The sequence below is a fragment of the Kitasatospora sp. NPDC056446 genome (genome assembly GCF_042796115.1).
Taxonomy (GTDB): Bacteria; Actinomycetota; Actinomycetes; order Streptomycetales; family Streptomycetaceae; genus Kitasatospora.
This window is the reverse complement of the sequence record NZ_JBHTRF010000023.1, coordinates 1-57,671: the sequence shown is the minus strand read 5'-3', so window position 1 is coordinate 57,671 and position 57,671 is coordinate 1. Positions and strand designations below refer to the sequence as shown.

The following is a 57,671-nucleotide window of genomic DNA, read 5'->3' as shown; positions in this document are numbered from 1 at the left end:
TCGAGGCGCTGCACCCGGTGCTGCGCCGCCGGCCGCTGTACGCGATGCTCAAGGGCCGCTCCAACTACCTGTGCCTGCACCGGGCCAACGAGGGCACCCCGAGCGAGGAGGGCGAAGGCCTCTTCGACCCGGTGGACGCGCTCGGCGGGCCCACCGGCAAGCTCGGGCAGGACGTCCTGCGGCTGCGCGACTGGGCCGAGGAGACCGACACCGGCGACCGCGACGACCTCAGCCCCGGCGTCTCCGACAAGGCCTGGGCGCAGCTGGCGGTCACCTCCAAGGAGTGCCTGGGCGCCACCCGCTGCGCGTACGGCCAGGACTGCTTCGCCGAGAAGGCCCGCGAGCGGGCCAAGCTCGCCGACGTCGTGGTCACCAACCACGCGATGCTGGCGATCGACGCGATCGAGGGCGCGCCGGTGCTGCCCGAACACGGGCTGCTGATCGTCGACGAGGCGCACGAACTGGTCAACCGGGTCACCGGCGCGGCCACCGCCGAGCTGACCGTCGGCGCGGTCAACCGGGCGGTGAAGCGGGCCGCCCGGCTCGCCAACGAGAAGGCCGTGGACGCCCTCCAGGCCGCCGCCGAGAACTACCACGGCCTGATGGAGACCGCCCAGCCCGGCCGGGTCGAGGAACTGCCCGAGTACCTGGCGTACGCGGTCACCGCGATCCGGGACGCCTCCCGCCAGGTGATCTCCTCGCTCGGCGAGACCAGGGACAAGGGCCTCAGCGACGAGGACGCCGTCCGCAAGCAGGCGATGGCCTCCGCCGAGACGCTGCACGAGACCGCCGAGCGGCTGCTGGAGGACTCCGAGTACGACGTGGTCTGGATCGAGCGCAGCGACCGCTACGGGCTGGGCACCGCCTCGCTGCGGGTCGCCCCGCTGAGCGTCTCCGGACTGCTGCGCGAGGGGCTGTACAAGGAGCGCTCGGTCGTCCTCACCTCGGCCACCCTCAAGCTCGGCGGGGACTTCACCGGCGTCGCCGCCTCCGTCGGCCTGCCCTCCGAGGCGCGGCTGCCGGACGTCCGCACCGCCGGGGACAACCCGGAGCCCGGCCCCGGGTTCGGCGAGGACGCCGTCCCGCACTGGCGCGGGATCGACGTCGGCTCGCCGTTCAAGTACCCCAAGCAGGGCATCCTGTACGTCGCCAAGCACCTGGCCGATCCCGGGCGCGACCCGGAACGGCCCGACATGCTGGACGAGTTGGCCGAGCTGATCGGTGCGGCCGGCGGGCGGACCCTGGGCCTGTTCTCCTCGATGCGCGGCGCCCAGACGGCCGCCGAGGCGATGCGGGAGCGGCTGGACCAGCGGATCCTGCTCCAGGGCGAGGACACCCTGGGCGAGCTGATCCGCGAGTTCGCCTCGGACGCGACCACCTGCCTGTTCGGCACGCTCTCGCTCTGGCAGGGCGTGGACGTGCCCGGCTCGGCCTGCCAGCTGGTCGTGATGGACCGGATCCCGTTCCCGCGGCCGGACGACCCGCTGATGAGCGCCCGGCAGAAGGACGTCGAACAGCGCGGCGGCAACGGCTTCATGGCGGTCGCGGCGACGCACGCGGCACTGCTGATGGCGCAGGGCGCGGGCCGGCTGGTGCGCGCCTCGGACGACCGGGGCGTGGTGGCGGTGCTGGACCCGCGGGTGGAGACCAAGCGGTACGGGAGCTTCTTCCGCTCCTCGATGCCCGAGTTCTGGTACACCACGGACCGCAACCAGGTGCGCCGCTCGCTCGCGGCGATCGACGACTCGGCGCCGCCCGTGCGGCCGGTCGTGAAGCGGGGCTGAGGCCCGCTCCCCGGGGCCCGCCCCGGGGGAGAACGACGGAGGGGCTCCCCGCCTACGCGGTGGAGCCCCTCTCCGTTGTGGTGCGGGGGCCGTGCGGTTCCTCGGGCCCCTCTTCGGCCGTCCTGCGGCGGGCCCTTCCGGCCGACCGCTCCTCGGGCCCTTCCGGCCGGTGTCAGAGGCGGCGCAGGACCGCGACAACCTTCCCCAGGATGGTCGCGTTGTCGCCGTTGATCGGCTCGTACGCCGGGTTGTGCGGCATCAGCCAGATCCGGCCGTCCTCGCGCTTGAGGCGCTTCACGGTGGCCTCGCCGTCGATCATCGCGGCCACGATGTCGCCGTTCTCGGCGACCGGCTGGCGGCGCACGGTGACCCAGTCGCCGTCGCAGATGGCCGCCTCGATCATCGAGTCGCCGCGCACGGTGAGCGCGAACAGCTCGCCCTCGCCGACCAGCTGGCGGGGCAGCGGGAAGACGTCCTCGACCGTCTGCTCGGCCAGGATCGGCCCGCCGGCAGCGATCCGGCCCACCAGCGGCACGTAGGAGGTGGACGGCCGGCCGGCCGTCTCGGCGGTGTTGGGGCGGGCCACCTCGACGCCGCGGACCTCGTAGGCGCGCGGGCGGTGCGGGTCCCGGCGGAGGAAGCCCTTGCGCTCCAGGGCCATCAGCTGGTGGGCGACCGAGGAGGTGCTGGACAGGCCGACGGCCTGGCCGATCTCGCGCATGGACGGCGGGTAGCCGCGACGCTGGACGGAATCCCGGATGACCTCGATCACCCGGCGCTGGCGCTCGGTGAGCCCGGCCTCGTCGGTACGGATCCCGGGGGGGCGGCCCGGCATCGCACGGGAGGGCGAGGGGTGGGAGTCATCCAGGGCGGGGGAGTGTTCGATCGGCTGGTCGGGCACCCGGTTCGAGCCGGAAAGGGCCGTGCCGGAGAGACGGTGGTCTTCGCTGCGGTCCATGCTGATGTCCACACCCTGCTGATTGTTGGTGCGCTGCCCCACCTTGAACTGGGAGTGCTCCTGCACCGGGATGGTGTTGCTTTCGATCGTGTTCACGGCGGCCCCTCTCGACGGCTGTCCTCTCCCTTTTCCAGCCCAACGCACCTCCTATCGAAAGGTTGCGCCAAACACACGTTCGAGTGAATTATTCGGGAGTTGGCTGACTCGATCAAGGCTTTGTTGTACATCGAGTAAATGTTCGATCGAAACATGCCTCCGGCAGTCTAATCGGCGCCGACACGCCAGGGGTGGCGCTTCCCCCAGAGACCTAGATGTAGTGGCTACAGTCCTCTCCGTGCCCAGTACTAGTGGTCGCCCGCATGATCAGCTTGCCGAGGGCGGGGGCACATCGCTTAGACTCAACAGGTCCGCACGATCTGCCAGGGAGGGATCCCGAGGTGCACTGCCCCTTCTGCCGGCACTCCGACAGCCGCGTTGTCGACAGCCGGACCACCGAGGACGGCAGCTGCATCCGCCGCCGACGGCAGTGCCCTGACTGCGGCCGCCGCTTCACCACGGTGGAGACGGCCGCGCTGATGGTCATCAAGCGCAGCGGCGTCACCGAGCCGTTCTCCCGGCAGAAGGTCATCACCGGCGTCCGCAAGGCCTGCCAGGGCCGACCGGTCACCGAGGACGCGCTGGCCCAGCTCGGCCAGCGGGTCGAGGAGTGCGTGCGGGCCAACGGCAGCGCCGAGCTGACCACCCACGACGTGGGTCTGGCCATACTCGGCCCGCTCAAGGAACTCGACGTGGTCGCGTACCTGCGCTTCGCCAGCGTGTACCAGGCGTACGACGGACTGGAAGACTTCGAGGCCGCCATCGCGGAACTCCGCGCCGAACGGCCCCACACCCCCGAGACGGACGACGCCCGCGTCTCCGTCTCGGCCGCCGCGCCCTAGGAGGCGTCGGCACCCGGCCCCAGGAGGGCCCAGCCGCACCACAACGGCCCCGCGGGGCCCCCGCGCGCCCGGAAACGGGGCGCAGAACACTACAAACCGTGCGTAAGCAGGCGGCGTCTCCGCCTGCCCGCACACCGGAAGAACGAACCAGTAGTGCCCGGACTTTTCAGGGCACTCCGGGCGTTTGCCCAGGAGGAGGAGCGAGAAGTGACAGACACCACGAGCGGTTCCGCACGCGGGTCGAAGTCCGAGAAGACCGCGGCCAAGGGCGCCAAGGCCCCGAAGGGCGGCCTCCGGATGGAGCGCATCTACACCACTCCTGGCGTGCACCCGTACGACGAGGTCCGCTGGGAGCGGCGCGACGTCGTCATGACCAACTGGCGTGACGGGTCGATCAACTTCGAGCAGCGCGGCGTCGAGTTCCCCGACTCCTGGTCGGTCAACGCCGTCAACATCGTCACGTCCAAGTACTTCCGCGGCGCCGTCGGCACCCCGCAGCGCGAGTGGAGCCTCAAGCAGATCATCGACCGCGTGGTGCTCACCTACCGCGCGGCCGGCGAGAAGCACGGCTACTTCGCCACCAAGGACGACGCCGAGATCTTCGAGCACGAGCTGACGCACGCCCTCCTCCACCAGGTGTTCAGCTTCAACTCGCCGGTCTGGTTCAACGTCGGCACCAAGCAGCCCCAGCAGGTCAGCGCCTGCTTCATCCTGTCCGTCGACGACTCCATGGAGTCGATCCTCGACTGGTACAAGGAAGAGGGCATGATCTTCAAGGGCGGCTCCGGCGCCGGCCTCAACCTCTCCCGGATCCGCTCCTCCAAGGAACTGCTGTCCTCCGGCGGCAACGCCTCCGGCCCGGTCTCCTTCATGCGCGGCGCCGACGCCTCCGCCGGCACCATCAAGTCCGGCGGCGCCACCCGGCGCGCGGCCAAGATGGTCGTGCTCGACGTCGACCACCCCGACGTCGAGGCCTTCATCGAGACCAAGGTGAAGGAGGAGGAGAAGATCCGCGCCCTGCGCGACGCGGGCTTCGACATGGACCTCGGCGGGGACGACATCACCTCCGTCCAGTACCAGAACGCCAACAACTCGGTCCGCGTCTCCGACGAATTCATGACCGCCGTCGAGAACGGCACCGAATTCGGCCTGCGCGCCCGGATGACCGGCGAGGTCATCGAGACCGTCGACGCGAAGAAGCTGTTCCGCAAGATGGCCGAGGCCGCCTGGGCCTGCGCCGACCCCGGAATCCAGTACGACTCCACCATCAACCACTGGCACACCTGCCCGGAGTCCGGCCGCATCAACGCGTCCAACCCCTGCTCCGAGTACATGCACCTGGACAACTCCAGCTGCAACCTCGCCTCGCTCAACCTGATGAAGTTCCTGCGCGACGACGACTCGTTCGACGCGACGACCTTCGCCAAGGTCGTCGAGCTGGTCATCACCGCGATGGACATCTCCATCTGCTTCGCCGACTTCCCGACCGAGAAGATCGGCGAGACCACCCGCGCCTACCGCCAGCTCGGCATCGGCTACGCCAACCTCGGCGCCCTGCTGATGGCCACCGGCCACGCCTACGACAGCGAGGGCGGCCGGGCCCTGGCCGGCGCCATCACCTCGCTGATGACCGGCACCGCCTACCGCCGCGGCGCCGAACTCGCCGGCGTGGTGGGCCCGTACGACGGCTACGCCCGCAACGCGGCCGCGCACCAGCAGGTCATGAAGCAGCACGCGGACGCCTCGCTCGACGCCGTCTCGGCCGACGAGCTGGACGCCCCGGTGTGGCTGGCCGCCAACAAGGCCTGGCAGGACGTCGTGCGCCTCGGCGGGCAGAACGGCTTCCGCAACGCCCAGGCCTCGGTGCTCGCCCCGACCGGCACCATCGGCCTGATGATGGACTGCGACACCACCGGCGTCGAGCCCGACCTGGCCCTGGTCAAGTTCAAGAAGCTCGTCGGCGGCGGCTCGATGCAGATCGTCAACGGCACCGTCCCGCGCGCCCTCAAGCGCCTCGGCTACCAGGACGAGCAGATCGAGGCGGTCGTCGCCCACATCGCCGAGCACGGCAACGTGGTGGACGCGCCCGGCCTCAAGTCGGAGCACTACGAGGTGTTCGACTGCGCGATGGGCGAGCGCTCCATCTCCCCGATGGGCCACGTGCGGATGATGTCGGCGATCCAGCCGTGGATCTCCGGCGCCATCTCCAAGACGGTCAACATGCCGGCCGGCGCGACCGTCGAGGACGTCGAGGAGATCTACTTCGAGGCGTGGAAGATGGGCGTCAAGGCGCTCGCCATCTACCGCGAAAACTCGAAGGTCGGCCAGCCGCTCTCGGCCAAGAAGAAGGACTCCGAGGCCAAGGCCGAGGAGGCGCCGGCAGCGCCCGCCGCCGTCGTCGAGAAGGTCGTCGAGTACCGCCCCGTCCGCAAGCGCCTCCCCAAGGGCCGCCCGGGCATCACCACCTCCTTCACGGTCGGTGGCGCCGAGGGCTACATGACGGCCAACTCCTACCCGGACGACGGCCTCGGCGAGGTCTTCCTGAAGATGTCCAAGCAGGGCTCGACCCTCGCGGGCATGATGGACGCCTTCTCCATCGCCGTCTCCGTCGGCCTGCAGTACGGCGTGCCGCTGGAGACCTACGTCTCGAAGTTCACCAACATGCGCTTCGAGCCGGCCGGTCTGACCGACGACCCGGACGTGCGGATGGCGCAGTCGATCGTCGACTACATCTTCCGCCGCCTGGCCCTGGACTTCCTGCCGTTCGAGACCCGCTCGGCGCTCGGCATCCACTCCGTCGAGGAGCGCACCCGCCACCTGGAGACCGGCTCCTACGAGCCGCTGGAGGGCGAGGAGCTGGACACCGAGTCGCTCGCCCAGTCGGCCCCGGTGGTCGCCGCCAAGCCGGCCCCGGCCGTCGAGGCGCCCAAGGAGGCCCCGAAGCAGGCCCACAACTCCACGGAGCTGATGGAGATCCAGCTCGGCCTCAACGCCGACGCGCCGCTCTGCTTCTCCTGCGGCACCAAGATGCGTCGCGCCGGCAGCTGCTACCTCTGCGAGGGCTGCGGCTCCACCAGCGGCTGCAGCTGACCGATCGCTCGACCGCGGGCCTGACCCCGCAGGGGTGAGCCTCCGCTGAGGCGGGGCGAGGACTTCATGTCCTCGCCCCGCCTTTCGCGTTCTCCCGGGCCGTCGGCGCCACGGCCGTTCGCGTTCTCCCGGGCTTGCCGCGCCATGGCCGGGCGGGGGTTGTCGGCAGCCGGGAGTGTCAACCGGGGTTGACATTCGGGTGGGTGTCAACCAGAGTTGACAGTATGAGCGAGAGCGGAGAACTCGCGGCTGCGGCGAGCAGTCGTGACCCTGCCGTGGGGCTCCGGGCGGTCCGTGCGCTGCGTGATCTGGCGGACCGGCTGGAGGGGCTTCAGGTGGGCAGTGCCCGGTCGCAGGGCTGGTCCTGGCAGGACATCGCGGTCTGCCTCGGGGTGACCAGGCAGGCCGTGCACAAGAAGTACGCGAAGCGCGGTACCCGGGGCGACCAGGACGGAGACTGACCGATGTTCGAGCGTTTCACCGAGGCGGCACGACAGGCGGTGGCCACCTCGCAGCAGGAGGCCCGGGAGCTGGGGCACGACCGGATCGGGACGGAGCACCTGCTGCTGGCGGTCTTGGCCGGTCCGGAGGACCCGGCCGTCGCCGTGCTGACCGGGGCCGGGCTGGACCGGGAGGCGGCGCGGCAGGCGGTGCGGCGGCTGCGGGGCGAGGGCGGCCAGGCGCAGGCACTGGCCTCGATCGGGGTGGATCTGGACGCGGTGCGGGAGGCGGTCGAGTCGGCCTTCGGCAAGGGCGCGCTGGACGCCCCGCCCGAGGAGGAGCCGAGGCGGCGGGGCTGGTTCCGGTCCGGTGGTGCCGTGAGCGGGCACATCCCGTTCACGGCCCCGGCGAAGAAGGCCCTGGAGCTGTCCCTGCGCGAGTCGCTGCGGCTGAAGTCGGGGGAGATCGCGGTGGGCCACCTGCTGCTCGGGGTGCTGCGCGAGGAGGCGGGGCTCGGGGCGCGGGTGGTCGCCGACCACGGCCTCGATCCGGCGGCCGTGCGGCGGGCGGTGGAGGCGGAACTGGCGTGAGCCGCGCCACGGGTGGAACCCCGGTCGGCGCCGGGGCCGGTGTCGGGAGTGGTGTCGTGCGGTGTGTGAGGCGTGAACGAAGGAGACTGCCCGTCAACTGGCCGCTTGAGGCCAATGTCTGAATCGATATGATCGGCCCATAGCGTGAACCGATCAGCCGCCCGGAGACGTTTCGCGACGTCCCCGGGCGGTCTGGTATGCGCCCGACCAGCTGTCGGCGGTCGCGACCGTCGCCGACCCGCCGCCGTGCCGCCGCCCGCCGACGTTGCCGAGGACCGCACCGATGAGAGAAGCCACCAGCCCCGACGGCCGGCCGCGCCGACGGCCCGCGCCGCGCACCGCCGCCCTGACCGCGGCCGCCGTCCTGCTGGCGCTGGTCGCCGCACCGGTCGGCGTCAGCCGGGCGCTGGGAGCGCACCAGCCGCTCACCGCCCTCGCCGTGGGCGCCGTCACCGTCCTCTGGCTGATCGCCGTCGGCCTCGCGGCGACCGGCACCGAGCGCTCGCGCCGGCTCGCCGAGGACCTGGAGGAGCAGCACCAGGAGACGAGGGCGGCGCTGGTCATGGCCGGCACCGCCCGGCAGGCCGAGACGGCGGCCCTGGGCCGCGCCACCGCCGCCGAGGCGGAGCGGGACGCCGCCCGCGCCGGGCAGGCCCGGGCCGAGGCGGACGTCGCGGCCGCGCACGCCGAGCTGGCCCGGGTGCGGGCCGGGTTCGAGGCGGAGCGGGCCGGGTGGGCCGCCGAGCGGGCCGCGACCGAGGCGGAGCGGGCCGCCGAGCGGGCCGAGGCCGAGGCGGGGCGGGCGCGGGCCGAGGCCGAGCGCGGCGAACTGGACCGGATCGCCGAGGGCGTGCTGCCCGAGGTGGTGAAGAAGCTGCGCGGGGGCGCGGCCGTGGACAGCGCGCTGGCCGCCCACCGCAAGCACCCCCAGTACGCGCTGCTGCGTGCCGTCGGTGAGGAGATCGGCCGGGGCGAGCGGCTGCGGGCCGCCGCGCTCGCGGTCTGCGCGACCGCCGCCGGGCGGGTCCAGGCGCTGGCCACGAGCATGCACGCCGAACTGCGCGAGATGCAGCACCGGCACGACGAGGAGGTCCTCGGCGACCTGCTGCGCCTGGACCACTCGACCGCCCAGGCCGGCCGGATGGCCGACAGCATCGCGGTGCTCACCGGCGCCCGTTCGGGCCGCCGGTGGGCCAAGCCGATCCTGGTGGAGTCGGTGCTGCGCGGAGCGCTCGGCCGGATCGGCGCCTACCAGCGGGTGCGGCTGCACAACGCCAGCACGGCCGCGGTCGCCGGGTACGCGGCCGAGGGCGTCATGCACGCGCTGGCCGAACTGCTGGACAACGCCACGAACTTCTCCGCTCCGCCGGCCGAGGTGCACGTCTACGTCGAGGAGGTGCCGGCCGGGCTGGTGGTCACCGTCGAGGACAGCGGGCTCGGGCTGAGCGACAGTTGGCTGCGGCGGGCCGAACGGGCCGTCTCCGCCGAGCCGTTGGACCTCAGCACGCTGTCCGCCGGTACCCGGCTGGGGCTCGCGGTGGTCGGCATGCTGGCGCGCAAGCACGGGCTGCAGGTCTCCTTCCGGCCGTCGGCGCGCGGGGGTACCGGAGTGGTGATGCTGATCCCGCACCAGCTGGTCTCGCACCCGGCTCCGACGGCGGCCCCGGTGGCCCCGGTCGCCGTCCCGGCCGCCACGGCGGTCCCGAGGCAGGCCCAGGCGCCGGTCGCGGAGCACCCGCGCCCCGCGCTCACTCCCGCCCGTCCGGCCCCCGCGCCGCTGCCGCCCGCGCCCGCCGCGCCGACCCCGCTCCCCGCTCCGACGGCACCCGCCGCCACGCCGCTGCCGCCCGCGCCCGCCCGGCTGACCGACAGCGGCCTGCCGCAGCGCCGTCGCGGGCAGACGCTGGCCACCGCCCCGGCGACGGAGCGGGCGGCGAAGCCCGTACGCGCCGACGCGGCGAGCGCGGCCGCCCGGTTCGGCGCGTTCCGCCGGGCCGCCGCCCGACCGGTGGAGGGCGAGCAGCGCTCCACCGGGACGCCGACCACGGATACCGACACCGACACCACGCCCGACGCTTCCCCCGTCACCGAGAAGGACACCTGATGAGCAGCGCCCCCGATCGCGACCTCGACTGGCTGTTGGAAAACCTGCTGGCGGCGACCCCGGGCACCCGGCACGCCCTGGTGCTCTCCGCCGACGGCCTCAAGCTCTGCCACACCGCCGGACTGAGCGCCGACCAGGCCGACCAGCTGTCCGCGATCGCCTCCGGTCTGCAGAGCCTGGCGCACGGCGCCTCGATCGAGTTCGGTGACGGCAGCGGCGGCGTCCGGCAGTCGATGACCGAGTTCCACGGCGGCATCCTGTGCATCGTGGCGGCGGGCGAGGGCGCGCACCTCGCGGTGGTCACGGACGACGACGCGGACGTCGGCGTGGTCGGCCACAACATGCACGGCCTGATCGAGCAGATCGGTGTCCGCCTCAGCGCACCGGCCCGGGGCGCCGAGGACGGGCCGGGGGACGCGGCGGCGGCCGGGCTGTCGGCCGAGCTGTCGGACGAGGCGGCGGTCGAGGCGGCGGTCGAGGCGGCGGTCGAGGCGGCGGTCGAGGCGGCGGTCGAGGCGCCGGGCGGGAGTGCCACGGTCCAGGAGGGCGCGGGGATATGACCGACGGGCGGGCGCTGAAGGGCCGGGACGACGACCCGGACCGCCTCTACACCATCACCAGGGGCCGCAGCCGGGCCCCGGAGAACGCCTTCGACCTGGTCACCCTGATCGTCGCCGAGCGGCAGCCGGCGCCGGGGATGCAGTCGGAGCACGCCCGGATCCTGCGGATGTGCGAGGCCCCGACCGCCGTCGTGGAGGTGGCGGCGGAGCTGGCACTGCCCATCTCGGTGGTGAAGATCCTGCTCGGCGACCTGCTGGAGTCCGGGGCGGTCACCGCCCGGCACCCCCGGTTCGCGCCGAACAAGGCCCGGCTGCCCGACCTCGACACGCTGAAGCAGGTGCTGCATGGCCTCCAACGGCTCTGACGCCCGGCCCGCCGCCCCGCGCACCCCGCTGCGGGCGACCGCCGACAACGCACTGAAGATCGTGGTGGTCGGCGGCTTCGGGGTGGGCAAGACCACCCTGGTCGGCTCGGTCAGCGAGATCCGCCCGCTGAACACCGAGGAGGTGATGACCCGGGCGGGGGAGGGCGTCGACCCGGCCGGTGCCTGGGGCAAGCGCTCCACCACGGTCGCCTTCGACTTCGGCCGGATCACCCTCTCCGAGCGCCAGGTGCTGTACCTGTTCGGCGCGCCCGGGCAGGAGCGCTTCTGGTTCCTCTGGGACCGGCTGTTCAGCGGCGCCCTGGGCGCGGTCGTCTTGGTCGACACCGGTCGGCTGGAGGAGTCCTGGTACGCGATCGACCGGTTGGAGCACCACGGCACCCCGTTCATCGTGGCCCGCAACAACTTCGGCGAGCCGACCCACACCCTGGAGCAGGTCCGGGAGGCGCTGGACCTGCCGGCCGAGGTGCCGCTGGTGGACTGCGACGCGCGGGACCGGGAGTCCGGCAAGCGGGTGCTGATCCGCCTGGTCCGGCACCTGGCGGCGCTGGCCGGAGCCGACGAGGCGGAGCTGACGGGCTTCGACGCGGGCTCCGCCGCGGACGTCGGCTCGGGCGCCGACCCGGGCTTCGACGAGCCCGCGTCGACAGGCCTCGACGAGGCGGAGCCGACGGGCTTCGACCAGGCCGCCCCGGCAGCGGCCCCCACCGCGATGTACGAGGAGAGCACCCCGTGACCGAGCCCGCCGCCACCCCGCCGCCGGGCTGCCCGGCGCACGCCGGCGCCACGCCGCTGTACGGGCCGCGCTTCCAGACCGACCCGGGCCAGCTCTACCGCGAGCTGCGCGCCGCGCACGGCCCGGTCGCCCCGGTCGAACTGGCCGGCGGCGTCCCCGCCTGGCTGGTCATCGGCTACCGCGAGCTCCAGTTGGTGACCGGTCAGCCGCAGTTGTTCGGCCGTGACTCCAGCCGCTGGCACGCCTGGGAGACGCTGCCCGCCGACTGGCCGTTGAAGCCGATGATGGCGCCCGTCCCCTCGATCCTGTACGCCGAGGGCGAGGAGCACGTACGGCGTTCGCGTGCGGTCACCGACGCGCTGGCCGGGATCGACGCGTACGAACTGCGCAAGCACGCCGAGGAGATCGCCGACGGGCTGATCGACGAGTTCGCGGGGCGCGGCGAGGCGGACCTGGTGGCCGAGTACGCGCACCGGATGCCGCTGCTGGTGCTGTGCCGGGTGCTGGGCCTGGACGAGGAGCAGGCGCCGCAGCTGATCGCGGCGCTGCTGGCCATGCTGGACGGCGGCCCGGACGCGCCGGCCGGTGCCCAGCGGCTGCTGGGGCTGATGCACGCCCTGGTGGAGGAGAAGGCCGAGCACCCGGGCGCCGACGTGGCCTCGCGGATGCTGGCGCACCCGGCCGGGCTGACCCACGACGAGGTGATGCGCGACCTGCGGGTGCTGCTGATCGCCGGACACCAGCCGTCCTCGTACTGGATCTCCAACGCGCTGCGGCTGATGCTGACCGACGAGCGGTTCGCGGCCTCGCTGGCGGGCGGCCGGCGCAGCATCAGCCAGGCGCTCAACGAGGCGCTCTGGGAGGACACCCCGACGCAGATCTTCGCCGGCCGTTGGGCGGTCCGGGACACCCAGTTGGGCGGTCAGCGGATCGGCGCGGGCGACCTGGTCTTGCTGGGCTTCGCCGGGGCCAACGCGGACCCGGCGGTCCGGCAGGCCGACGGCCGCCCGGCCGAGGGCAACCGGGCGCACATGAGCTACTCGTACGGCGAGCACGGCTGCCCGTTCCCGGCCCAGGAGAGCGCCGAGGTGATCGCCACCACGGCGATCGAGGTGCTGCTGGACCGGCTGCCGGACCTGCGGCTGGCGGTGGCCGAGCACGCGCTGGTGTGGCGGCCGTCGGCCTGGGTGCGCGGGCTGGTGGCGCTGCCGGTCTCGTTCACGCCGGGGTACCCGGCCTGAGCCGGCGCGGCGCCTGCCGCGCCCGCCGCGCGCTGTCCGGCGCCCGTCGTCCGTCCGGCGCCCGGCACCTGCCGTCCGAAAGAGAACCGAAAGAGAGTTGCGATGACCGCTGCCCCGGCCCCGATCGTCCTCGACCCGCTGGCCCGTGACAACGCGGCCGAGGGCGCCCTGCTGCGGGCCGCCGGCCCGGTGGTGCCGGTCGAGCTGCCCGGTGGCGTGGCCGCCTGGGCGGTGACCCGGCACGCGGCGGCCCGCGAGCTGCTGACGGACGCCCGGTTGGTGAAGGACGCCGCGCACTGGGCGGCCTACCAGCGCGGCGACGTACCGAGGACCTGGCCGTTGATCGGCCTGGCGGTGCCCGGCCCGAGCATGGTGACCACGGACGGCGCCGAGCACCGCCGGCTGCGGGCCCTGGTCGCGCAGGCCTTCACCCCGCGCCGGGTGGAGCTGATGCGTCCGCGCGTCGAGGAGATCACCCGCGTCCTGCTGGACTCCCTGGCCGCGGCGGGTGAGGCGGAGGTGGACCTCAAGACGGCCTTCGCCTTTCCGCTGCCGATGACGGTGATCTGCTCGCTGCTGGGCGTGCCGGAGTCGGACCACGGCGTCCTGCGCGACCTGTACGAGCGGTTCTTCGGCATCAAGCCGGATCCGGCGGGCATCCAGGCGACCGTCGCCGGGCTGAACGCCTTCGTCAACGAGCTGGTGGCGCAGCGCCGTTCGGCCCCGGGTGAGGACCTGGCGAGCGCGCTGCTGGCGGCGGACACCGACGGCGGGGCGCTGACCGACGCCGAGGCGGCGGCCACCTTGCGGGTGATCATCGCGGCCGGCCACGAGACGACGGTGAACCTGATCACCAACGCGGTGCGGGCGCTGCTGGCGCACCCGGACCAGCTGGAGCTGGTGCGCTCGGGCCGGGTGTCCTGGGACGCGGTGGTAGAGGAGTCGCTCCGCTGGACGCCGCCGACCAGCAACTTCCTGTTCCGGTTCACTGCTGCCGACATCCCGGTCGGCGACGTGGTGATCCCGGCGGGCGAGCCCGTGCTGGTCTCGTACAACGCGATCGGCCGCGACCCGTCGCAGCACGGGGTGACGGCGGAGCTGTTCGACATCACCCGGGACCCGACCCGCCACCTGTCCTTCGGCCACGGCCCGCACGTCTGCCCGGGCACGCCGCTGGCCCGGCTGGAGGCGGGCGTCGCGCTGCCGGCGCTGTTCGAGCGGTTCCCCGGGCTGTCGCCGGCGGTGCCGGACGCCGAGCTGCGGCCGAGCGGGTCGCTGGTGGTGAACAGTCTGCGGGAGCTGCCGGTCCGACTGTTCTGACGCACGGCTGTCCTGACGCACGGCTGTCCTGATGTACGGCTGTCCTCACGCACGACTGTCCTGACGTACCGTCATGGCAAGGGCCCCGTCCGGGTTTCCGGGCGGGGCCTTCGACTTCTGGTGGCTGCGGTCCGGAGAACGCCTGGTCGCGGGTCACGGTCGGGACACCGGACGGTGAAGGTCGAACGTGGACCTTGGCGGCGGGCGGCGGCTGCGTTAACGTCTTCGATCAGTCCGGCCGCCGCCCGCTCGCGATCTCTGTAGGCCCATCTCCGGTACAGCGCAATGTCGTTCAGCCCACCCATCGGCAGCATGCCCTGGCGAGGAGAACCGCATTGACCCTCAATCCGACCGTGCCGAAACCGAGTCACCGCCGTCGTCTGGCCGCCGTGCCCGCCCTCGTCGCGGTGCTGGCGCTGACCGCGGCCTGCTCCAACAGCTCCGGCGGTTCGGGCGGCGGCGGGGGCGGTGCGGCCCAGTCGCTGTCCGGTGACTGCGCCAAGTACCAGCCGTACGCGGGCCATTCGGGTACGACCGTGACGATGTTCGCGTCGATCCTGAGCCCGGAGTCGGACAACCTGGAGAAGTCCTGGGCCGAGTTCTCCAAGTGCACCGGGATCAAGGTCAGCTACGAGGGGTCGAACGACTTCGAGTCGCAGCTGCCGGTCCGGGTGGCCGGCGGCAACGCGCCCGACTTCGCGATCATCCCGCAGCCGGGCCTGCTCGCGCAGATGGTGAAGAGCGGCAAGGTGGCGAAGCCGCCCGCCCAGACCGTCGCCAACCAGGACAAGTGGAGCCCGATCTGGAAGACGTACGGATCGGTGAACGGCACCTTCTACGCGGCCCCGATGAGCGCCAACATGAAGTCGCTGGTCTGGTACTCGCCGAAGGCCTTCAAGGCGGCCGGCTACCAGGAGCCGAAGACCTGGGCGGACCTGATGGCGCTCAGTGACCGGGCGGCCAAGGCGGGCGGCCCCAAGCCGTGGTGCGGCGGCATCGCCTCCGGCACGGCCACCGGCTGGCCGGCCACCGACTGGCTGGAGGAGGTGGTGCTGGGCTCGTACGGCGGCGAGGTGTACGACCAGTGGGTCGGCCACCAGGTGAAGTTCTCGGACCCGAAGATCACCACGGCGATGAAGACGGTCGCCGACTGGATGCAGAACCCGGCCTGGGTCAACGCGGGCTTCGGCGACGTGAAGTCGATCGCCACCACCACCTTCCAGGACGCGGGCACGCCGATCCTCGGCGGCAAGTGCCTCATGCTCCAGCAGGCTTCGTTCTACGAGGCGCAGTGGCCCAAGGGCACCAAGGTCGGCCCGGACGGGGACGTCTTCGCGTTCCACCTGCCCGCCGTGAACCCGTCCGTCGCCAACCCGGTCGAGGGCGGCGGCGAGTTCCTGGCCGCCTTCGCCGACCGGCCCGAGGTGCAGGCGGTGCAGAACTACCTGTCCAGCTCCGACTGGGCGAGCAGCCGGGTGAAGACCGCGACCGGCTGGGTCTCGGCCAACCAGGGCGTGGACAAGAGCCTGTACACCGACCCGATCGACAAGCTGTCCGCCGAGGCGCTGACCGACCCGGCGGCCACCTTCCGCTTCGACGGCTCCGACCTGATGCCGGCCGCGGTCGGTTCCGGGCAGGAGTGGAAGTCGCTGACCGCCTGGTTCGCGGAGGGGCAGTCGATCCAGAAGACCGCCGCCGACATCGACGCGGCCTGGCCGCAGTAGCCGTGGCCGTCGTGGCCGTCGTGGCGGTCGATCCGACGGCCGCGGCCATCGCAGTCACCGCGGCCACCGCGGCCACCGCGGCCACCGCAGTCACCGCAGTCACCGCGGTCACCGCGGCTGACGTGCCGGCCCGGGCCGGCACGTGACCGGGACCACCTGTCGAGGGCGGTGCGGGGCCACCCACCCGCACCGCCCGCCCCCTTCCCACCACAGCAGAAGGGACGCGCGGCCATGCCCGTATCCGGATCACCGTCATCCGCCGCAGTGCTGGCCGCCGAGAGGCTGGCGGCCGGCTCCTGGGGCGACGCGTGGGTCAAGTTCTCCAACACCTTCGGCGCCGTCGCCGGCTTCCTCGGCATCCTCCTGGTGGTCTTCACGATCGCCGGGCGGTCCCGGGGCCGGCTGGCCCGCCCGCTGGCGGTCGCCGTGTTCCTCGGCCCGGCGGTGCTGCTGCTGGGCGTCGGCCTGGTGGTACCGCTGGTCCGCACGGTCTACCTGAGCCTGCAGAGCGACGACGGCAGCCGGTTCGTCGGCGGCGAGAACTTCGGCTGGGCCCTGACCTCCGACTCGGTGCAGAAGGTCCTGCTCAACACCCTCTTGTGGCTGGTGGTCGCGCCGCTGGTGGCGACCGGGCTCGGGCTGGTGCTGGCGCTGCTGGTGGACCGGATGCGCGGCCAGTCGGTGTACAAGTCGCTGATCTTCATGCCGATGGCGATCTCGCTGGTCGGCGCCTCGATCATCTTCAAGTTCGTCTACGAGTCGCGGGGGCCCGGGCAGCCGCAGATCGGCCTGCTCAGTCGGCTCGCCGTCGCGGTGGGCTGGGACGACCCGCCGAACTGGATGCTCTCCCAGCCGTTGAACACCTTCCTGCTGATGGCGGTGCTGGTCTGGGTGCAGACCGGCTTCGCGATGGTGGTGCTGTCGGCGGCGATCAAGGCGATTCCGGACGAGGTGGTGGAGGCTGCCCGGCTGGACGGCGCGGCCGGGGTCCGGCTGTTCTGGTACGTCACCGTGCCGATGATCCGCACCACCGTGATGGTGGTGCTCACCACCGTCATGATCATCACGCTCAAGGCCTTCGACATCGTCCGCACCATGACCGGCGGCAACTTCGGCACCCAGGTCCTGGCCAACGAGATGTACTCGCAGTCCTTCGTGCAGTTCGACACCGGCCGGGGCAGCGCCCTCGCGGTGATCCTCTTCCTCGCGGTGCTGCCGCTGGTGGCCTACAACATCGTCCAGCTGCGGAAGGAGCGTGAGGTGCGGTGACCCCGTCGCGGAAGACCTCGTCGCGGGAGACGTCGGTCCGGAAGACGTCGGCGCGGAAGACCTCGGTGCGGGAGACGTCGGTGCGGAAGGCCGCCGCCCCTGCCGGTCCGACCCGGAAGGCCTTCAGCAGCCCGCTGGCCTCGGTGTTCGTGATCGCGACGACGGTGCTGTGGACGATCCCGACGCTCGGCCTGCTGGTGACCTCGCTGCGGCCCAAGCAGGATGTGACCTCCAGCGGCTGGTGGGACGCCTTCCTCCACCCGGACCTCGGCCTCGGCAACTACCACTCGGTGCTGTTCGAAGGCGGCTCCGGTGCCTCCACCGGCCTCCTGCCGTTCCTGGTGAACTCGCTGGCGATCAGCGTCCCGGCGACCGTCTTCCCGCTGGTGCTCGCCGCGATGGCGGCCTACGCGCTGGCCTGGGTGCGGTTCCGGGGCAGCGACGCGGTGTTCTTCACGGTGTTCGCGCTGCAGGTGGTGCCGCTCCAGATGGCCCTGATCCCGCTGCTGCGGCTGTTCTCCGGCGGCGCGCACCTCGGCGCGCTGACGCTGGTCCCGGCGGTCGACCTGAAGGGCAGCTACCTGCCGGTCTGGCTGGCGCACACCATGTTCGCGATGCCGCTCGCGGTGTTCCTGCTGCACAACTTCATCGCCCAGCTGCCGCGTGACCTGATGGAGGCCGCGGTGGTCGACGGCGCCTCGCACTTCAAGATCTTCCGCTCGATCGTGCTGCCGCTGAGCGCGCCGGCGCTGGCCTCGTTCGCGATCTTCCAGTTCCTGTGGGTCTGGAACGACCTGCTGGTCGCGCTGACCTTCGCGGGCGGCACGCCGGAGGTGGCGCCGATGACGGTCCGGCTGGCGCAGTTGTCGGGCTCCCTCGGCGGGCGCTGGGAGTTGCTGACGGCCGGGGCGTTCCTGTCGATCATCGTGCCGCTGATCGTCTTCTTCAGCCTGCAGCGGTACTTCGTCCGTGGGCTGCTGGCGGGATCGGTGAAGGGGTAGCCGGCGGGGGGACGGCGGGGAAGTCTGCCATGGCCAGGAGGTTCTGAACATGTTCAGAAGCAACTTTTGAACTTGTTCAGAATGGTCTACAGTCGGCGATGACGGCAGCGCCCAGCGCGCCCGTCGGCGGACTGCCCCGAGGGCGGCTTCCGCGTGCCCGTCGACCACTGAGGGGGACTCATGCCAGGCCTGCCCACGCCTGCCCAGTCCGATCCGTCCGACCCGTCAGGCCAGGCCGGTCCGTCCGTCGCGTCCGACCCGTCAGGCCTGGCCGGTTCGACCGGACCGGCCGGTGAGGTCAGTCCGGCCGGTGAGGTCAGTCCGGCCGAGTCGGCCGATCCGTACGCGCGGTTCGATCCGTACCTTTCGCACGGTTCGCCGGTCTCATCCGCCCCGCCCGACGACGGCCGGCGCCCCTGGCAGTCCGGCGTGCCCGTGTCGGACGCCGGGGGCTGGCTGCGCCCCAGCGACCCCGAACGCCGGGCGGGCGCCACGCCCCGGGTCGTCCTGTTCGCCCTGCTCGCCGGTCTGCTGACGGCCTGGCTGCTGTACGACGGCATGGGGGCCAACCTGCTGATCTGCGGGGCCGCCACCGCCGTCGGAGCCGGCTTCGCTGCCCGTGCGGCCTCCCGCCGGATCCGGCCCTGGACGGCCGCCTGGAGCCTGCTCGCCCTCGCCCTGCTCGCCGTGCCGACCCTGTGGGACGCCGGCCGGCCCACCCTGCTCGCCGTCGCCTGCGCGCTCGGCCTGGCCTCGCTGGCCCTGCACGGCGGACGCCGCTGGGCGGGCGTGCTGTTCGCCCTGCCCGGCCTGCTCTGGCACCTGGTGCCCGCGACCGGGTGGGCGTGGACCAGCATGGAGGGGCGCTCACCGGTCGAACGCGACCGGATCGTCCCGGTGCTCAAGGCCCTCGCGGTCGCCGCCGTCCTGCTGACCGTCTTCGGCCTGCTGTTCGCCGGGGCCGATGCCGGCATGGCGGACCTGCTGGACGGCCTCACCCCGCACCTCGACCTCGACCAGCTCCCGGCGCGCGGACTGCTCTTCGCGCTGGGGACGTTCACCGCGCTCGGCTTCGCGCACATCGCGGCCGGCCCGCGCCGCTGGGACCGGACGGTGATCCGGCCGGGCCGGGAGCGGCGCCGACTGGAGTGGGCGCTGCCACTCGTCGCGCTCGACCTGATGTTCGGCGTCTTCGCGGTGATCCAGGCCGCGGTGGTGCTCGGCGGTGCCGACGCCGTACTGAGCAACACCGGGATGAGCCGCTCCGCGTACGCCCGCCAGGGCTTCTGGCAGCTGAGCGTGATCACCGCGCTGACCCTCGTCGTGGTGGCCGTCGCCAAGTGCTGGGCGCCGCGCAGCACCGCCGCCGACCGCCGGGTGGCGCGGATCCTGCTCGGGCTGCTCTGCGTGCTCGCGCTGACGGTGGTCGCCTCGGCGCTCGGCCGGATGTGGTTCTACGTGGACGCCTCCGGGCTCACCTCGTTGCGGCTCGGGGTGCTCGTGGCCGAGATCTGGCTGGGCGTCGTCTTCCTGCTGCTGATCACCGCCGGGCTGACCGGCCGCACCGGCTGGCTGCCGCGCGTCGTCGTCCTCAGCGGAGTGCTCACGGTCGCGGTGTACGGGCTGATGGGCCCGGACGCGATCGTCGCCCGCCAGAACGTCGACCGGTACGAGCAGTCCCTGCGGACGGACCCGCACACCGCGACCATCGACCTGCGCAACGTCCGCCTGCTCTCGGCCGACGCGGTGCCCGCCCTGGACCGGCTCCCCGAACCGCAGCGGAGCTGCGCGCTGCAGCTGATCGGGCGGGACCTCGCCGGGGAGTCGAAGCCCTGGTACGCGACCGGCGCCTCGGTCGCCCGGGCCCGGGAGATCCTCGCGGAACGGCCGCCGGTGGACTCGGCGCTGATCGGCCGCAGGTCCTGCGACCGGGTGGGGCCGGGGTTCGGGGTCCGGTAGGCCGCCCCCTCGGGAAGTGGGGCGGGACAGGACGGAGAGAGCGGAAGGGCCGGCCGGGAGCGTGCTGCTCCCGCCGGCCCTTGGTGTCGTGGCGGTGTCTCAGTGCATCGCGACGGCGCCGGAGTCGCCGCTCGGCAGGTCGCTCGCCTTGGCCTTGATCACGAAGACCGAGACCACCAGGGCGACCGCCGCGAGCGCGGCACCCACGATGAAGCCGTGCGAAATGCCCTGGGTGAGCACGGTGTTGGCGGCGTCCGTGCCGGGCGGGAACTCGTGGTGCTGCTGGAGGTAGGCCAGCTGGTCCGGGCTCGCGCTCTCCATGAACTTCGGCAGCTGCGTGGCCGCCTCGGCCGTGGCGTAGTGCGCGAAGACCGTGGTCAGGATCGACAGGCCGAGCGAACCGCCGATCTGCTGCATCGAGTTGAGCAGGCCGGAGGCGGCACCGGTCTCCTCGCCCGGGACGCCCGCGACGGAGAGCAGCATGACCGGGACGAAGATCAGGCCCATGCCGAAGCCGAACACCACCGTGGGGCCGAGCACCCCGTCCACGTAGCCGCTGTCCTTGCCCATCTGGGTCAGCCAGCTGAGACCGATGGTGACCAGCAGCGCGCCGCCCGCCATGAACGGCTTCGGGCCGTACTTGGCCTGGAGGGTGGACGCGACCTGCGCGGCGATGATGATCGAGACGCTGATCGGAAGGAAGGACACCCCCGCCATCAGCGGGCTGTAGCCGAGCGGACCCTGCACGAACAGCACCACGTAGAAGAAGATGCCGAACATGGCCGCGGCCAGGCAGAGCATCATCACCAGGCCGCCGGTTCGGTTGCGGTTGGCGAACAGGTGCATCGGGGTGATCGGCTGGTCGGTGCGGTTCTCGATCACGAGGAAGGCGGCCAGCAGGATCGCGCCGACCGCGAAGGAGCCGAGCGTGAGGCTGTCGGACCAGCCGTCCGAGGCCGCCCGGATGAACCCGTAGACGAGGCCGACCAGGCCGAGCGTCGAGGCGAAGGCTCCGGGCAGGTCGAAGCGGCCCGGGTGGCGCTCGGACTCGGCGATGTAGCGCGGCGCGGCGATCGCGATCAGGATCGCGATCGGCACGTTGACGAAGAACACCCAGCGCCAGTTCAGGTACTCGGTGAGCAGACCGCCGGCCAGCAGGCCGATCGCGGCGCCCGATCCGGCCACCGCCGAGAACACGCCGAACGCCTTGTTGCGCTCCGGCCCCTCCTCGAAGTTGGTGGCGATCAGGGCGAAGGCCGTCGGCGAGCAGATCGCCCCGCCGATGCCCTGGAGCGCGCGGGCGGCCAGCAGCAGGCCGCTGTCCTGGGCGAAACCGCCGAGCAGCGAGGCCAGGCCGAACAGCAGGGTGCCGAAGATGAACACCCGGCGGCGGCCGAGGATGTCACCCGCGCGACCGCCGAGCAGCAGCAGCCCGCCGAAGGTCAGCGTGTAGGCGTTGATGACCCAGGACAGGTCGGTGGTCGAGAAGTTCAGCGCGTCCCTGATGTGCGGCAGCGCGATGTTCACGATGGTCGCGTCGAGCACCACCATGAGCTGGGTGGCCGCGATGACGGCCAGGGTGATGCCCTTGCCCCCGCCCTTTCCGGCCTGCGGTGGTGAGTTCTTGCTGAGCGTGTCGGAGATAGCCACGAATGTGCCCCCTGCTGGCTATGTGCTCGGTGCTGTGGACCCGGCGGACCGTCGGTGTCCGGGTGTGGCGATGCGCCCTTGCGCAGACCGAGAAGGAACGGGATCGTTCACTAATCGGGACGATATCCTGGGCTTGATTGTGAACGCAAGCGTTCCTTAAGGATGGTGGCGGTGGAGCGGTTGGTGCGGCGCCTGGTGGCGGACCGGTCCGGTCGGTCGTCGGGCAGGTCCGCGGGCGGGTCGGCCTCGCCGGCGGCCTCGCAGGGCGCCCCGGCAGGCTCGGCAGGCTCGGCCGGGGCGGGGATCTGTGGTGTCCCGGGCGGGTCGGGCGTCCCGAGTGTCCCGGGTCTCGCGGGCCTCTCGGGAGTCTCGGGAGTCTCGGGGATCTCGGGAGTCTCGGGGGTCGAGGTGGGGCCGGAGGCGGCCCTCTGTCCCGTGCGGGCCGCGCACCAGGCCCTGACGCGGCCGGGGCGGCGCCGGGGGAAGGAACTGGAGGACGCGATCTTCGCGGCCACGCTCGACCAGCTCACCTCCGGCGGATACGCGCGGCTGACCATGGAAGGGGTCGCCGGCGCGGCACGGACCGGGAAGGCCGCGCTCTACCGGCGCTGGGCGTCCAAGGACGAACTCGTCATCGACGCCCTGGACGCCACTCTTCCACGCCCTTACGACACCCCCGACCTCGGGTCCGCGCGAGACGAACTCCTCCGGCTCATCGAGGCGTTCACGGCTGCGGTGGCCTCCCGGGTGGGTGCCGCCCTCCACGCGCTGATGGCCGAGATCGACCAGGAGCGGGCCGAGGCCTTCAAGGGCTTCATCGAGGACCGGGTCATCCAGCCGACCACGGCGACCATCCTGGAGATCCTCCGCCGCGGCGCCGAACGCGGCGACGTGCGCCCCGGCGCGGCCACCCCGCTCGTGGCCGACGTCATCCCGGCGATGCTGCTCTACCAGGCCAAGATCCGCGGCTTCCAGGACATGGGACCGGACTTCGCCGCCAGGCTGGTGGACGAGGTGCTGCAACCGATGATCCGCGCCTGAGCCCGGAGCCTTGAGGCCCGAGACCCGAGACCCGAGACCCGAGACCCGAGCCCTGAGGCCGGGCGCCGGTACGGCTGGCGGGGCGGGGTGGGGTGCGGGTCGGGGCATGGGGCCGGGGTAGGGGCGGATCCGGCCGCCGTAGGGCGGGCTTAGGCTGGAGGCTGCCCCAGCTGAACGGAAGCCGCCATGCCCATCGTCCCGCCGACGCACTCCGTCGAACGCTCGCTCCGCCGGGCCGGCGCCAGGATCGTCGTCGGCCTGGACGAGGTCGGGCGCGGCGCCTGGGCCGGACCGGTCACCGTGGGTGCCGCCGTCACCGGTCTGCGCAAGGCGCCCGAGGGGCTGACCGACTCCAAGCTGCTCACCGAACTGCGCCGCCAGGCGCTCGCCCCGGTCCTCGCCGACTGGGTCACCGCGTACGCCCTCGGCCAGGCCTCGCCGCAGGAGTGCGACGAACTCGGCATGACGGCGGCGCTGCGCCTGGCCGCCGTCCGCGCCCTGGAGGCGCTGCCGGTCGAGCCCGACGCGGTGATCCTGGACGGCAAGCACGACTACCTCGGCGGCCCCTGGCGGGTGCGGACGGTGATCAAGGGTGACCAGTCCTGCGTCTGCGTCGCCGCCGCCTCGGTGCTCGCCAAGGTCCACCGCGACGGCCTGATGGCCGAACTGGGCGAGGGGTGCCCGGAGTACGGCTTCGCGGCCAACGCCGGGTACCCGTCCCCGGTGCACCGCGCAGCGCTGGAGGAACTCGGCCCCACGGAGCACCACCGGCTCTCCTGGGCGTACATGGACGGACTGCCGAAGTGGCGCCATCTCAAGCGCGTTCGGGAGGGCGCGGGCGGGAGCCAGGGATCCGCCGACGAACAGTTGACACTCGGTTTCTGACGGTCCGTCTGGAATTGCCCCGAGTGGGGGCGGCAGGTGTCCGGTGCCCAATGGGTGGGGCGCCCGTGCGCGTTCGACCGGCATTTGATAGATATCCGGGTATGCCTGTCTTCCCCGAGGAGTCGGAGATTCACGAGAGCCTCCCGGGCCCCGGCGTTCCCTTCCCCCGCGAGTCGGACGCACAAGCCCTTCGCACGCCTGCCACCGGCAGCGCGCCCACGCCCGCACCCACCACCACCGTCGCGGCCCCGGCTGCGGTGCCCGGCCCCCGCCCGGCGCCCCCGCAGCCGGTCCCGCCGCGCGCCGCCCGGCCCGGTCCGCCGCGGTCGGTCCCCAAGCCCGGTCCGGCGCCGCGCCGCCCGGCCCCCGTCACACCGCAGGTGGAGATCCGGCGGATCGCCGCCACCCCGGTCCAGGCGGTGGAGCGCGCCGACGACGCGGTCGACCTGCTGCTGGACTCCGGCCGCAGCCCGGGCGAGATCCTGGTGCTGACGGTCGGTGAGGCGCACCCCTGGCAGCAGCACGAGCTGTCCTTCGGCGAGGAGCGCTACTGGGCGCAGCTCGCCGACGGCGGGGACGTGTTCTACGCGGACGCCGCGCTGAACCGTCCGGTCCGCCGCGAGGCGGTCGTCCTGGTCGTCAACGGCGGGACGCCCGCCCGGGCCGCCGAGGCGTACACCGAGGCGCTCGGCCGCGCGACCGCCCTGCTGGTGGTCTGCGGTGACGCGGGCCCGTCCGCCCCGGAGGCGGCCGGAGCCGCAGCGGGGCGCCGGGCCAGGGCCTGATCGCAGCTCGTTCCCGTTTCCCGTTTTCCCGTTTCCGGGCCCGGTGCCGTGCGCACCGGGCCCGCATTCCGTTCTGCGGCTGTCGGATGGACGGACGGTCGGCCGCCGTCCCGGAACCGTCCCGGAGCCGGCCTCGTGCGGGCGTGTAGGCGGTGCGTCCGGCGGGTCCGGCAGCCCGGCCGTCCGGCGGGTCAGGCGGCCTCAGCGGGTGCCGGTGCGGCGGGTCGGCTCGGCCGCCGCGACCCGCGCCGGGATCCACGGGGGGTCGGACTGCGCGGAGCGCTGCGCACCGGCGCCCTGCTCGGGCTGGTCGGCCGGCTCCAGGCCGGTGCGCCGGCCGCGCGGGGCCTCCAGGGCCGAGCGCGGCGGCAGCTCCGTCACGGTGTGCACCGGCCCGTCCGCCCATGAACCCGCGTGCGGCTTGCGCCCGTTCCGCCCGTCCCCGAGGATCTGCCAGCCCGCCGGGGTGAGCCCGATGTACGCACCGCAGCGCAGCCCGTGCAGCATGGCCGCGTCCCGCAGCGCCCACATCCAGGCGCCGTCCTGCTCCGTCCAGCCGGGCGCGCCGTCGCGGCAGCGCAGCAGCACGGCCGTACGGGTCGGCTCGGGCAGTCGCAGGTCGTGCGGGACGATCCGGCGCAGGTTCGCCAGCAGGGCGTTCCGGTGCTGCCAGCCGTCGCTGTCGTGCGGCCAGGGGGTGAACGAGGCCGAGGCGGCCAGGTGGTGGAGCGCGTCCAGGACGGCGACCACGACCGTGCCCGGCTGGGGCAGGTGGCGCTGGTGCAGCTCCAGGACGAACTCGCGGGGGTCGCGCAGCAACGGGATCCCCGAGGCGGCCCAGGTCTCCTGGTCCAGCACCCGTCTGGGCGTCGAACTCCCGGAGAGGGGATTCTGACCTCGGTCGATGCCGTTGATCACGATCCTCCTTCCTGGCCCGCGAGTACGCGGAGCCATGGGTACGCCGAGGAGCGGGTCCGGCGGACCGAGTTTCGGGTACCTCCCAATTCTCGGGGCATCGGGGGCAGGGCGGCAACGATGAAATGATGAACGCCATCCGATAGTCCATGGTCTGCCGGATATGTTCCACGGTCGCCCGCGCGCCGCCGGGATGGCGCCAGGCCTTGATCCACAACGTCCGAAGCATGACGTGGGCCGTCGTCGGCACGGTGACCACTCCTTTCTCGGGCGGGCTGACCGGTGTGATCGAAATCGCTTGGCTTGATCCTTTCTGTTAGGCCATTCGAGTGAAGGCCGATACTCCCCTCCGCTCCTTCGGCGGCGTTGCGCCGCCGTCCCGTCACCCCTGCACGGCCAGCACCAGCGGCAGCACCGCGCTCGCTCCGGCCCGACGCAGCAGCCGGGCGGCCACGGTGACCGTCCAGCCCGAGTCGACGAGGTCGTCCACCAGCAGTACGGGGCCGCCGGCGGTCGCCACGGCCTGCTCCACCTCGGGAGGCAGGACCAGTGCCCCGGCCAGCGAGTGCAGCCGCTGGGCGCTGTTGCTGCGGGCCCCGTGCGGCGGCAGCCCGCCGGCGTACTCGATCCGCCCGAGCAGCGGCAGCCGCCCGATCTCGGCGATCCGCGCGCCGAGGCTGCCGACCAGCTGGGGCCGGCCCGAGGAGGCCATGCTCACCACGCCGACCGGCCGGTCCAGCCGGGCGCCCTCGGTCGTTGCGGGCCCGGCCCAGCCGCCCGGCCCACGGGCCCAGTCGGCGAGCACCGCCACCAGTGCGTCCACCGCCTCGCCGGGCACCGGCACGTCCGGAGCCTGGTCGGCGAGCAGCGCGCGGAGCCGGTTGCCCCAGCCGATGTCGGACAGCCGGCCCAGCGCCCGACCGGTCTCGGCCTGCTCGCCGGCGGGGATCCGGCCCTTGAGCGGCACCCCGAGCGCGTCCATCCCGGTCGGCCAGAGCCGGCGCGGCTCGAAGCTCACGCCCGGTCGGCCGAGCGCGGCCCGGGCGGCGGCCAGCGCCTCGGCGGAGACGTCCGGGGTGTGCAGCGGCCCCGCGCAGTTGTCGCACCGCCCGCACGGCGCGGCCTGCTCGTCGTCCAGCTGCCGGCGCAGGAACTCCATCCGACAGCCGGTGGCCGCCGCATACTCGCGCATCGCCCGCTGTTCCGCCTCCCGGGAGGCGGCGACCTTGGCGTAGCGGGCGGTGTCGTATTCCCAGCTCTGCCCGGTGGCCGTCCAGCCGCCCTTGACCCGGCGGACGGCGCCGTCCACGTCGAGCACCTTGAGCATGGTCTCCAGCCGGGCCCGGCGCAGGTCCACCCGGGGCTCCAGGGCGGCGGTGGAGAGCGGGCGCCCGGCCTCGGCCAGTGCGTCGATGGTGCGGCGCACCTGCTCCTCCGGCGGGAAGGCCAGCGAGGCGAAGTAGCGCCAGATCGCCTCGTCCTCGCGGCCGGGGAGCAGCAGCACCTCGGCCCGGTCCACGCCGCGCCCGGCCCGGCCGACCTGCTGGTAGTAGGCGATCGGCGAGCCGGGCGAGCCGAGGTGCACCACGAAGCCGAGGTCCGGCTTGTCGAAGCCCATGCCGAGCGCGGAGGTGGCGACCAGTGCCTTGACCCGGTTGGCCAGCAGGTCGGCCTCGGCGGTGCGGCGCTCGGCGTCCTCGGTGCGGCCGGAGTAGGAGGCCACCGGGAAGCCGCGCTCGCGCAGGAAGGCCGTCACCTCCTCGGCCGCGGCGACCGTCAGGGTGTAGACGATGCCCGAGCCGGGGAGCCGGTCGAGGTGGTCGGCGAGCCAGGCGAGCCGGTGCGCGGGGTCGGGCAGGGCCAGCACGCCCAGGGTGAGGCTCTCCCGGTCGAGCGGCCCGCGCAGCACCAGGGCGCGCTCGTCGGCGGTGCCGGTGCCGAGTTGCTCGGCGACGTCCGCGGTGACGCGGGCGTTGGCGGTGGCGGTGGTGGCCAGCACGGGGACGCCGGGCGGCAGGTCCGCGAGCATGGTGCGCAGCCGTCGGTAGTCGGGGCGGAAGTCGTGCCCCCAGTCCGAGATGCAGTGGGCCTCGTCGACCACCAGCAGGCCGGTGGAGGCGGCGAGCTTGGGCAGTACCTGGTCCCGGAAGTCCGGGTTGTTCAGCCGCTCGGGGCTGACCAGCAGGATGTCGACCTTCCCGGCGGCGACCTCCGCCTGGATGTCGTCCCACTCGTCGGTGTTGGCGGAGTTGATGGTGCGGGCCTGGATGCCGGCCCTGGCCGCCGACTCGACCTGGTTGCGCATCAGGGCGAGCAGCGGCGAGACGATCACCGTCGGGCCGGAGCCGCGGGCCCGGAGGAGGGCGGTGGCGATGAAGTAGACCGCGGACTTCCCCCAGCCGGTGCGCTGGACGACCAGGGCACGGCGGTGGTCGACCACGAGGGCCTCGATGGCTGTCCACTGGTCCTCGCGCAGGGCGGCGCCGGGGCCGGCGAGCTCGCGCAGGACGGCCTCGGCCCGCGCCCGGACCTCGGCGCGGTCGGTGGCGGTGGCGGTGGTGTGGATGTCGGGCTGCTGCATGGCGTCCATGTAACCCCGTGCCGCCGACAAGGGGCGAATGCCGAGGGGGCGCCGCAGCGCACGGCGGGGTGTATTTCATCCGCTGATCCGCTGAACGGCAGTCAAAATCCACTCTGCGGAGTGAGTGTCGCTTGCTCCGATTGAGTGAAGGGAAATTCGGAGCCGGAGTTATCCACAGAAAAAAGTCGGTTCCGGTGCGGTTCGCGGATTCCGTCCACTCTTGCGGCCATGAACGCGATGAACAACGAACACGTCATTCTGTCCCTCGGCCCGGCCTTCGAGCACCGGCCGGTCGTCATGCGCGGTCCGGCCGACATGGCCGAGCTGCTTCCCTACTTCCTGGGGTTCTACCCCGACGACAGCATCGTCGCGGTGGGCCTCCAGGGCCCCGACCTGCACCAGGGCGGGGTGATCCGGGCGGACCTGCCGGGCTCGCCCGCGCAGTGGCCGGCCGCCGCGGAGGAGACGGCCGCCCTGCTGGTCGCCCTCTCCGAGCGGCACGGCGCCACGCCGCTCCAGGTGCTCGTCTACCTCTGCCAGGATCCCGGCACGGCCCACGCGCCGCCGGTGGTGGACGGCCTGAAGCCGCTGGCGGACGACCTCCGGGCGGCCTTCGGGCGGCGGGGGGTCGCGGTCAAGGAGTCGCTGTGCGTCTCGGGCGGCCGCTGGTGGTCCTTCCTCTGCCGGGGCACCGGGTGCTGCGATCCGGCGGGCAATCCGGTGCGGCGCGGCCCCGGTCCGGGCCCGGCGGCCGCCGCCGCGACGGTCGCCGGCCTGGTGCCGCGCGGCAGCCGGAAGGCGATCATCGGCGGGCTGGTCCCGGTCGGCCCGCCGGAGGCCGCCGCGCAGTGCGAGGCGCTCGCCCGGGCCGAGCCGGGCGCGGACGCCCTCTCGCAGGCCCAGGGCATCGGGCTGCTCGACCAGGCCGTCGCCGAGTTCGCGGCCGGGGCGCGGGAGCTCGACGCGGACCGGACGGCCCGGCTGCTGTTCGTCCTGCGGGACCGGACGGTCCGGGACCGCGGCGTCGAGTACGTCCGGCCCGACGAGCTGGCTCCCGCCGAGCGGCTCTGGCGCTTCCTCGCCCGCCGTGCCGTCCCCCCGTACGAGGGCTGCGCGGTGGCGCCGCTCACCCTGCTCGCCTGGTCCTCCTGGGTCGCCGGGGACACCGCGACGGCCCGCGTCGTGCTCGGTCACGTCCTGCGGCTCACCCCGGGCTACCTGCTGGCGGAGCTGCTCTACGAGTCGCTCAACGACGGCATGACGCCCGACGCGCTGATGGCCGCCGTGGAGGCCCAGCGGCGGCGGCGCGAGCAGCGCACGCCGGACCCGGACCCGGATGGCGAAGCGGGCGGCGACCCGCGACCGCCCGCCGCCCCGGCAGCCCCGGCGGCGCAGGCACCCGCCGCCCCGGCGGACGAGGTCGCGGGGCAGCGGTCCGACCGGGCCGCGGGAGGCCGCAGGCGCCGCCGGGGCGGCCGTCGCAAGGGTTCCGCGGTGTCTGCTCCGGCCCCGGCCGAGCCCGCCCCGGGCGGCTCCGGGGGCCCGGCGCCGGACGGGAGCACTCGCGGGTCGGCCGCCCTGCTGCCGCTTCGCGGGCGGGCCGCGGCGCCCGGGAGCGCGGGGGTCACCGGGGAGCGGCCCGCCCGGAGCCTGCGGCTGGGGCGGGCGGCGGTGTGCGTGCCCGCCGCCGCCCGCGCCGGGACCGGCCTGCACCGATGCCGTGGCGTCCGGCGGGCGGCGAAGGGAGGCAGCCGTGCCCGCTGACCTGTTCGCCGCCGCACCGGCCCGTCGGCCGCTACACCTCGCCGTGCGCCATCTTGATCAGACGGTCCAGCACCTTGCCGCCGCTCGCCCGCAGGCCGTCGTGCTCCCACTCGTTGGTGACCCAGGTCCGCAGCCCGCGCACCGCGCGGGCGGTCTCCAGCGAGTCGGCGGTGTCCACGTACATGTCGTCGTGGTAGACGGCCGCCACGACCGGCACGCTGTTCGCGGCGAGCCGCGCCCGGTCGTACAGGTCGGGCCAGTCGGTGCGGGCGGCGAGCAGGTCCGCGGTCTCCTTCAGCGGGCGCAGCGCCGGGTCGGTGTCGAACATCCAGGGGTAGATCATCTCCCCGGTGAACAGCACCGGCGCGTCCGACTCCAGCGCGGCCCGGGCGTCGAACTGCGGGAACTCCTTGCGCAGCCGCTCGGCGGACCAGGCGGTGCCGCCCTGGTCCACCGACCGCTGGCCGTAGATCGACTCGTGCAGCACCGCGTACAGCGGTCCGCCCGCGAAGGAGAGCTGGGCCTGGGCACCGGCCAGGAAGGTGTCGGAGAGCTCGGGCCCGGCCGTCCCCTCGACCCAGGCCTCCTCCAGGAGGTAGTGCAGGACGCCGGAGCCGCTGCCGCCGCCGAGCAGCAGCCCGAGGGCCTGGAACGCCTCGACGGTGAGCAGCCCGCCGTCCGGCAGGGCCGCGGGGGCGTCCGCGAGGTGGGAGGCGATCCGCCGCACCGCCTCCACGTCCTGCGGGAACCGGGCGTAGTGGTCCTCGTTCTTGCGGACCACGCGCGGGTAGGCGGCGCGGTAGACGTCGTCGGCCGAGCTGCCCAGGCCCGCCAGGCCGCCGGTGACGAAGGCCTCGGTCAGGCCCTCGGGAGCGATGGAGAGGTAGGTGAGGGTGCAGAAGCCGCCGAAGCTCTGTCCGAGCACGCTCCAGCGGTGGTCGGCACCGAGCAGCCGGGTGCGGATCAGTTCGGCGTCCCGGACGATCGAGTCCGCGCGGAAGTGGGCCAGGTAGTCGGCCTGCTGCTGCGGGCCGCCGCGCCGGGCGAGGGTCTGCCGGGTCGCCGGAGTGGAGCGCCCGGTGCCGCGCTGGTCGAGCAGGAGCACCCGGTAGTCGTCCAGGGCGCGCTCCAGCCAGGAGTCCCGGCCGAGCGGGCGGGCGGCCTTGCCGCCGGGCCCGCCCTGGAGGAAGAGCAGCCAGGGCAGGTCGTCCCGCTCGCGGCCGACGGCCACCACCTCGCGGGCGTACACCTCGATCTGCTCGCCCTGCGAAGCCGCGTGGTCGAGGGGCACCTGGAAGACGTGGTCGGTCGTGACAATCCCGGGCAGCCGGCTGACGGTGGACATGCAACTCCTCGGTGTCTGCTGGTCACAGCGATGGCGTCGCGGTTCACGGGGTCACCGGGTGCGGGGGCCGCGACCCCCGCACCGTATCCTGGCGGCGGTCGAGCGCCGGTTCGATTGTCCCCGTCCACCGGATCGGGCGGCGGAGCCGGCCGGCACCGGGCCCGAGCCGCACCGGTGACAGCCCGGTGAGCCCGGGGCCGGACCCGGGCCGCAGGCGGCGACGGGCCCGAGGCGAGGCCCCGGAGAACCTCCGGCGGACCCCTCGGGACCACCCCGCGAAGCAGCGCCCACCCGGTGGCGGCCGCACCGGGGCGTGACCTGGCGGCGGTGCGCGGCGTTCACCCCGGGGGCCCTGCGCCCGGACGGAGCCCGATCGGCGCCCGCCCCGGGCGGACCGTCCGTCCGGCGGCGCGGGACCCGCCCGCCCCGGGCAGCGGCCGTCGGACACGTACGGCGCCGGAGCCCGGCCGCCACCGGGGCCCGGTCGGCCCGGCCGGCAGGGCCCGCGCGGGAAGGACGTCACCGGCATGCCGGGGCACCGGACCTGACGGTGGGCCGGGCGCGGTGCCGGGCCGGAGGCCGAGGCACGGCGCGCCGGTACCGGCCGGGTGCCGGGTACCGCATGGCACGACCCGCCACCGGGTACGGCCAGACACGGCACACCCGCCGACGGGCAACCCCGCCGGCCTGGCACCATCAGCACACGATCGAGCATGCTCGCGGCCCACCGGTCAGACCCGGCCACCGGACCGCCCAGGGGAGGAGAGTCCGGTGACCGCCATGAGGCCACCACAGGCCATGCCGGCCGAGAGCGTGGTCGGCGCGCCGAGACCGGTCGGGCGTCCCGACCCGGTCCCGCCGGCCACGCCCGCGGGCGCACCCGCCGGCCCCGGCCGGCCCGCGGCCCCGCCACGCCCGCAGCCCCCCGCCGTCCACCACGCGGTGATCTGCGTCAACGCCCCGGCGATGGCCGCCTCCGGCCCCGACGGCCAGCTGCGCGGCCACGGCCTGCACGGCTTCTACCGCAACGGCGTCCGGGCCCTCGCCCGGATGGAGCTGCGGCTGGGCGGCATGGAGCCGCTGCCGCTCCAGGGCGCCCTGACCAGCACCGCCCAGGCCCGCTTCCTCGGCGCCGTCCGCCTCCCCGGAGACCTCGACCCGGACCCGGCGCTCACCGTCGAGCGGCTGCGCCACGCGGACGGCGTGGAGACCATCGTCGTGCGCAACACCGGCGCCCGGCCCGCCCGGCTGCCGCTGGAGATCGCCGTCGGCACGGACCTCGGCCCCGTCGCCGAGATCGCCGCCGGGCACCGTCCGGCCGACCTGCCGGGCCAGGTGCAGTCCGCCGGGCTGCGCTGGACGGGCCCCCTGCACAGCGCGGTGGTCAGCGCCAAGCCCTCCCCGCACGCCGTCCTGGCCGGCGCCGGGGTGCTCCGCTGGGACCTGGAGGTCCAGCCCGGAGCGCGCTGGTCGGTCGAACTGCGCACCGAGCTGGAGAGCGCCGCCGCCGGCCCGCGCCCGCCCGGCGGACGCGGCACCGGCGTCCCGCTGCCCTGGTCCGAGCCGGAGGTGCGCAGCGACGACTCGCGTGCCGCCCCGCTGGTCTCCCGCTCCCTGGACGCCCTCGGCGGGCTGCTGTTCGCCGACCCGGACCGCCCGACCGACCTCTACCCGGCCTCCGGCGCGCCCTGGCGCTTCGGCCTCGCCCCGGCCGACGCGCTCTGGGCCGCGCGGCTGACCCTGCCGCTCGGCACCCGGCTGGCCGCCGGCACCCTCCGGGCACTGGCCCGCCGTCAGCAGCTCGCCCCGGCCCCGGGCCGCACCGGGGGACTGCTGCCGGGGGCCCTGCGGCACGGCGGCCCGGAGCTGCCGCCCACCTGCACCGCCACCGAGGCCACCCTGCTGTTCGTCACCGTGCTGGCCGAGTCCTGGCGCTGGGGCCTGCCCCGGGCGGAGGTCGCCGAACTGCTCCCGGCCGCCGAGCGGGCCCTGGCCGCCCTGCACGAGGGCCTGGTCGACGGCTTCGTCACCGACCTGAGCCGCCCCGTCGAGGAGCGCTCGGCCCATCCGGTCGCCGCCCGTGCCGAGGTCCAGGCGCAGGCCCACCGCGCGGCCCTGCACGGTGCCGAGCTGCTGGAGGCCTTCGGCCGCCCAGGGGCCGCGGACTGGCGCAGCTGGGCCGCCGAACTGCGCGGGCGCTTCCGCGAACGGTTCTGGATCGACGACCTCTCCGGCGGCCGCCCGGCCGCCGGGCTGGCCCCGGGCGGCCAGGCGCTGCCCGCCGTCGCCTCCTCGCTGGTGCACCTGCTGGACACCGGGCTCGCCGCCGACGGCGGCCGGCACGAGAGCCTGCTGGACCGCGAGCAGACCCGGCTGCTCGCCCAGCGCCTGGTCGCGCCGGAACTGGACAGCGGCTGGGGCCTGCGCACCCTCAGCGCCAAGTCCCCGCGCTTCAACCCGCTGGGCCACCGCGGCGGCGCGGTGCGGGTCCACGAGACCGCCTTGGCGATCGCCGGACTGGCCGAGGCCGGTCACGAGAACGAGGCCGGCACCCTGCTGGAGGGCCTGCTTGCCGCGGCCGCCCACTTCGAGGGACGGCTGCCGGAGATGTACGCGGGGGAGCAGCGCACCTCCGGCTGCCCGCCCGTGCCGCACCCGGCCGCCTGCCGCCCGGCGGCGGTCTCCGCCGCCGGTGCCGCGCACGCGGTGTTCGCCCTCGCCGGGGTCCGGCCCGACGTACCGGGCGGCCGGGTCCTGGTCCGCCCGGCCAGCACCGCGCCGCTCGGCGAACTGGAACTGACCGGCCTGCGGGTGGCGGGCGAGCCCTTCTCGGTCCGGGTGAGCCGGATCGGCGTCGCGATGGTGGAGGAGGCCTCCGCGGACCTGCAACTCGCCCGTTGAGGACCCGGCGCCGGTGACACCGCATCGGTGGGATCGCCCCGGTGGCCCGCCGTCCGCCCGTGCGCGAACCGTGCCGGGCGGGCGGGGCACCGGCCGCAGGTCCGCCCGTGCGCAAGGCCTGTGCTTATCGTCAGAGAGACGACTATGATCGTCGCCATGTCGCGTTACGATCCGTCGGCCTTTCCCCCGTTCGCTGTCACGGTTGACCTCGTGGTGCTGACGGTGCGCGACCACTCGCTCTGCGCCCTGCTGGTCAGACGGGGCGAGCCGCCCTTCCAGGGGTACTGGGCGCTGCCGGGCGGCTTCGTCCGCCCGGACGAGGGTCTGGCCGAGGCCGCCTCCCGGGAGCTGGCCGAGGAGACCGGTCTGCGCGCGCACTCCGCCCCGGGCCACGAAGCGATCGGCCCCGGTGCGGCCGGCGCCCACCTGGAGCAGCTCGCCACCTACGGCCACCCGCAGCGCGACCCCCGGATGCGCGTGGTGAGCGTCGCCTACCTGGTGCTCGCCCCGGACCTGCCGACGCCCCGGGCCGGCGGCGACGCCAGCAGCGCCCGCTGGGCCCCGGTCGGCGAACTCCTCGGGGAGAACCCGGCCGACGGCGTCCCGCTGGCCTTCGACCACGGGCTGATCCTCGCCGACGGTGTGGAACGCGCCCGCTCCAAGATCGAGTACTCCTCCCTCGCGACCGCCTTCTGCCCGACCGAGTTCACCGTCGGAGAGCTGCGCCGGGTCTACGAGGCGGTCTGGGGCGTGGTGCTGGACCCGCGGAACTTCCACCGCAAGGTCACCGGAACGCCGGGCTTCCTGCTGCCCTCCGGTGGCACGACGACCCGTCAGGGCGGCCGTCCGGCGCAGCTCTTCACCGCCGGTGGCGCGACCGTCCTCAACCCGCCCATGCTCCGCCCGGAGGCCTGAGCCCCGGGCCCGGCCGCCGAGCCGCGCCCGGCCGCGCCCGCTCGACCGCGCACTGCGCGGCCGTGCCCGTGCCGCCCTGTCCGCGCCGCCGTGCTCCGGCCCCGCCCCCGGAGGTCGGCGGCCGGGCAGCCGAACGGCCTGGTCCGGCTGCGGGGGCGGGGCCACCGGCGCACAGTGTCGGTGGACGCTTCGGCCGCCGGGCCGAAGGCCCCCGGACCCCAGGAGCCCGCGATGGCCCTCACGGACTGCGCCGACCGGCGATCGCTCATCGACGGGCTGGCGGCCGACTACAGGGCCCTCGAAGCGACCACCGCAGCCACCGAGCGGGAACTGGCCGGGTGCGGGCCGAGCGGGCCGCGCCCGAGACGGTCGCCGCCGTGCAGGAGAGGCTGGCCGCCGAGTACGAGCAGCTGGGTCAGGCCGCCGTCGAGGGCCGGGCGGCCGTCGACGGGTTCCGGGCGCTGTGTGGTGACGAGAAGCTCCCGCCCCTGCCCTGGCCGTCCCGGTAGGAGCGGCGGCCGGGCGCGGCAGCGTCCCCGGCCCGCGTCGCCGCTCCGCCGTGCCCCGGCCCGCGTCGCCGTGCCTTCGCCCCGGGCCGCGACGCCGCTCCGCCGTGCCAGCCGATCCGCCGCGCCGGCCGTGCCGGCCGCGACGTCCCTCGACCGGTCCTGCCCGTGAATCGCAGGATCGGATTTTCCCCTGATCGGGTGAGGTGGGCAGTCGGTGGGCCCGTGCCGTTCCCGTAATGCCCGGAATAGCCGCCGCCGCCCCCTAATGTGCTGGCGCGGAGCCGTGCGGGTGTACGCCGGCCCATCAGGGGGCGCTCCGCGTCGAGCAGGTCGGCCGACGGCATGGGAGCAGCCAGCGATGATCCAGATCACCGGACTGACCAAGGTCTACCGCAAGGGCGCTCCGCCTGCGGTGCTGGATCTGACCTTCGACGCCCGGCCCGGGATGGTGACGGCGCTGCTCGGGGCCGAGGGCGCGGGCAAGTCCACCGCGTTGCGGCTGATGCTCGGACTCGAACGCGGCCAGGGCGTCACGCTCTTCGACGGCCGCCCCTACCGTCGTCTGCGCCGTCCCGAGCGCGAGGTCGGCGTGCTGCTGCCCGGCCCGGGCGAGGGGGTGGCCGGGCACCCGGGGCGCCGGGCGGACAGCCATCTGCGGATGCTCGCCGCGGCGGTCGGCGTCCCGGCGCGGCGGGCCGACGAACTGTTGGAGCAGACCCGGCTGGCCGCTGTCGCCGGGCAGCGGATGCGCACCTTCTCGCCCGGCATGCACCGCCGCCTGGCCCTGGCCGCCGCCCTGCTCGGTGACCCCGGCACGCTGCTGCTGGACGCGCCGGCCGAGGGCCTGTCGCCGCGCAACGTCGAGTGGTTCCACTCCTTCCTGCGCTCGTTCGGTGTCGCGGGCGGAACGGTCCTGGTGACCACCCGCACCCCGCAGGAGGCCTCGCAGCTCGCCGACCGGGTCGTCACCCTGGACCGCGGCCGCCTGGTGGCGGACCAGCCGGTGACGGAGTTCCGCCGGACCAGGCTCAGCCCCGAAGTGGCCGTCCGGGGGCCGCAGATGGCGCGACTGGCGGACCTGCTGGTGAGTCAGGGCGCCGAGGTCCGTCGGGACGGTAGCGTCGGCCTCGCGGTGGCCGGCATCGACCGCACCGAGATCGGCGAACTCGCCTACCGCCACGGGATCCTGCTGCACGAGCTGGCCGACCGGGTGGTCGAGCAGCCGGCGCCCCGGGCGGTCCTGCCGGCCGCCTCGGGCCGCTCCGGCCGCGTCCGGGTCCGCCGGGCCGCGGACGTCGGCCCGGACGTCGGCCCGGATGCCGGGGCTGATGCCGGCCCGGGCAGCGCGTCGGAGACCGCACCGGGCTCGGAACCGGGCACCGGACCTGACCTCGGAGCGAGTCCGGTGCCGGGCCCCGGCCCGATCCGTGAGCCCGTTCGGCCTTCCACCGCCGAGCCCTCCCCTGCGGCCCCGGCTCCCGCTGCCCCGGCCGGGGCAGCCGTTCCCCGGCCCGTCACCGAGCCGGTCGTCCCGGCGGAGCCCCCAGCCCCGGCCCCCACCCTCGCCCCGGCCCCCACCCTCGCCCCGGCCCCCACCCTCGCTGCCCCCGCCGCCACCCCCGCCTCCGCTCCCGAAGCCGACACCACCCCGCAGCGCCGGGCGCCGCGCCCCCAGCACGACGCATCACTGCCGACCCGTGCCCTGCCCGTCGCCGTGGTCGCCGCCACCCTCCCCGCCGTCCTCCCGGCGCTCGGTGCCCCCGGCTCCGGTGCGCCCGCTCCCCGGCCTGCGGCCCCCCGACCGGAGACCCTTCGGCCGGAGACCCCCCGGCCGGAGGCCCCGCGACCTGCGGCACCCCGGCCCGTGGCACCCAGGCCCGCGTCCTCCCGCTCCTCCCGCGCCGCCCGCCCGGTCCAGCCCGTCGAGCCGGCTCCCACCGTCGCCGTCGACCGGCTGTTCCGCGACGACCCGGCTCCGGCCGAGGCGGCCGCGCCGCCGGCCGGGGTCAGGGCGCCGGTCCGCCGTGGGAACGCCGACCTGCTGACCGACGACACCGTCCGCCTCCGCCGCCTCGGCTCGGGCGCGACCGCCGCCTCGGCCCCCGCGGCCCCCGCCACCACCGCCACCACCGACGACCACCGGAGCGAGTGAACCGTGCGTGTCCTGGCCTACGAGCTGCGCCGTCTGCGCAGCCTGCGTTCCACCTGGCTGCTGCTCGCCGCCGTGCTGCTCGGCGACGCCGCCGTGGCCGCCGTCCTGGCGAGCCAGGCCCCGGACGGCCCGCTGGCCGGCTCCGCGGGGGTGCGGCTGCTGACCGCCGCCGTCCCGCTGGTCCCGCTGCCGTTCGCGGCCCTCGGCGCGGGCGTGCTGGGCGCGCTCTCGTACGGGCACGAGGTGCGCCACCCGGGGCTGCCGGCCTCGCTGGTGTCGTACCCGCGCCGGGTGCGGCTGCTGCTGGCCAAGCTGGCGGTGGTGGGCCCGGTGGCGGCGTTCCTGGCGCTGGCCACCCTGCTGCTCGACGCGGTGGCCGTGCACCTCGCGCTGCCGGACGGGACGACGGTGGCGGCGTGGGCGGATCCCGCCGCGCTGTCGCCGGTCGCGTCCGAGGCGCTGGGCCGCGCCGGGCTGTCCGGGCTGTCGGACCTGCCGGGCGCCTTCGCCCCGCTGGCGCCGGCGGCCGGGCACGGGGTGCCGGCCGCGCTGCTGGCGTTCGTCCTGGTGGCCGTCGTGGCCGGCTGGACCGGTGTGCTGACCGCGTCGCTGACCCGCAGTGCCGCCGCCGGGGTGCTGCTGCTGTGCGCGCTGCCGCCGCTGCTGGAGTCCGGCGTCGCCCTGCTGCTGCGCCGGACCGGGCGGCCGTGGCCGGCCCGCGCGTCGGAGCTGCTGCCCTTCCAGTCCGGCGTCGAGTGGGCCTACGGCTGGGTGTACGGCGGGGCGCGCGGGGCGGTGGCCGGGAGCGCGGCGCTGACGGACCCGGCGCTGCTCGCGGCGGTCGCGGCCCCCGGGGTCGTCCTGCTGCTCGCCGCCCTGCTCGTCCAGGCCCGCCGTCGAGCCCTGTAGGGCCCGTTCCGGGGCGTCGGCCGCCACGATGAACCAAGATCGACCAGCAGTGACCGTAATGAGCGGTTCTTCCTGATAAGAAGTCAATTATCCAGTCACGGGCGATCACCCTTTCGTGTGCTTTTCACGAGAATTCTCAAGCCACGCCCGCGGATCGCCGACAAAGGAGGCGTGAGTACCCTTGCGCACCCCACCATGACCCCCGCCCGTTCCGCCGAAGGGCCGATCCACGGTCCCGGCGGCCTGGACCGCTTCTCGTACGCCGACCGGCCGACCCCGCCGGTGCCCCGCTGGGAGGGCGCCGAGTCGGACATCTCCCGGGTCGGCCGCAAGACGACCAGCAGCCGAGGCCGCGGTCTGCACGGCCAGCTGGTCCAGCAGCTCGGCCAGATGATCGTCTCCGGCGACCTCGGCGCCGACCGCCCGCTCGTGCCCGAGGAGATCGGCCAGCGGTTCGAGGTCTCCCGGACCGTCGTCCGCGAGTCGCTGCGAGTGCTGGAGGCCAAGGGCCTGGTCAGCGCCCGGCCGAACGTCGGCACCCGGGTCCGTCCGGTCGGCGACTGGAACCTGCTGGACCCGGACATCATCGAGTGGCGCGCCTTCGGCCCGCAGCGGGACGAGCAGCGCCGGGAGCTGTTCGAGCTCCGCTGGGCGATCGACCCGCTGGCCGCCCGGCTGGCCGCCGGCCACGGCCGGGAGGACGTCCAGCAGCGGCTGGTCGAGCTGGTCGAGATCATGGGCCACGCCGCCGCCCAGGCCGACCTGTCCACCTACACCCGGGCCGACGCCGAGCTGCACGGCCTGGTCCTGCAGATGGCCGGCAACCGGATGCTGGAGCACCTCTCCGGGATCGTCGCCTGCGCGCTGCAGGTCTCGGGCGGTCCGGCGATCTCCTGCGAGCGGCCCTCGGAGGCCTCGGTCAGCCTGCACGCCCGGCTGGTGGACGCGCTGGGGGCCGGCGACGGCGCCGCGGGCGAGGTCGCGATGCGGGCGCTGCTCACCGTCCACCCCGAGGTCGAGCCGTCCGTCCCCGCGCCCCGGGAGCACTGAGCGGGCTGTTCCGACGAGCGGAGGCGCCGGATCCGGCGGTCCGCTCCGCCAGGGCCCTCCGGCCGCACCTCGAGGCGCAGCCGGAGGGCCTCCGCATGCGGACGGTCCGTCGGAGGCGCCGACCGCCCCCGCTCCGCGATCCGTCCGGACCATGGCGAAAGGTTTCGGCGCGAGTGCGCGATGATGGAACCCGGCCCCGTGGCCGCGGCCGCCAAGTGGTGTGACCCGCGACACGAAGGCCATGCGTAACACTTGACGAGTAGCAGCGATGTCTCCTGAGCGGGAGCAGCTCCGGAATAATCCAACATGTCAGAATGCTGTGTTGGTCCGCGGCGCTGCTGCCGTCCTGCAAACCCAGTCCTCAAGCCCGAGTCGGTCGGAATCGACACCGCGCGTCCGACGCGCGATCTCCTTCCCCGCCCGCTCGGGCGGCCGGTACGGGTTCGAGTCCACTCATCGTCCGAGAGGTTGTTCGTGTCGGCCAGCACATCCCGTTCGCTTCCCCCCGAGATCGCCGAGTCCGCGGCTCTGCTGGCGCTCATCGAGCGGGGCAAGGCCCAGGGGCAGATCGCCGGTGACGACGTGCGCCAGGCGTTCGAGGCGGACCAGATCCCGGTCACCAAGTGGAAGAACGTCATGCGCAGCCTCAACCAGGTGTTGATTGAGGAGGGGGTGGACCTCATGGTCAGCGCGGCCGAACCGGCCGGCGCCAAGCGCAAGAGCGTTGCTGCCAAGAGCCCCACCAAGCGCACCGCCACCAAGGCTGTCACCACCCGGACCCCGTCGGCCCCGACCAAGCCGCCCGTGCGGATCGCCCCCGGCGCTCCCGTCGCGGCCCCGGCCGTCGCCGCCGCCGCGGCCTCGGCCCCCACCGTCTCCGCCGACATCACCGCCGGGGGGGCGACCACCGTCGCCACCGAGGCGAAGGCTGTCGCGGCGAAGAAGGCCGCCCCGGCCAAGAAGGCCGCGGCCAAGAAGACCGCCGCGCCGGCCAAGAAGACCGCTGCCAAGAAGACCGCCGCCACCAAGGGCGGCAAGGGCGACGAGGAGCTGCTCGGCGAGGAGGAGATCCTCGAGGAGACCACGCCGGGCGCCGAGAAGACCGAGGCCGAGGGCCCGGAGGAGGAGTCGGAGGGCTTCGTCCTCTCCGACGACGACGAGGACGACGCGCCGGCCCAGCAGGTCGCCGTCGCCGGTGCCACCGCCGACCCGGTCAAGGACTACCTGAAGCAGATCGGCAAGGTCCCGCTGCTCAACGCCGAGCAGGAGGTCGAGCTCGCCAAGCGCATCGAGGCCGGCCTGTTCGCCGAGGACAAGCTCTCGGCCGCCGACAAGCTCGCACCCAAGCTCAAGCGCGAGCTGGAGATCATCGCCGAGGACGGCCGCCGGGCCAAGAACCACCTGCTGGAGGCCAACCTCCGCCTGGTGGTCTCGCTGGCCAAGCGCTACACCGGCCGCGGCATGCTCTTCCTGGACCTGATCCAGGAGGGCAACCTGGGTCTGATCCGTGCGGTCGAGAAGTTCGACTACACCAAGGGCTACAAGTTCTCGACCTACGCCACCTGGTGGATCCGCCAGGCGATCACCCGCGCCATGGCCGACCAGGCCCGCACCATCCGTATCCCGGTGCACATGGTCGAGGTCATCAACAAGCTGGCCCGCGTCCAGCGCCAGATGCTCCAGGACCTGGGCCGCGAGCCCACCCCGGAGGAGCTGGCCAAGGAACTCGACATGACCCCCGAGAAGGTCATCGAGGTCCAGAAGTACGGTCGTGAGCCGATCTCGCTGCACACCCCGCTGGGCGAGGACGGCGACAGCGAGTTCGGTGACCTGATCGAGGACTCCGAGGCGGTCGTCCCGGCCGACGCGGTCTCCTTCACCCTGCTCCAGGAGCAGCTGCACTCGGTGCTGGACACCCTCTCCGAGCGCGAGGCCGGCGTGGTCTCGATGCGCTTCGGCCTGACCGACGGCCAGCCGAAGACGCTCGACGAGATCGGCAAGGTGTACGGGGTCACCCGTGAGCGCATCCGCCAGATCGAGTCGAAGACCATGTCGAAGCTGCGCCACCCGTCGCGTTCCCAGGTGCTGCGCGACTACCTGGACTGATCGACAGCAGTCGTCGACGAAGGCCCGGAGCCCCACGGCTCCGGGCCTTCCGGCTTGTCCGGGCCAGGCCGCGTCAGCGTACGGGTGGTGGTTGTCGCCCGTACGGGTGGCGGCGTGTCGGGAAGCGGTCGCACGGTGTAGCCGGTCACCTACGCTGTGCCGGTTGCCTGCTGCCGAGCCTTCTGGAGTCACGGTGCCGACCGAGCCGGACCGCACTGATCTGCCGACCCCCGTCCCGCCCCGGGCCGACCCGGCCGCCGCCCGGGTGGGCCGCCGTCGCCGGGCCGCCGTGCTGGCGCTGATCGCCGCCGCGCCCGTCCCGCTGGTCGCGCTCGGCACGGCCGCGCCGGCCGAGGCGCAGCGCCGGGTGGTGGGCGGCGGTACCGCGAGCACCGCCGACCACCCGTGGATCGTGGCACTGGCCAGCCGCCAGCAGTTCGGCAGCGGCCGTTCCGGCCAGTTCTGCGGGGGGGCCCTGGTCGGCCCGACCAAGGTGGTGACGGCCGCGCACTGCTTCTACGACGAGTCCAAGGGCCGGGTGGACCGGCCGGGCCTCAAGGTGATCGTCGGCCGGGACGACATGCGCGGCATGTCCGGCCGCGAGGTGTCGGTGCAGTCGGTCTGGGTCCACCCCGACTACTCGTTCGCCGCCAACATGAACGACGTGGCGGTGCTCACCCTGTCCGAGTCCCAGGACTCCCGGCCGGTGGTCGAACTGGTCGGCCAGGGCGAGACCGCGCCGTACGCGGAGGGGACGAGGGCGCAGGTGTACGGCTGGGGTGACACCACGGGGCGGGGCGACTACTCACCGCTGCTGCGCAGCGTGGACGTGCCGGTCGTCTCGGACCAGACCTGTGCGCAGGCCTACCCGGGCGGGCAGGACGGCAAGTTCGACGCCCGGGGCATGGTCTGCGCGGGCGAGGAGAAGGGCGGCAAGGACGCCTGCCAGGGCGACAGCGGGGGCCCGCTGATCGTCGAGGGGCGGCTGGTCGGCCTGGTCTCCTGGGGGACGGGCTGTGCCGAGGCGGCCCACCCGGGCGTCTACACGCGGGTCTCCTCGGTCGCGGACGCGGTGCGCTCGGTGCTGTGAGCGGCCGGGAGCCGGCGCGGCCCGGTGCGGGCCGCCACACATGTGGCGGCCGGTGACGGGGCGGTCACGTTCTGACGCCGCGTCGGGTCGCCGGGACCGGCCCTGGGCGCGGCCCGGACGAACAGGGGAGAACCGTCCGGAGAACAGCAGAGCCGGGCGACCGGCCCCCGGAGGGGTGGTCGTCCGGCTCACCGGTCGCGCGCGGTGCGCGATCGGACACAGCTCGATGCCGGCTGCTGGTGGCGGCGCCCGGGATCAGCGCTCGTCTTCGTCGGCCGTCGCGGTGGTGCTGGTGGTGAGACGGCCGCTCTCGTCCTGTATCTCCACGGCGATCTTCTTGAGCTCGGGCTCGAACTTCCGGCCGTGGTGGGCACAGAAGAGCAGCTCTCCGCCGCTCGCGAGTACGACGCGCAGGTATGCCTGGGCGCCGCAGCGGTCGCAGCGGTCAGCCGCGGTGAGCGGGCTCGCAGGTGTCAGAACAGTAGTCACGTCGCCTCTTCTCTAGCTCGACGAGCTGTCGTACCAGGGTCAACATCCAACCAGGCCGAAAACGTTCCCGCTCGTGGCTTTTCTTCTCTGAGGATTCTGCTGTGTTGATGAGGACGTGCCCCGGGCGCCGGTGGTTCATGCCTGCCGAAATCCCGGGATCCGCTCATGGCTCGAACGTCCGATCGGGATCGGGTCCGAGGTCCGCGTAGCATAATCCTCTGCCGGGTTGGAGCATAAGCCCCGTCCCGGGCCCCGGTAGCCTGCATAACGGCAGTTCCGGAGCCTGCGCCGGGCCCCACGATCCGCCAGGACCGGTGCTACCGGGAGGAGATGGCGCCCCCCGGGCCCACACCCGGGCGCGGTGCTTGTTCGCGCAGCGCGTACAAGCTGCGCGGGGCCGGGTCCGCGTGCTGCGTACCCGGCGCAGGGGTGCGGGCACGCAGAGCGACGGATGTCGGTGCGGCGTGCTGCACTGGCGTTTGGTCCGGATCCGTCCGGATGTGACCGATGAGACAGAACTTCACCGAGGAGAGTGCCGCGTGAGTGCCGAAACGACCGGGCCGTCCGCGCTGCTGGCCGGCGACGACGGTTCCAACTACACCGCGCGGCACCTGCTCGTCCTGGAGGGCCTGGAGGCGGTCCGCAAGCGCCCCGGCATGTACATCGGCTCGACCGACAGCCGCGGCCTGATGCACTGCCTCTGGGAGATCATCGACAACTCCGTCGACGAGGCGCTGGGCGGCCACTGCGACCGCATCGACGTCGTGCTGCACCCGGACTCCTCGGTCGAGGTGCGGGACAACGGGCGCGGCATCCCGGTCGACGTCGAGCCCAAGACCGGGCTGTCCGGCGTCGAGGTCGTGATGACCAAGCTGCACGCCGGCGGCAAGTTCGGTGGCGGCTCCTACGCGGCCTCCGGCGGTCTGCACGGCGTCGGCGCCTCGGTCGTCAACGCCCTCTCCGCCCGGCTGGACGTCGAGGTCGACCGCAGTGGCCACACCCATGCGATCAGCTTCCGCCGCGGCACCCCCGGCATCTTCACCGAGACCAGCCCGGACGCGCCCTTCGAGCCCGCCAACGGCCTGACCAGGGCCCGCAAGGTGCCGAAGGCCCGCACCGGCACCAGGATCCGCTACTGGGCCGACCGGCAGATCTTCCTCAGGGACGCCAAGCTCTCCCTGGAGACGCTGCACAGCCGCGCCCGGCAGACCGCCTTCCTCGTCCCCGGCCTGACCATCGTGGTGCGTGACGAGCGGCTCACCGAGAGCGAGAAGATCGAGGAGTCGGTCTTCCGCTACGACGGCGGCATCGCCGAGTTCTGCGAGTTCCTGGCCCCCGACAAGCCGGTCTGCGACGTGGTGCGGCTGCACGGCGAGGGCACCTTCAAGGAGACCGTGCCGGTCCTGGACGAGCTCGGCCACATGACCCCCACCGAGGTCACCCGCCACCTCGGCGTGGACATCGCGCTGCGCTGGGGCACCGGCTACGACACCACCCTGCGCTCCTTCGTCAACATCATCGCCACCCCCAAGGGCGGCACCCACGTCACCGGTTTCGAGCGCTCGCTGGCCAAGACGGTCAACGAGGCGCTGCGCGCGGGCAAGCTGCTGCGCGTCGCCGAGGACGACATCACCAAGGACGACGCCACCGAGGGCCTGACCGCGGTGGTCACCGTCCGGCTCGCCGAGCCGCAGTTCGAGGGCCAGACCAAGGAGGTGCTCGGCACTTCGGCGGCCAACCGGATCGTCGCCGCCGTCGTCGCCAAGGAGCTCAAGGCCTTCCTCTCCTCGGCCAAGAAGGACCAGAAGCTCCAGGCCCGGGCGGTCATGGAGAAGATCGTCGCGGCCGCCCGCACCCGGGTCGCGGCCCGCCAGCACAAGGAGGCCCAGCGCCGCAAGACCGCGCTGGAGACCAGCTCGCTGCCCGCCAAGCTGGCCGACTGCCGCAGTGACGACGTCGACCGCAGCGAACTGTTCATCGTCGAGGGCGACTCGGCGCTCGGCACCGCCAAGCTCGCCCGCAACTCCGAGTTCCAGGCGCTGCTGCCGATCCGCGGCAAGATCCTCAACGTGCAGAAGGCCTCGGTGAGCGACATGCTCAAGAACACCGAGTGCGCCGCGATCATCCAGGTGATAGGGGCCGGTTCGGGCCGCACCTTCGACATCGACCAGGCCCGCTACGGCCGGGTCATCTTCATGGCCGACGCCGACGTCGACGGCTCGCACATCCGCACCCTGCTGCTGACCCTCTTCCACCGCTACATGCGGCCGATGGTCGCGCAGGGCCGGGTCTTCGCCGCCGTGCCCCCGCTGCACCGGATCGAGCTCACCAGCCCCAAGCGCGGCCAGGAGAAGTACCACTACACCTACTCCGACGCCGAACTGCGCTCCACCCTGCTGGAGTTCCAGCGCAAGGGGCAGCGGTGGAAGGAGCCCGTCCAGCGCTACAAGGGCCTGGGCGAGATGGACGCCGACCAGCTGGCCGAGACCACCATGGACCCGCGCCACCGCACCCTGCGCCGGATCAACCTGGGCGACCTGGAGCAGGCCGAGCGGATCTTCGACCTGCTGATGGGCAACGACGTCGCCCCGCGCAAGGAGTTCATCGTGGACTCCGCGGCCACCCTGGACCGATCGCGCATCGACGCCTGACGCGCCCCGTCCGGCCGGGCCCTCCACCCACGGGTGGAGGGCCCGCGCGTTTGCCTTCCACCCGAGGTCCACCCCGGCTCCGATCAGCGGGAACGCCCCGGTCCGTAGCGTCGGAGAGGTCAGCAGAAGCCCTTCCGTCGGGACGGAGAAGCCCCCATGAACTCCCTCACCAACATCCTCGTGATCGTCGCGGTGGTGGTGCTGGTGGTCCAGCGCCAGATGCGCGTCCAGCGCCTGGACTCCGAGCGCCGCTTCTGGTTGCTGCCGCTGATCCTGGGCGTGCTCGCGCTGCGCGACCCGCAGCTCATCGACCACGCGCACACCGGCGTCTCGGCCGCCCTGCTGGCCGCCGGCCTGCTGACGGTGCTCGTGATGGGCTCCGTCTGGGGCTGGACCGTCCGGCTCTGGCGGGACGCCGACGGCACCGTCCTCGCCAAGGGCACCAAGGCCACCCTGGCCGCCTGGGTCGGGATGATCGTCATCCGGATCGGCCTGTACGGGATCGGCTCGGCCCTGCACGTCCACCAGGCGGGCAGCGCGCTGATGCTCGGCATGGCGGTGATGCTGCTGGTCCGCTCCCTCGTGGTGAACTGGAGGGCCCGGATGCTGGAACCCGTGCGGACGACCGCCGTGCGGAACTGACCGACCGCCGTGAGCACCGAGGAGGCACCCGTGGCCGGGTGGTACTGGACCCGCTGGCCGTCCCGGGAGGGGCTGGAGCGCGAGGCGGAGAGCCGGCCCCGGCGGATGCTGACCGTGCTCGGGCGGTTCGTCCTGCTGAACGTCGTCTGCTGGGGGACCTTCTCCGACGGCAGGTTCACCGGTTGGGCGCTGGCGGCCGCGGTGGCCGGGCTGGCCGCGGCCGTCGGCCTCACCGCCGCCTTCCTGAGCGCCACCCGGGAGCAGCGCCCGGCGCCCTCGTTCGTGTTCGCCGCCGGGGTGTTCGGGGCCGGCTGGCTGGCCCACGCGGGGCAGGCCACCACGCTCGCCGCCGTCCTCTGGTGCGGTCTGGCCGTGATGTCGCTGGTCCGGATGCCGCCGGTGCCCGCCGCCGCCGTCGCGGTGGCCGCGATGGGCTCGTACGCGGCGGTCAGCCCGGCGGACTGGCTGGGCGTCGGAGCGACCGTCGGCGGCATAGGCCTGCTCGGCTACCTGCTGCGGCTGGACGTCGAGGCGCGCGGCACCGCGCGCCGGCTGCTCGTCCAGGAACGCGCCGCCCGGGCCGCGCAGGCGGAGAGCGCGGCGCTCGCCGAACGGGCCAGGATCGCCCGGGAGATCCACGACGTGCTCGCCCACAGCCTCTCCGCGCAGCTCGTCCACCTGGAGGCGGCCCGGCTGATGCTGGAACGCGGCACCGACCGCGAGCAGGTCCGCGACCGGGTCGTCGCCGCCCGGCGGATGGCGCAGGACGGACTGGTCGAGACCAGGCAGGCGCTGTCCGCGCTGCGCGGCGAGTTCACCCCGGTCGGGGACTTCCTGGTCGAGCTGACCGGACGGGAGCGGGTCGCCCTCGAAGTCACCGGGACGCCCCGGCCGCTCGCCGCCGAGGCCGCGCTCGCGGTGCGGCGCACCGCGCAGGAGGCGCTGACCAATGTCCGCAAGCACGCGCCCGGCGCCCGTTGCTCGGTGGAACTGCGCTACCTGGACGGGGCGGTGGAGCTGGAGGTGCGCAACACCCGCCCGCCGCGCGGGTCCGACGCCGGTCCGACGCCGGGGGAGTTGGCGGCCAGCGGCAGCGGGTACGGTCTGCTGGGTATGCGCGAACGCGCTGAACTGCTCGGCGGCACGCTGGTGGCGGGCCCGGAGGACGGAGGGTGGCGCGTGCTGCTGCGGGTGCCGGTATGACGGATCCGGGGGTCACCAGGGTGCTGGTGGCGGACGACCAGACGGTGGTGCGCGAGGGCATCGTGATGCTGCTGGGGCTGCTGCCCGGCATCGAGGTGGTCGGTGCGGCGGGGGACGGGGAGGAAGCCGTCGCCCTGGTGGAGCGGTATCACCCGGACGTGGTGCTGATGGACCTGAGGATGCCCCGCTGCGACGGCGTCGAGGCGACCCGGCGGATCCGGGCGGCGCACCCGGAGGTCGAGGTCGTGGTGCTCACCACCTACGCCGACGACGACTCGCTGTTCCCGGCGCTCCAGGCGGGGGCGCGTGGCTACCTCACCAAGGACGCCGGCGCCGACCAGATCGCCCGGGCCATCGCGGATGTCCGTTCGGGCGCGGCCGGGCTCTCCCCGCAGGTCCAACTCCGGTTGCTGGAAAGGCTTTCGGAGCAGCCTGGCCGGTCCGCGCCGACGGCCGAGCGGCCCGCCGCCCGGCCGGGGGAGCTGCCCGACGGGCTGACCGCCAGGGAGGCCGAGGTGCTGGCGCTGATCGCGGAGGGGCTCTCCAACGCGGAGATCGCCCACCGGCTGTTCGTCAGCCAGGCCACCGTGAAGACGCACATCAACAACCTGTTCGCCAAGACCGCCGTCCGTGACCGGGCCCAGGCGGTCGCCTACGCGTTCCGACACGGAATCACCGGTACGCAGCAGTAGTCGGATGGGCGTCTGTCGGATCATCGATCACCTCATCGAGTGAACGTATCTGCGATGGTCCGAGGCGCCGTCCAACGGGCTCCATCATGGTTCGGGTCAGAACGTCCGGCCGTTCAGGAGCAGCAGTGCCACAGCAGCAGACGAGCAGTCCCGGGCAGGGACAGCGTTTCGACTGGTGGGCCGCTCCGGCCGCCACCCCCGCCGAGGCCTCCTCCGGGGCCCCGCCGGAGCCATCGGAGCCGCGCCGCCGAACGGCGGTACCGCCGCAGTCCGCGCCCACCCGTCCGGCCCCCGCCCATACGGCGCCCGCCGGTGCGGACCGGTCGGCAGCGGTCGCGGCCGAGCCCGTGCCGGTCGTCGTCGTGCCGGTCGTCGTCGCGCCGGCCGCCGTTCCGGCCGCCCCGTCCGGGCCCGCCGTCGTCCCGGCCGCCCCCGCGGCCCCGACAGCCCCCGCGGCTCCGGCGGCCGCCGACAGCACCGAGGTCTACCGGTCCGTCCAGGCCGGCGCGGCCTTCCAGGAGATCCGCCGCAGCTACCGGACCTTCGTCTTCCCGGTCACCGGCGTCTTCCTCGGCTGGTACCTGATGTACGTCGCGGCCCAGGCCGCCGCGCCCGCCCTGATGCGCACCCCCGTCGCCGGCCCGTTCAACGTGGCCTGGCTGCTCGGCCTGCTGCAGTTCGCCTCCACCTTCCTGCTCACCTGGCTCTACGCCCGCAACGCCCGGACCAAGCGCGACCGCGCCGCCCTGGGCCTGCGCTGGGACACCCAGGACCAACTGCGATGACGAGCGTGATGACCCCCCTGATGACCGGCCCGGCGACGAGCACGGTCACGACCGTGCTGACCACCGCCACCCCGCCCCCCGTCGCCCCCGCCGGCGACCACCACTCGCTCGCGATCGTGCTGTTCGCCGTCGTCGTCCTGGTCACCCTGGGCATCACCCTCTGGGTCGGCCGCCAGGGCAACGCCGCCGAGGACTTCTACGCCGGAGGCCGCGACTTCACCCCGCTGCAGAACGGCTTCGCCCTCTCCGGCGACTACCTCTCCGCCGCCTCCTTCCTCGGCGTCGCCGGGCTGATCGCCCTGTACGGCTACGACGGCGTGCTCTACAGCATCGGCTTCCTGGTCGCCTGGCTGGTGGTGCTGATGCTGGTCGCCGAACTCGTCCGCAACGCGGGCCGGTACACCCTCGCGGACGTGCTGGCGCTGCGGCTGCGCCGGCGCAAGGTGCGCGCCGCTGCGGGCGGCGCCAGCGTCGTCGTCACGCTGCTCTACCTGGTCGCCCAGATGGTCGGCGCTGGTTCGCTGGTGGCCCTGCTGCTCGGCACCGACAGCCCGCAGGCCAGGACCTGGACGATCATCGCGGTCGGCGCCCTGATGATCGTCTACGTGACGATCGGCGGGATGCGGGCCACCACCTGGATCCAGATCATCAAGGCCTTCCTGCTGACCGCCGGCTCGGTGCTGCTCACCGTGCTCCTGGTGGTCCGCTTCCACGGGGACCTCGGCGAGCTGATGCGCCAGGCCGCGCAGCACAGCGGCGCCGGACAGCGCTACCTGGAGCCCGGGCTCAAGTACGGCGCCGGGTTCACCAGCCGGCTGGACTTCTTCAGCCTCGGCCTCGCCCTGGTGCTCGGCACCGCCGGCCTGCCGCACATCCTGTCCCGCTTCTACACCGTGCCCACCGCGCGGGCCGCCCGCCGCTCCACGATGTGGGCGATCGGCCTGGTCGGCGGCTTCTACCTGATGGCCATCCTGCTCGGCCTCGGCGCCACCGCGCTGGTCGGCTCGGCCGAGGTGCGGCACGCCAACGCGGCCGGGAACACCGCCGTCCCGCTGCTCGCCCTGGTGCTCGGCGGCGGCAACGGCAGCACCGGCGGGGTGGTGCTGTTCGCGCTGATCTCGGCGATCGCCTTCGCCACCATCCTCGCCGTCGTCGCCGGGCTGACCCTGGCCTCCTCGGCGGCGTTCGCCCACGACATCTGGGCCGGGGCCTGGCGCGACCGGCCCCGGCGGGAAGCGGCCCGGGCGCGGGCCGGGAGGGGGCGCGGCCGGCTGCGCCGCCGCCGGGCCGAGGCGGTGCCCGGCTCCCGCTCGGCGGCGGAGTCCGCGGCCGGGGCCGGCGAGCAGCAGGAGGTCGTCGTCGCCCGGTTCGCGGCCGGCGGGATCGGCGCGGCGGCGATCGTGATCAGCCTCTACGCCCAGCAGCTGAACGTCGCCTTCCTGGTCGGCCTGGCCTTCGCCGTCGCCGCCTCCAGCAACCTGCCCGTCCTGCTGTACAGCCTGTTCTGGTCGCGGTTCACCGCCCGCGGCGCGGTCTGGTCGGTGTACGGCGGGCTGGTCCCGGCGATGGTCCTGGTGTTCTTCTCGCCGGTGGTCTCCGGATCCAAGGTCGCGCTGTTCTCCGGCCTCGACTTCCACTGGTTCCCGCTGGAGAACCCCGGCATCGTCTCCATCCCGCTGGGCTTCCTGGCGGGCTGGATCGGGACGGTCACCTCGTCCGAGCCCGCCGACGCGGACCGCTTCGCCGAACTGGAGGTACGGGCCCTCACCGGTGCGGGCGCGGCCTGAGCCGTCGCGCCCGGGGAACCCCGGCGGGCCTGGGGCCGCCGGGGTTCCCCCATGTCCGGAGCCGTGTCCGGAGCCGTGTCCGGGCGCGGCCCCTCGGGAGCCGAAGCCGTCGTGGCCCGAGCCCGGCCCCGGCCCCGGCCCCGGCCCCGGCCCCGGCCCCGGCCAGGGTCACGCCCGGGCCGCCAGCCCGTAGCGGTGCTCCGGACGGCCGGTGTCGCCGTACCGCAGGGTCAGCCGGAGCCGGCTGTCCCGTTCCATCTGCTTGAGGTAGCGCTGCGCGGTGGAGCGGCTCAGCCCGGTGGCGTCGGCGACCTCCTGGGCGGACAGCGGCCGACCCGCCCGGCGCAGCACGCCCAGTACCAGGTCGGTGGTCGGCGCGGAGTGGCCCTTGGGCAGCATCCCGGTCGGCGCGGCGGCGCTGCGCAGGGTCGCGAACAGCCGGTCCACCTCGTCCTGGCCGGCTTCCCGGGCCGGTGCGGCCAGCGCGTGCCGCAGCTGCGCGTACGCCACCAGCTTCTCCCGCAGTCCGGCGTAGGTGAACGGCTTGACCAGGTACTGCAGCGCGCCGTGCTGCATCGCGGCGTGGACCGTCGAGACGTCGCGGGCGGCCGTCACCATCATCACGTCGCAGGCCACCTGGCGTTCGCGCAGCCGGCGCACCAGGGCCAGGCCGGTCTCGTCCGGCAGGTGGTGGTCGAGCAGCAGCAGGTCCACCGGGCGGCGCTCCAGGAAGGCCAGCGCCTCCCCGGCGGAGTGCGCGGTGCCGGTCACCCGGAAGCCGGGCACCTTGGCCACGTAGGCGGCGTGCACGTCCGCGACCCGGAAGTCGTCGTCCACCACGAGTACGTCGATCATCACGCCTCCACGAGCCGGTCGGTGAGCAGGGCCTCGGGCAGTTCGACGGTGAACCGGGCGCCGCCCAGCGGCCCGGTGTCGAGCACGATCCGGCCGCCGGTCCGTTCGACCAGCCGCCGCACCATCGCCAGCCCCAGCCCGCGCGGACGGTGCGCGGGCGCCTCCTTGCTGGTCCAGCCCTCCTCGAAGACCTGCTCGCGCAGGTCCTCCGGCACACCGGGGCCGCTGTCCGCGACCTGGAGCAGCAGGGTGGAGCCGGCCGCCGCCAGGCTCACCTCCAGCCGCCCGCCGCCGCCGGGCGTCAGGGCGTCCACCGCGTTGTCGACCAGGTTCCCGAGCACCGTCACCAGGGCCCGCGGGTCCACCACCGTGTCCGGCAGGTGCGCCGCCGGGGCCAGCGCCAGCCGGACCCCGCGTTCGCCGGCCACCGCGGTCTTGCCCGCCAGCAGCGCCGCGACGTGCGGGTCCTGCACCTGCTCGGCGATCCGCGCGGCGACGACGGCGTGCGAGCCGGACTGCTCGGAGATGAACGCCACCGCCTGCCGGTGCCGGCCCAGCTCCAGCAGGCCCAGCAGGGTGTGCATCCGGTTGGCGTGCTCGTGGTCCTGGGCCCGCAGGGCCTCGGTCAGGCTGCGGGTGGTGTCCAGCTCCCGGACCAGCGACTCCAGCTCGGTGCGGTCGCGCAGCGTGACCACCGCGCCGCCCTCGGCGGTGGCCATCCGGTTCACCACCAGCACCCGGTCGTCCCGGACGGCCGGCAGGTCGGCGCCGGTGATCCGGCCGGTCAGCACGTCGGCCAGCCGGCCCGGCGGCAGCACCTCGGTGATCGGCCGGCCGGTGCAGTCCTCGGGCAGGCCAAGCAGCCGGACCGCCTCGTCGTTGGCGAGCCGGACCCGGCCGCGCTCGTCCAGCGCCACCATGCCCTCGCGGATGCCGTGCAGCATGGCCTCCCGCTCCACCAGCAGCGCGGAGATGTCGGCCAGCGCGATGTTGTGGGTGCGGCGCTTGAGCCGACGGGCCAGGGCGAGGGTGGCGACGGTACCGGCGGCCAGGCCGGCGCCCGCGCACAGCAGGATCCCGGTGAGCATGGTCAGCAGCCGGCGGCGGATCGAGTCGTCGCTGATGCCGACCGACACCTCGCCGACGATCCGGCCGTCCGCCATCCGCAGCGGCACCTTGCCGCGCGCGGTGCGCCCCAGGGTGCCCTGCTGGATGGCGGTGACGCTGCGGCCGTTGAGGGCCGGCTCCGGGTCGGTGCTGACCCGGTGGCCGATCCGACCCGGGTCGGTGTGCGAGAGCCGGATCCCGTCGAGGTCGGTGACCACGACGAAGCTGGCGCCGGTGGCCAGGCGGATCTGCTCGGCGTTGCGCTGCGCGGCCACCACGTCGCGGGTGTCGGCGGCCCGGGCGATGGCCTCGTCGGTGGCGGTGGCCTGGGCGATCGACAGGGCCCGCTGCATCGCGTCGTGGTCCAGCTCGCTGCTGACCGGGGCCAGGAAGAGTCCGGCGGTCACGGTGGTGACACCGACGGTGACGACGGTCTGGCTCAGCAGCAGCTGGGCGAAGACCCGGCGGGGCCAGTGGGGGAGCTTCATCCGGGCCTCCTCTCGGGGGCTTCGGGTGGTTCTGCGCGGGTGGGGGGCTGGTTCTCCGGTCGGGGACGGGTGCGGAGGCCGGTCGTGCGGCGGGGCCGGGCGTCCTCGGGTGGGGGTCGGGACACCCTATGTTTCCGGCGTGTTTCTGTCAGCCGCGCTCCCGCAGTTGTAGCGGAAGCAAAACGAGCAGAACACCCCTCAATGCGGAGAAGTCGCACTACGCGGAGAAGGCTCCCGCCGGGGGCGGGCCCGCTCCTACCTTTCCGGAGCAAGCACAGACCCGGGAGGATCGAATGAGCACTACCCCGGCGATCGAGCTGAGCGGCGCTACCAAACGGTTCCGCACGCCCTCCGGGGCGCTGCACACCGCCGTCCGCGATCTCGATCTGACCGTCGCCCAAGGCGAGTTCGTCGCCGTCGTCGGACCCACCGGCTGCGGCAAGTCCACCACGCTGACGCTGGTCAGCGGCCTGGAGGAGCCCACCGAGGGCGAGGTCCGGGTGTACGGCGAGCCCGTCGAGGGGATCGACCCCAAGGTCGGCTTCGTCTTCCAGCAGGACGCCGTCTTCCCCTGGCGCACCGTGCTGTCCAACGTCATGGCGGGCCCGCGTTTCCGCGGCGTGCCGGCCGCCGAGGCCAGGGAGCGGGCCCGGGACTGGCTGGGCCGGGTCGGCCTCTCCGCCTTCGAGGACCGCTACCCGCACCAGCTGTCCGGCGGTATGCGCAAACGCGTCGCGCTCGCCCAGACCTTCGTCAACGACCCGACGATCCTGCTGATGGACGAGCCGTTCTCGGCGCTGGACGTGCAGACCCGCGCCCTCATGTCGGACCAGCTGCTGGAGCTGTGGGCCGGGACCGGCTCGTCCGTCGTCTTCGTCACCCACGACCTGGACGAGGCCATCGCGCTCGCCGACCGGGTCGTCGTCATGACCGCCGGGCCGGCCACCGTCAAGGAGGTCTTCACCGTCGACCTGCCACGACCGCGCACCGTCGAGGCCGTCCGGCTGGAACCGAGGTTCGTCGAGCTGTACCGCGAGATCTGGGCCTCGCTCGGCGAAGAGGTGCGCATCACCCGGGAGAGAGGAGCGGGTCGTGCCGCTTGAGACCGCGTCCGCCGTCGCCGGGAAGCCCCCGGCCGTCACGACGAGAACCGAGGCCCGCGAACGGGCCGCCCGCAACCGGAAGCTGGGCGTCTACGGCGCCCGGGTCGCGGTCCTGGCCGCCTTCCTCGGACTCTGGGAGGTCTGCGCCCGGACGAAGGTCATCGACCCGTTCAACTTCTCGCAGCCGTCGAGGATCTGGGACCAGATCTGGCAGTGGGTGACCCACGGCACCGCCCAGGGATCGCTCGGCGAACAGATCGGCTACACCCTCTACGAGGCCCTCACCGGCTGGGTGATCGGCGTGGTCGGCGGTGTGCTGCTGGGCATCGCGCTCGGCCGGATCCGCTTCCTGGCCGACGTGTTCGGGCCGTACATCAAGGTGCTCAACGCCATCCCGCGCATCGTGCTCGCGCCGATCTTCCTGATCTGGTTCGGCCTCGGCCCGGCCTCCAAGGTCGCCTCCGCCGTGGTGCTGGTGTTCTTCCCGGTGTTCTTCAACGCCTTCCAGGGCGCCCGCGAGGTGGACCGCAACCTCGTCGCCAACGCCCGCATCCTGGGCGCCGACAACCGCAAGGTCACCCTCCAGGTGGTCATCCCCGCCGCCACCACCTGGATCTTCACCAGCCTGCACGTCAGCTTCGGCTTCGCGCTGATCGGCGCCATCGTCGGCGAGTACATCGGCGCCACCAAGGGCCTCGGCCTGCTCGTCGCGGCCGCCCAGGGCACCTTCAACGCGGCCGGCGTGTACGCCGCCATGACCATCCTCGCGGTCGTCGCCCTGTTCACCGAAGGGCTGCTGACCCTCGTCGAGAAGAAGCTGTTCCGCTGGAAGCCCGCCGACGCGGGCGACGGCCGCTGACCCCCCTGCCGGCAAGAAGTAGAGAGGCACCCCCACCCATGCGCCCGAACTCCACTGGCAGAGCCGCTGCCGCCGCCCTCGCCGCCGTCCTGCTCCTCCCGCTCTCCGCCTGCGCCAACGACGCCGCCGCCGGCCACGGCGCGGTCGCCGCCCCGGCCGGGCAGCAGGTCGACGGACCCAAGGTCAAGATCATGGTCGGCGGCCTGGACAAGGTCATCTACCTGCCCGCGATGCTCACCCAGCGGCTCGGCTACTTCGCCGAGGCCGGGGTCAACGTCGAGCTGCTGACCGAGCCCGCCGGCGTCAACGCCACCACCGCCCTGCTCGCCGGCGACGTCCAGGGCGCGGTCGGGTTCTACGACCACACCATCGACCTCCAGGCCAAGGGCAAGAACGTCGAATCCGTGGTGCAGTTCTCCCAGGCACCCGGCGAGGTCGAGATCGTCTCCACCAAGCAGGCCGACGCCGTGAAGTCCGGTGCCGACTTCAAGGGCAGGAAGCTCGGCGTCACCAGCCTCGGCTCCTCGACCGACTTCCTCACCAAGTACCTCGCGGTCAAGAACGGCACCGCCGTCAGCGAGTTCAGCCCGATCGCGGTCGGCGCCGGCCAGACCTTCATCGCCGCGCTCCAGCAGGGCAGCATCGACGCCGGGATGACCACCGACCCGACCGTCGCCGCGATCCTGGACAAGGGCCTCGGCAAGGTCCTCTACGACATGCGCACCCCCGAGGGCTCGCGCCAGGCGCTCGGCGGGCTGTACCCGTCGTCCTCGCTGTACATGAACATCGACTGGGTGGAGAAGAACAAGGACACCACCCAGAAGCTCGCCAACGCCTTCGTGAAGACCCTCAAGTGGATGTCCGCCCACACCCCCGAGGAGATCGCCGCGAAGATGCCCGCCGACTACGCGCAGGGCGGCGCCGAGCAGTACGCGGCGGCGATCAAGGCGACCCTGCCGATGTTCACCACGGACGGCGTGATGCCGGCCGACGGGCCGAAGACGGTGCTCTCGGTGCTCGCGGCGTTCCACCCGGACGTCAAGGGCAAGGAAGGCTCCATCGACCTGTCCAGGACCTACACCACGGAGTTCGTCGGCAAGGCCACCGGCTGACCGCCCCCGTCGCGCAGCGGTCCCGCGCCCACCCCCACGGGCGCGGGGCCGACGTGTGTCCGGACGGGGGCGTCGCCCGCGAGCTCAGCCCGCCGGCCGTCCGTTCAGACCCCCCGGACGGACAGCACGTCCATGCGGGACGGGGTCCCCGCCGCCTTGCCGCAGCTCTCCGGACGGGCCGGCTCGCTCACCGCCTCGACCACGTCGACCTCCCAGCTCCGGCCGTCCCGGTGCAGCACCGTCACCAGCCAGCGGCCCTCGCCGTCCGGCCGCTGGGTGAGCGTCAGCGCGTCCACCGCGGTCTCGCCGGTCGCCAGCCGCACCGCGTGCTCGGCCGCCTGGCCCGGACGCTCCCAGCCCGAGCAGCCCCGCGACCACTCCGGCACCGTATGCCCGGCCGCCGTCGCCGCCAGCACCTCCTTGGCGGTCTCCGCCGTCAGCCGCCCGTACGCGTAGCCGTACGGCAGCACCAGCATCGTGGGGGAGAAGCGGTGCCCGCCCAGGTGCGTCACCTCCCACACCTCGCTGTGCCCGGCGGCCGCCAGCTCCGCGGCGAGCGGACGGCCCAGCAGTGCGCAGCAGCGGTCCCGCCGACCGTTGGTGCACACCAGCGCCAACGGGCCGCCGACGTGCTCCGCCCCGAAGCCCGTGTGGTCCCCCGCGCCCAGTGCCGCGAAGTCCAGCCCCAGCAGCTCCGCCGGGTCGGCCACCTGCGCCCGGCGTACCCAGCCCCGGCCCGGCACGGTGTGCGCCACGACCACTTCGTGCCGCGCCGTCGGCAGGCAGTCCGCGTGCCGCCCCGGCCGCCGCACCAGCGCCACCCGCACGCCCGTGCCCGCCGCGGCCTCCTCCAGCGCCCGGCCGACGGCCGCGTCCAGATGGCTCTCGCGCAGCGCCTTCGCACCCCACGGCCCGTTCTGCTCCACCAGCAGCCAGGTGCTCGCCACCGCCGCCGTCGCGGTCAGCGGCTCCGAAAGTTCACGCGACAGGGTCGCACAGGTGCTCACCCGGGCAAGGCTACCCTCGGCCGATCACCCGGACGCGGCCCTGACCCGCCGCGCCACGGCCTCCTCCGGCGTCCCGGAACCGGCGTCCCGGAATGGCGTCCCGGCCCGTAGTGCCCGCCCGCCGGACCGGGCACCCCGGACGACCGGGCCGGCCGGAGGGCGGGCACGGCGAAGCGGAGGGGCACCGGACCGGTC

General features: G+C 73.8%; 45 protein-coding genes and 1 pseudogene (1 of these 46 running past the window's edge). 37 read left to right on the top strand and 9 right to left on the bottom strand.

Features of this window, described 5'->3' with window-relative positions; all coding sequences use genetic code 11:
- Positions 1-1,784, top strand: partial view of an ATP-dependent DNA helicase gene (locus ACFQ6N_RS16860; protein WP_380649773.1) — the 3' portion only. The gene continues 331 nt to the left of window position 1, outside the view; the window shows 1,784 of its 2,115 coding nt (coding positions 332-2,115); the start codon falls outside the window, past its left edge; the stop codon is at positions 1,782-1,784.
- Positions 1,785-1,956: 172 nt separating this feature from the next.
- Here ACFQ6N_RS16860 and lexA read toward each other — a convergent pair whose 3' ends face one another.
- On the bottom strand, positions 1,957-2,619 hold the full coding sequence (gene lexA, locus ACFQ6N_RS16855) for a transcriptional repressor LexA (protein WP_224281048.1): 663 nt from the start codon (positions 2,617-2,619) through the stop codon (positions 1,957-1,959).
- A gap of 560 nt (positions 2,620-3,179) precedes the next feature.
- Between lexA and nrdR the strand changes: the two genes are divergently transcribed.
- The 15 genes and pseudogenes from nrdR to ACFQ6N_RS16780 all read left to right on the top strand — a co-directional run bounded on the left by nrdR (position 3,180) and on the right by ACFQ6N_RS16780 (position 20,098).
- The gene (gene nrdR / locus ACFQ6N_RS16850) at positions 3,180-3,680 is read left to right on the top strand and encodes a transcriptional regulator NrdR (RefSeq protein ID WP_380649771.1); all 501 of its coding nucleotides are present in this window, start codon (positions 3,180-3,182) and stop codon (positions 3,678-3,680) included.
- A gap of 207 nt (positions 3,681-3,887) precedes the next feature.
- On the top strand, positions 3,888-6,770 hold the full coding sequence (locus ACFQ6N_RS16845; protein WP_380649770.1) for a vitamin B12-dependent ribonucleotide reductase: 2,883 nt from the start codon (positions 3,888-3,890) through the stop codon (positions 6,768-6,770).
- A gap of 224 nt (positions 6,771-6,994) precedes the next feature.
- Positions 6,995-7,231 (top strand): RNA polymerase subunit sigma-70, encoded by a 237-nt coding sequence (locus ACFQ6N_RS16840; RefSeq protein ID WP_380649769.1) that lies wholly within the window; start codon positions 6,995-6,997, stop codon positions 7,229-7,231.
- Between the two features lie 3 nt (positions 7,232-7,234).
- Complete coding sequence (locus ACFQ6N_RS16835) at positions 7,235-7,801, top strand: Clp protease N-terminal domain-containing protein (protein WP_380649768.1); 567 nt, start codon at positions 7,235-7,237, stop codon at positions 7,799-7,801.
- A 283-nt stretch (positions 7,802-8,084) separates the two neighbouring features.
- Complete coding sequence (locus ACFQ6N_RS16830; RefSeq protein WP_380649767.1) at positions 8,085-9,905, top strand: sensor histidine kinase; 1,821 nt, start codon at positions 8,085-8,087, stop codon at positions 9,903-9,905.
- A pseudogene (locus tag ACFQ6N_RS16825) lies at positions 9,905-10,312 on the top strand (roadblock/LC7 domain-containing protein); the annotation flags it as partial. The gene ACFQ6N_RS16830 and the pseudogene ACFQ6N_RS16825, both read left to right, overlap by 1 nt.
- Positions 10,313-10,461: 149 nt before the next feature.
- On the top strand, positions 10,462-10,830 hold the full coding sequence (locus ACFQ6N_RS16820; RefSeq protein WP_380649765.1) for a DUF742 domain-containing protein: 369 nt from the start codon (positions 10,462-10,464) through the stop codon (positions 10,828-10,830).
- On the top strand, positions 10,811-11,584 hold the full coding sequence (locus tag ACFQ6N_RS16815) for an ATP/GTP-binding protein (protein WP_380649764.1): 774 nt from the start codon (positions 10,811-10,813) through the stop codon (positions 11,582-11,584). The genes ACFQ6N_RS16820 and ACFQ6N_RS16815 overlap by 20 nt, the downstream gene beginning before the upstream one ends.
- Positions 11,581-12,825 carry a cytochrome P450 gene (locus ACFQ6N_RS16810; protein ID WP_380649763.1) on the top strand — a complete coding sequence of 415 codons (1,245 nt, stop codon included), beginning with the start codon at positions 11,581-11,583 and terminating at the stop codon, positions 12,823-12,825. The genes ACFQ6N_RS16815 and ACFQ6N_RS16810 overlap by 4 nt, the downstream gene beginning before the upstream one ends.
- 102 nt (positions 12,826-12,927) lie before the next feature.
- Complete coding sequence (locus tag ACFQ6N_RS16805) at positions 12,928-14,145, top strand: cytochrome P450 (RefSeq protein WP_380649762.1); 1,218 nt, start codon at positions 12,928-12,930, stop codon at positions 14,143-14,145.
- A 353-nt stretch (positions 14,146-14,498) separates the two neighbouring features.
- Entirely contained in the window at positions 14,499-15,869 is a 1,371-nt protein-coding gene (locus tag ACFQ6N_RS16800; RefSeq protein ID WP_380649761.1) for an ABC transporter substrate-binding protein, read from the top strand.
- A gap of 2 nt (positions 15,870-15,871) precedes the next feature.
- Complete coding sequence (locus ACFQ6N_RS16795) at positions 15,872-16,015, top strand: hypothetical protein (RefSeq protein ID WP_380649760.1); 144 nt, start codon at positions 15,872-15,874, stop codon at positions 16,013-16,015.
- 85 nt (positions 16,016-16,100) lie between these two features.
- On the top strand, positions 16,101-17,138 hold the full coding sequence (locus ACFQ6N_RS16790; protein ID WP_380649759.1) for a carbohydrate ABC transporter permease: 1,038 nt from the start codon (positions 16,101-16,103) through the stop codon (positions 17,136-17,138).
- Positions 17,135-18,139 (top strand): ABC transporter permease subunit, encoded by a 1,005-nt coding sequence (locus ACFQ6N_RS16785; RefSeq protein ID WP_380649758.1) that lies wholly within the window; start codon positions 17,135-17,137, stop codon positions 18,137-18,139. Before ACFQ6N_RS16790 ends, ACFQ6N_RS16785 begins: the two co-directional genes overlap by 4 nt.
- Positions 18,140-18,568: 429 nt before the next feature.
- Complete coding sequence (locus ACFQ6N_RS16780) at positions 18,569-20,098, top strand: DUF4153 domain-containing protein (RefSeq protein WP_380649757.1); 1,530 nt, start codon at positions 18,569-18,571, stop codon at positions 20,096-20,098.
- A 99-nt stretch (positions 20,099-20,197) separates the two neighbouring features.
- On the opposite strand, the gene ACFQ6N_RS16775 is transcribed toward ACFQ6N_RS16780, so the two are convergent.
- Positions 20,198-21,748, bottom strand: a complete 1,551-nt coding sequence (locus ACFQ6N_RS16775; RefSeq protein ID WP_380649756.1) for an MFS transporter — start codon at positions 21,746-21,748, stop codon at positions 20,198-20,200.
- 435 nt (positions 21,749-22,183) lie between these two features.
- On the opposite strand from ACFQ6N_RS16775, the gene ACFQ6N_RS16770 reads away from it, so the two are divergent.
- The 3 genes from ACFQ6N_RS16770 to ACFQ6N_RS16760 all read left to right on the top strand — a co-directional run bounded on the left by ACFQ6N_RS16770 (position 22,184) and on the right by ACFQ6N_RS16760 (position 24,459).
- Positions 22,184-22,789: a TetR/AcrR family transcriptional regulator gene (locus ACFQ6N_RS16770; protein ID WP_380649754.1), complete on the top strand. Its 606-nt coding sequence runs from the start codon at positions 22,184-22,186 to the stop codon at positions 22,787-22,789.
- Between the two features lie 186 nt (positions 22,790-22,975).
- A complete protein-coding gene (locus ACFQ6N_RS16765; RefSeq protein WP_380649753.1) occupies positions 22,976-23,674 on the top strand; it encodes a ribonuclease HII in 699 nt (232 codons plus the stop codon).
- 101 nt (positions 23,675-23,775) lie between these two features.
- Positions 23,776-24,459 carry a hypothetical protein gene (locus ACFQ6N_RS16760; RefSeq protein ID WP_380649752.1) on the top strand — a complete coding sequence of 228 codons (684 nt, stop codon included), beginning with the start codon at positions 23,776-23,778 and terminating at the stop codon, positions 24,457-24,459.
- Between the two features lie 201 nt (positions 24,460-24,660).
- Here the strand turns inward: ACFQ6N_RS16760 and ACFQ6N_RS16755 are convergent, their stop codons facing one another.
- Together ACFQ6N_RS16755 and ACFQ6N_RS16750 are read right to left on the bottom strand one after the other, a co-directional pair.
- Entirely contained in the window at positions 24,661-25,365 is a 705-nt protein-coding gene (locus tag ACFQ6N_RS16755) for a hypothetical protein (RefSeq protein ID WP_380649822.1), read from the bottom strand.
- A 391-nt stretch (positions 25,366-25,756) separates the two neighbouring features.
- Positions 25,757-27,955 carry a RecQ family ATP-dependent DNA helicase gene (locus tag ACFQ6N_RS16750; RefSeq protein WP_380649751.1) on the bottom strand — a complete coding sequence of 733 codons (2,199 nt, stop codon included), beginning with the start codon at positions 27,953-27,955 and terminating at the stop codon, positions 25,757-25,759.
- Between the two features lie 228 nt (positions 27,956-28,183).
- On the opposite strand from ACFQ6N_RS16750, the gene ACFQ6N_RS16745 reads away from it, so the two are divergent.
- Positions 28,184-29,719: a DUF4192 domain-containing protein gene (locus ACFQ6N_RS16745; RefSeq protein ID WP_380649750.1), complete on the top strand. Its 1,536-nt coding sequence runs from the start codon at positions 28,184-28,186 to the stop codon at positions 29,717-29,719.
- A 31-nt stretch (positions 29,720-29,750) separates the two neighbouring features.
- Here ACFQ6N_RS16745 and ACFQ6N_RS16740 read toward each other — a convergent pair whose 3' ends face one another.
- Positions 29,751-31,064 (bottom strand): alpha/beta fold hydrolase, encoded by a 1,314-nt coding sequence (locus tag ACFQ6N_RS16740; RefSeq protein ID WP_380649748.1) that lies wholly within the window; start codon positions 31,062-31,064, stop codon positions 29,751-29,753.
- A gap of 780 nt (positions 31,065-31,844) precedes the next feature.
- On the opposite strand from ACFQ6N_RS16740, the gene ACFQ6N_RS16735 reads away from it, so the two are divergent.
- From ACFQ6N_RS16735 to ACFQ6N_RS16700, 8 genes are all read left to right on the top strand, one after another.
- Positions 31,845-33,965 carry a glycogen debranching N-terminal domain-containing protein gene (locus ACFQ6N_RS16735; protein ID WP_380649821.1) on the top strand — a complete coding sequence of 707 codons (2,121 nt, stop codon included), beginning with the start codon at positions 31,845-31,847 and terminating at the stop codon, positions 33,963-33,965.
- A 156-nt stretch (positions 33,966-34,121) separates the two neighbouring features.
- Positions 34,122-34,880 (top strand): NUDIX domain-containing protein, encoded by a 759-nt coding sequence (locus tag ACFQ6N_RS16730; protein WP_380649747.1) that lies wholly within the window; start codon positions 34,122-34,124, stop codon positions 34,878-34,880.
- Positions 34,881-35,218: 338 nt separating this feature from the next.
- Positions 35,219-35,389, top strand: coding sequence for a hypothetical protein (locus tag ACFQ6N_RS16725; RefSeq protein ID WP_380649746.1), 171 nt, complete (start codon positions 35,219-35,221; stop codon positions 35,387-35,389).
- Between the two features lie 358 nt (positions 35,390-35,747).
- Entirely contained in the window at positions 35,748-37,541 is a 1,794-nt protein-coding gene (locus tag ACFQ6N_RS16720) for an ATP-binding cassette domain-containing protein (RefSeq protein WP_380649745.1), read from the top strand.
- A 3-nt stretch (positions 37,542-37,544) separates the two neighbouring features.
- Positions 37,545-38,450 (top strand): hypothetical protein, encoded by a 906-nt coding sequence (locus ACFQ6N_RS16715; protein WP_380649743.1) that lies wholly within the window; start codon positions 37,545-37,547, stop codon positions 38,448-38,450.
- Positions 38,451-38,567: 117 nt separating this feature from the next.
- Entirely contained in the window at positions 38,568-39,500 is a 933-nt protein-coding gene (locus ACFQ6N_RS16710) for a FadR/GntR family transcriptional regulator (RefSeq protein ID WP_380649742.1), read from the top strand.
- A gap of 474 nt (positions 39,501-39,974) precedes the next feature.
- Complete coding sequence (locus tag ACFQ6N_RS16705; RefSeq protein WP_380649741.1) at positions 39,975-41,606, top strand: RNA polymerase sigma factor; 1,632 nt, start codon at positions 39,975-39,977, stop codon at positions 41,604-41,606.
- Between the two features lie 292 nt (positions 41,607-41,898).
- Complete coding sequence (locus tag ACFQ6N_RS16700) at positions 41,899-42,696, top strand: S1 family peptidase (RefSeq protein ID WP_380649820.1); 798 nt, start codon at positions 41,899-41,901, stop codon at positions 42,694-42,696.
- A gap of 255 nt (positions 42,697-42,951) precedes the next feature.
- On the opposite strand, the gene ACFQ6N_RS16695 is transcribed toward ACFQ6N_RS16700, so the two are convergent.
- Positions 42,952-43,185 carry a hypothetical protein gene (locus tag ACFQ6N_RS16695; protein WP_380649740.1) on the bottom strand — a complete coding sequence of 78 codons (234 nt, stop codon included), beginning with the start codon at positions 43,183-43,185 and terminating at the stop codon, positions 42,952-42,954.
- Positions 43,186-43,724: 539 nt separating this feature from the next.
- Here ACFQ6N_RS16695 and ACFQ6N_RS16690 point away from each other — a divergent pair.
- The 6 genes from ACFQ6N_RS16690 to ACFQ6N_RS16665 all read left to right on the top strand — a co-directional run bounded on the left by ACFQ6N_RS16690 (position 43,725) and on the right by ACFQ6N_RS16665 (position 50,945).
- Positions 43,725-45,836 (top strand): type IIA DNA topoisomerase subunit B, encoded by a 2,112-nt coding sequence (locus ACFQ6N_RS16690; RefSeq protein WP_380649739.1) that lies wholly within the window; start codon positions 43,725-43,727, stop codon positions 45,834-45,836.
- A gap of 156 nt (positions 45,837-45,992) precedes the next feature.
- Positions 45,993-46,478, top strand: a complete 486-nt coding sequence (locus tag ACFQ6N_RS16685) for a DUF1453 domain-containing protein (RefSeq protein ID WP_380649738.1) — start codon at positions 45,993-45,995, stop codon at positions 46,476-46,478.
- A 9-nt stretch (positions 46,479-46,487) separates the two neighbouring features.
- The gene (locus ACFQ6N_RS16680) at positions 46,488-47,681 is read left to right on the top strand and encodes a sensor histidine kinase (RefSeq protein WP_380649736.1); all 1,194 of its coding nucleotides are present in this window, start codon (positions 46,488-46,490) and stop codon (positions 47,679-47,681) included.
- A complete protein-coding gene (locus ACFQ6N_RS16675; protein WP_380649735.1) occupies positions 47,678-48,373 on the top strand; it encodes a response regulator in 696 nt (231 codons plus the stop codon). Before ACFQ6N_RS16680 ends, ACFQ6N_RS16675 begins: the two co-directional genes overlap by 4 nt.
- 125 nt (positions 48,374-48,498) lie before the next feature.
- On the top strand, positions 48,499-49,158 hold the full coding sequence (locus ACFQ6N_RS16670) for a DUF485 domain-containing protein (protein WP_380649734.1): 660 nt from the start codon (positions 48,499-48,501) through the stop codon (positions 49,156-49,158).
- Positions 49,155-50,945, top strand: a complete 1,791-nt coding sequence (locus tag ACFQ6N_RS16665; RefSeq protein ID WP_380649732.1) for a cation acetate symporter — start codon at positions 49,155-49,157, stop codon at positions 50,943-50,945. Before ACFQ6N_RS16670 ends, ACFQ6N_RS16665 begins: the two co-directional genes overlap by 4 nt.
- Positions 50,946-51,113: 168 nt before the next feature.
- On the opposite strand, the gene ACFQ6N_RS16660 is transcribed toward ACFQ6N_RS16665, so the two are convergent.
- Both ACFQ6N_RS16660 and ACFQ6N_RS16655 read right to left on the bottom strand, forming a co-directional pair.
- A complete protein-coding gene (locus tag ACFQ6N_RS16660; protein ID WP_380649731.1) occupies positions 51,114-51,800 on the bottom strand; it encodes a response regulator in 687 nt (228 codons plus the stop codon).
- Complete coding sequence (locus tag ACFQ6N_RS16655) at positions 51,800-53,395, bottom strand: ATP-binding protein (RefSeq protein ID WP_380649729.1); 1,596 nt, start codon at positions 53,393-53,395, stop codon at positions 51,800-51,802. The genes ACFQ6N_RS16660 and ACFQ6N_RS16655 overlap by 1 nt, the downstream gene beginning before the upstream one ends.
- A gap of 293 nt (positions 53,396-53,688) precedes the next feature.
- On the opposite strand from ACFQ6N_RS16655, the gene ACFQ6N_RS16650 reads away from it, so the two are divergent.
- From ACFQ6N_RS16650 to ACFQ6N_RS16640, 3 genes are read left to right on the top strand one after another with little or no spacing between them, the layout of a single operon-like run.
- Positions 53,689-54,498: an ABC transporter ATP-binding protein gene (locus ACFQ6N_RS16650; RefSeq protein WP_380649728.1), complete on the top strand. Its 810-nt coding sequence runs from the start codon at positions 53,689-53,691 to the stop codon at positions 54,496-54,498.
- Entirely contained in the window at positions 54,488-55,357 is an 870-nt protein-coding gene (locus tag ACFQ6N_RS16645; protein ID WP_380649727.1) for an ABC transporter permease, read from the top strand. Before ACFQ6N_RS16650 ends, ACFQ6N_RS16645 begins: the two co-directional genes overlap by 11 nt.
- A 38-nt stretch (positions 55,358-55,395) precedes the next feature.
- Positions 55,396-56,469, top strand: coding sequence for an ABC transporter substrate-binding protein (locus tag ACFQ6N_RS16640; protein WP_380649725.1), 1,074 nt, complete (start codon positions 55,396-55,398; stop codon positions 56,467-56,469).
- Between the two features lie 104 nt (positions 56,470-56,573).
- Here the strand turns inward: ACFQ6N_RS16640 and ACFQ6N_RS16635 are convergent, their stop codons facing one another.
- A complete protein-coding gene (locus tag ACFQ6N_RS16635; RefSeq protein ID WP_380649724.1) occupies positions 56,574-57,476 on the bottom strand; it encodes a sucrase ferredoxin in 903 nt (300 codons plus the stop codon).
- Positions 57,477-57,671 lie beyond the last annotated feature (195 nt).

What these genes read in the sequence shown, in the direction of transcription:
- lexA (WP_224281048.1), bottom strand. Translation starts at nt 2,619, where the DNA reads ATGCCGGGCCGCCCCCCCGGGATCCGTACCGACGAGGCCGGGCTCACC.
- ACFQ6N_RS16840 (WP_380649769.1), top strand. Translation starts at nt 6,995, where the DNA reads ATGAGCGAGAGCGGAGAACTCGCGGCTGCGGCGAGCAGTCGTGACCCT.
- ACFQ6N_RS16835 (WP_380649768.1), top strand. Translation starts at nt 7,235, where the DNA reads ATGTTCGAGCGTTTCACCGAGGCGGCACGACAGGCGGTGGCCACCTCG.
- ACFQ6N_RS16830 (WP_380649767.1), top strand. Translation starts at nt 8,085, where the DNA reads ATGAGAGAAGCCACCAGCCCCGACGGCCGGCCGCGCCGACGGCCCGCG.
- ACFQ6N_RS16820 (WP_380649765.1), top strand. Translation starts at nt 10,462, where the DNA reads ATGACCGACGGGCGGGCGCTGAAGGGCCGGGACGACGACCCGGACCGC.
- ACFQ6N_RS16815 (WP_380649764.1), top strand. Translation starts at nt 10,811, where the DNA reads ATGGCCTCCAACGGCTCTGACGCCCGGCCCGCCGCCCCGCGCACCCCG.
- ACFQ6N_RS16805 (WP_380649762.1), top strand. Translation starts at nt 12,928, where the DNA reads ATGACCGCTGCCCCGGCCCCGATCGTCCTCGACCCGCTGGCCCGTGAC.
- ACFQ6N_RS16790 (WP_380649759.1), top strand. Translation starts at nt 16,101, where the DNA reads ATGCCCGTATCCGGATCACCGTCATCCGCCGCAGTGCTGGCCGCCGAG.
- ACFQ6N_RS16765 (WP_380649753.1), top strand. Translation starts at nt 22,976, where the DNA reads ATGCCCATCGTCCCGCCGACGCACTCCGTCGAACGCTCGCTCCGCCGG.
- ACFQ6N_RS16760 (WP_380649752.1), top strand. Translation starts at nt 23,776, where the DNA reads ATGCCTGTCTTCCCCGAGGAGTCGGAGATTCACGAGAGCCTCCCGGGC.
- ACFQ6N_RS16750 (WP_380649751.1), bottom strand. Translation starts at nt 27,955, where the DNA reads ATGCAGCAGCCCGACATCCACACCACCGCCACCGCCACCGACCGCGCC.
- ACFQ6N_RS16745 (WP_380649750.1), top strand. Translation starts at nt 28,184, where the DNA reads ATGAACGCGATGAACAACGAACACGTCATTCTGTCCCTCGGCCCGGCC.
- ACFQ6N_RS16740 (WP_380649748.1), bottom strand. Translation starts at nt 31,064, where the DNA reads ATGTCCACCGTCAGCCGGCTGCCCGGGATTGTCACGACCGACCACGTC.
- ACFQ6N_RS16735 (WP_380649821.1), top strand. Translation starts at nt 31,845, where the DNA reads ATGAGGCCACCACAGGCCATGCCGGCCGAGAGCGTGGTCGGCGCGCCG.
- ACFQ6N_RS16730 (WP_380649747.1), top strand. Translation starts at nt 34,122, where the DNA reads ATGTCGCGTTACGATCCGTCGGCCTTTCCCCCGTTCGCTGTCACGGTT.
- ACFQ6N_RS16720 (WP_380649745.1), top strand. Translation starts at nt 35,748, where the DNA reads ATGATCCAGATCACCGGACTGACCAAGGTCTACCGCAAGGGCGCTCCG.
- ACFQ6N_RS16685 (WP_380649738.1), top strand. Translation starts at nt 45,993, where the DNA reads ATGAACTCCCTCACCAACATCCTCGTGATCGTCGCGGTGGTGGTGCTG.
- ACFQ6N_RS16675 (WP_380649735.1), top strand. Translation starts at nt 47,678, where the DNA reads ATGACGGATCCGGGGGTCACCAGGGTGCTGGTGGCGGACGACCAGACG.
- ACFQ6N_RS16665 (WP_380649732.1), top strand. Translation starts at nt 49,155, where the DNA reads ATGACGAGCGTGATGACCCCCCTGATGACCGGCCCGGCGACGAGCACG.
- ACFQ6N_RS16660 (WP_380649731.1), bottom strand. Translation starts at nt 51,800, where the DNA reads ATGATCGACGTACTCGTGGTGGACGACGACTTCCGGGTCGCGGACGTG.
- ACFQ6N_RS16655 (WP_380649729.1), bottom strand. Translation starts at nt 53,395, where the DNA reads ATGAAGCTCCCCCACTGGCCCCGCCGGGTCTTCGCCCAGCTGCTGCTG.
- ACFQ6N_RS16650 (WP_380649728.1), top strand. Translation starts at nt 53,689, where the DNA reads ATGAGCACTACCCCGGCGATCGAGCTGAGCGGCGCTACCAAACGGTTC.
- ACFQ6N_RS16640 (WP_380649725.1), top strand. Translation starts at nt 55,396, where the DNA reads ATGCGCCCGAACTCCACTGGCAGAGCCGCTGCCGCCGCCCTCGCCGCC.